This window comes from Pseudomonas sp. FSL R10-1350 (assembly GCF_009600525.1).
Taxonomy (GTDB): Bacteria; Pseudomonadota; Gammaproteobacteria; order Pseudomonadales; family Pseudomonadaceae; genus Aquipseudomonas; species Aquipseudomonas helleri.
Genome location: NZ_WIVR01000006.1, coordinates 1 through 56,268, shown reverse-complemented (window position 1 = coordinate 56,268; position 56,268 = coordinate 1). Strand labels below are relative to the sequence as shown.

Here is a 56,268-nt window from a genome sequence, read left to right as displayed (position 1 = left end):
CCGAGCAAAATCCGCTCGGTTGAGGACGCCATCGTGCGCGTGCTCGGGGTCGATCTGGTGATCAACCTGGCCTTGAGCCTGTCACTGGGTAAAACCCTGAGCTTGCCCAAGGACAACCCGCAGTCCTGCACGCCGTACTGGCAGCAGTCGATCTACACGGCGGCGGTGATTGAAGGCCTGACCCGCAGCATGCCGCGTGACAAACGCCCGGAAACCGGGCTGGCGTATCTGGCCGGGCTACTGCACAACTTCGGCTACCTGTTGCTGGCCCACGTGTTTCCGCCGCACTTTTCGCTGATTTGCCGCCACCTTGAGGTCAACCCGCACGTTAGTCACAGCGTGATTGAGCAGCACCTGCTGGGCATCAGCCGCGAACAAATGGGTGCCTGGCTGATGCGCCATTGGGGCATGCCGGATGAATTGACCGCTGCATTGCGTTTCCAACACGACCCGGACTATATCGACGCCGATGCCGAATACCCGAATCTGGTGTGCATGGCCTTGGGTTTGCTGCGCAATCGCGGGGTTGGCCACGGGGCCTATGCGCCGCTGCCTGATGCGCTGTTCGAGCGCTTGAACGTGACCCGCGAAAAAGCCGAAGACGCGGTCAACAAAGTGCTGGAAGCTGAAGTGCTGCTGCGCGAACTGGCCAACAAGTTCAGCCAGGCCTAACGCATAACCTTTCATGTGGGAGCGGGCTTGCTCGCGATATAGGCGACGCGGTGTGTCTGTAACACCGAGTCTGTCCCATCGCGAGCAAGCCCGCTCCCACAGATAGTTACCGTTGCGACTGCGAGTGTGCCTGCCCTTGCTGAATCGCCCACTGCACCACTTGCGGCATCAGCGTATCGGCTGCTTGGCCAAAGCCTGCGACAACCTGCGGCACCAGTGGATTGCTCAGCGGTTGGCGGGCTTCAAAACGCTTGGAACTGATGATGCGCTGGTCGCTGCTGCGCACCAGTCGGGCGTTGTATTGCACCAGCACTTCCGGGCTCTTGCCGTTGTAGTGCGTCTGGAACGCCAACAACTCGCCCCCTAATTCGTAATCGGACTGCAAGTTGCTGTCATCGGTGCTCAGCGCCTGCACCCGGCCGTCTTGCAAGAAGGCGTCCAGCAGGCGATTGCGTAGCAACGCCGGGCCCGGGTCGCTCCAGCGCGCGCCCTTGTAGTTGCTGATCAGGTTGCCCTCGGGCACCACGGCGATGTTCTGGCTGTTCAGCGTGTTGCTGGCCATCGGCTTTTCAAGGCGCAGCGACCACTTCACCGGGGCGCCCTGGCTGGCCGCAATCGGCGTTTGCGCATCGGGCAGGCGATACACGTCCACCACTTCGGGCTTGGGGAAAATCGAGCAAGCGCTGAGCAGGCTCAGGCTGGCGGCCAGGAAGAGGGAGCCTGCCAGGCGATAAGGTCGGATCATGGGGTGAATTCCTTGTTCTGCTCGCGGCCCAGCAAGTAACCGCTCGGGTTGGCTTCCAGACGCCGCGAAATGCCCCGCAGCGTGTTCAGCGTCTCGCGCAACTCATTGACCGCCGGGCCCAACTGATTAAGCCCTTGCAGCCCGCTGTTGAGCGAGGCTTCGTTGTTGTTGATCAGCGTGTTGATGGTCGCCGTGCTCTGCTCCAGCGAGTGCATGGCCTGCTCGGCACTGGTGAACACTTGCTTGCCCTGACTGTTGAGCAAGCCGTTGGCGTTGCGCATCAGCGCGGTGGTTTGCTCCAGCGTGGCCGAGGCTTGCTTGCCCACTTGCGACAATTGCTTGAGGGTCTGCGCAATGTCGTTGCGCTGGTCAGCAATGGCGCTGGTGGTTTGCTCAAAGTTCGACAGAGTCTTGGCCACGCTGTCGACGTTCTCATGGGAGAACAGCCGGTTGGCGTTGTGCAGCAGAATGTTGATGTTGGCCAGCATGTCGTTGCCATCGGTCAACAGTCGGGCAATAGGCGAGGGCGAGGCCACAATCACCGGCAATTTGCCGTCTTTGCCTTTGAGCATCGGGCTGCCCGGATCACCGCCGCTGAGCTGGATGATCGAGGTGCCGGTCACGCCGGTCAGTGCCAGCTTGGCCTTGGTGTCGACTTTAACCGGGGTGCCGGCGGCCAAACGAATGCGCGCCAATACGCGACGCGGGTCTTTGTCGTCCAGGCGCAGTTCAATCACGTCACCGACCTTGATCCCGTTGTATTGCACCGAGCTGCCTTTGGACAAGCCGCTGACTGCCTCGTTGAACACCACTTCGTAGTCCGTGAACGTATCGTCCATGCTCGACTTCGCCAGCCACAGGCCAAACAGCATGGCGCCTGCGACGACCAACACGCTGAACAGGCCGATCAATACATGATGGGCGCGGGTTTCCATGTCAATGCTCCTTACGCTGGGTTGCCGCTTCATACGCGGCGCGGCCACGAGGGCCATGGAAATACTCATGAATCCAAGGGTCGTCGAAGTTTTCGACTTCGGCGATTGGCGCGGCGACCAACACCCGTTTTTGCGACAACACCGCCACCCGGTCCGTGATGGTGTACAGCGTGTCGAGGTCGTGGGTGACCAAAAACACACTCAAACCCAGCGCATCGCGCAGGGTTAGAATCAGTTGGTCGAACGCCGCCGCGCCAATCGGGTCGAGCCCGGCCGTGGGTTCGTCAAGAAACAGGATGTCCGGGTCCAGCGCCAGGGCACGGGCCAGAGCGGCACGCTTAATCATCCCGCCAGACAGCGCCGAAGGGTACTTGTCGGCAGCCGACAGCGGCAGCCCGGCCAATGCCAGCTTGACCAGCGCCAGATGCTCGGCGTCGGGGCGGCTCAGCCCGGCGTGTTCGATCAAGGGCATGGCGATGTTTTCGGTGACCGTCAGCGACGAAAACAGCGCGCCTTGCTGAAACAGCACACCAAAGCGTCGCTCAATCAACGAGCGCTGGGCTTCGGGCAGGCTCAGCAGGTCTTGGCCGAACACCCGAACTTCGCCCTCTGTGGGGCGGCGCAGGCCGACAATGCTGCGCAACAGCACCGATTTGCCCGTGCCGGAGCCGCCGACCACACCGAGAATTTCGCCTTTGTACACATCCAGATCGAGGTGCTCGTGCACGGTTTGAGTGCCAAACCGATTGCACAGGTCGCGCACTTCGATCACCGCCTCGCGGGGCGTCTTCGTTGGCGTACTCACCAGCCCATCTCCATAAAGAACAGCGCGGCCACGGCGTCGAGCAGGATCACGATAAAGATCGACTGCACCACGCTGGAGGTGGTGTGCGCACCCACCGACTCGGCGCTGCCGCTGACTTTAAAGCCCTCAAGGCAACCGACGGCGGCAATCAAAAACGCAAAGAACGGCGCCTTGACCATGCCCACCAAAAAGTTTTTAACGCCGATGTCGGAGTGCAGCATCGAAATAAACATGTCCGGTGAGATACCCAGCGACACCACGCACACCACCGCGCCGCCCAAAATACCGGCCATCATGGCCAGAAAGGTCAGCATCGGCAGGGCGATCAGCAGCGCCAGCACCCGTGGCACCACCAGCAGGTCCATGGGGTCCAGGCCCAGCGTGCGGATCGCATCGATTTCTTCGTTGGCCTTCATCGAGCCTATTTGCGCGGTAAACGAACTGGCCGTCCGGCCCGCCAGCAGGATGGCGGTCAGCAGCACGCCAAACTCACGCAGAAACGAAAACGCCACCAGGTCGACGGTGTAGATCCCGGCGCCAAAATTGGCCAGTACCGTGGCCCCCAAAAACGCCACCACGGCGCCCACCATAAAGGTCAGCAGCGCCACAATCGGCGTGGCGTTGAGGCCGATCTGCTCGATCTGCGCCACCACTGGCGTGACGCGCCATTGCTTGGGGCGCAACAGGTTGCGGGCAAGGCTTTGCAGAATGACCCCGATAAAGCCCAGCAACTGCAGGGTGTCTTGCCAGAGCTTGTACACCGCGCTGCCGATGCGGCTTAGCAGCAAAAGGCCGATATTGATTTCGACCGCTTTGACCGGCACGCAGAAGTCACGCATCGACGAATACACGGTTTGCAGCAGGGCGCGGTCGGCTTCGGGGAGTTTGGTGGCGCTGTCGGCCAGTTGGCTGACGCGCTCGGCGCCCAGCAACTCGACCAGCAGCGACGCGCCTGCAGTGTCCAGGCGGGACACGTCGTCGAGGTCAATGTGGGTACTGGCGTCGTATTTGCCCGCGAGCTGTTCAGTCAGCTTTTTCAGCCGGGCATAATTGGCCAGCGTCCATTGGCCACTGATTATCAGCCGCGCAGGATTACTTGACGTGTCTAGTTGGGCATCGCCCGCCATGGCAGTAATAGTCGTAGGCTCCATGCTCAGTACGCTTAAACGCAGACCTTATGTAATAGCACACTCTTGTAAAAGTGTTTCAGTTTGCCTGTACATCGGTGGGCGTGGATTGATCTGTGTCGGTGACTTTGAAGCGCAGCACACCAATCATCTGCCCGTCTTCGGTCAACACTTTGACTTGCCAGCGCCCGACCGGGTTGGGCGGGAAGTTCAATTTGTGGGTCCAGGCCCGGTAGCCTTCCTTGCGTCCGCCATGAATATCCAGGGCGATGCGGTCCACCTCTTGGCCATTGAGCAGCCACACGTGGTAGATCCTCTCGTTGAGGCCACGGGGCGCATTGATCGAGGTGTAGGCATACAAACCCTGGCTGCGCAGCTGGCTGACGCTGATCTGCTCGATACTCTCGCCGGGCGTGCGGCTCTGGACTTGCGTCGTGACCGCGACTTCGGTCATCCACAGCGTCGCGGGCGGCACCCACGAGCGTAGCAGCCAGCCCGTCGCCCCCAGCGCGATGACGATCAGCGGCAACACCAGCCAGCCACGCCAGGTTTTCAGCGGCAGGCTGACCGCCATGCTGGGGATGGAAAGCAGCACGGCGGCACCCAGCGCCAACTTGTAGCTCTCGGCGGTGGTCAGATTAAGGATGATCGGCAAAGCGGTCAGCAACGCCGCGAACAACGCCAGCGTGTGCATGCCCAGGTACAGCCAGCGCCGTGGCGCCAGCCATTTGTAATACAGCGGGTCGGTGATGGTCACCAGCGCGGCGGCGCCCAGCAGGCCGGTAAACACCAGTTGGCCGCTGTTCCAGGTGGTGGTGATGAAAAAGAACGGCAGGACGAAAAACAGGCTTTCCTGATGGATCATCTGCGTTGCATAGCGCAGCAAAGGCGGTGGGATTTCGCGTTTAAAGACGCGGGCAAACCATTGGGTCAGGGTGTTTTCCAGCATCAGCCAGACCCAGCTCACCACCAGGATCACCGCGATCCAGCGGGCCATGCCTTGCTGGCGGTCCACCAGAATAAAACTGCCCACACCCGAGCAAAAACCGAACAGCGCAATCAGCCCTGGGTAACGCTTCATCAACTCCAGGACGCGCTGTACGTAGTGGTTCCAGTTTGGCATTCGGTGATTCACATTCTGCGTAGGAAAAATCCACAACAGAATAACGGTTTAGCGCGGTTGGCGTCCGGGGGATTGCACGGTGGTGGTCTCATCGCGAGCAAGCCCGCTCCCACAAGGTCAGTGCAAAACCTGTGGGAGTGGGCTTGCCCGCGATAAGATCGGCGCGGTTTTATGGATTAACGCACGATGCTTTCGAAGCGGCTGGCGCCCGGCAGTTCCAGCACCAGCTCATCGCCCACGTTCAGCGGGCCAACACCCACCGGGGTGCCGGTCATGATCACGTCGCCCGCTTGCAGCGAGAAGCACCCGGCCATGTACTGAATCATCGGCACAATCGGGTTGAGCATCATGTTGCTGTTGCCGTCCTGGCGCACTTCGCCGTTGATGGTCAGGCGGATGCCAATGTCAGTCACGTCCGGGAACGTGCAGCTCGGTACGAACGGTGCGAGCACGCAGGCGCCGTCGAACGACTTGGCGACTTCCCACGGCAGGCCTTTAGCCTTGAGCTCCGATTGCTTGTCGCGCAGGGTCAGGTCCAGGCCTGGCGCGAAGCCCGAGATCGCGTCCAATACTTCTTCAGGCGTTGGCTTTTGCGACAACGGCTTGCCGATCAGCACCGAAATTTCGGCTTCGTAATGCACCGAACCGCGATCGTGCGGGATGGCAAACCCGCCTTCGGTCGGCACTACACAACTGCCGGGCTTGATAAACAAGAGCGGCTCAGTCGGGATCGGGTTATCCAGCTCTTTGGCGTGCTCGGCATAGTTACGGCCGATGCACACGACTTTGCCGATAGGAAAGTGAATCCGGGTACCGTCGACGTATTGGTGCTGATAGCTCATGGATCGACTCCGCTGGGGGTTGCTGACTGTGTAGGAGCGAGCTTGCCTCGCGATCTGTTGATCGTTAAAAGCTCGCGAGGCAAGCTCGCTCCTACAGGTTTTGGGGGTTAGTTAAACCGCAAAAATCTTGCCTGGGTTCATGATGCCGTTCGGGTCGAACACGGCCTTGAGGGCTTTCATGTACTCGATCTCAACCGGCGAGCGGCTGTAGGTCAAGTAATCACGTTTGGTCATGCCCACGCCGTGTTCTGCCGAGATCGAGCCGTTGTACTTCTCGACCGTTTCAAAGACCCATTTGTTGACCGTCGCGCACTTGGCAAAGAACTCGTCCTTGCTCAGGTTCTCGGGCTTGAGAATGTTCAAGTGCAGGTTGCCGTCGCCGATGTGGCCGAACCAGACAATCTCGAAGTCCGGGTAGTATTCGCCGACGATGGCGTCAATTTCTTTCAAGAAGGCCGGCACTTTCGAAACGGTGACCGAGATGTCGTTTTTGTACGGCGTCCAGTGCGAAATGGTCTCGGAGATGTACTCACGCAGCTTCCACAGGTTGTGCAGCTGGGTTTCGCTCTGGCTCATCACGCCGTCCAGTACCCAGCCTTGCTCGACGCAGTGCTCGAAGGTTTCCAGCGCGGTGTTGGCCACTTCTTCAGTGGTCGCTTCAAATTCCAGCAGCGCGTAGAACGGGCACTCGGTGTCAAACGGCGAAGGTACGTCGCCACGGGCCATGACTTTGGCCAGTGCCTTGTCAGAGAAGAACTCAAAAGCCGTCAGATCCAGTTTGCTCTGGAAGGCATGCAGCACCGGCATGATGGCATCGAAGTCAGCAGTGCCGAGCACCATGGCGGTCAGGTTTTTCGGTGCCCGGTCCAGGCGCATGGTGGCTTCCACCACAAAGCCCAACGTGCCTTCGGCGCCGATAAACAACTGGCGCATGTCATAGCCGGTGGCGTTTTTGATCAGGTCTTTGTTCAGTTCCAGCACGTCGCCCTTGCCGGTCACGACTTTCATGCCCGCCACCCAGTTGCGGGTCATGCCGTAACGAATCACCTTGATCCCGCCAGCATTGGTGCCGATGTTACCGCCAATCTGGCTGGAACCGGCCGAGGCGAAGTCCACCGGGTAGTACAGGCCGTTTTCTTCGGCCAGGTTTTGCAGGGCCTTAGTGACCACGCCCGGCTGGCAAACCGCTGTGCGGTCAGTCAGGTTGAGATCGAGCACCTGGTTCATGTAATCGAAAGACACCACCACTTCGCCATTCGCCGCAACGGCCGCTGCCGACAAGCCAGTGCGCCCGCCCGATGGCACCAGCGCGACCTGGTGGGTGTTGGCCCAACGCACGATGGCCTGGACCTGTTCGATGGTTTTCGGGAAGACGATAGCCGTGGGCGCTGGAGCGAAATGCTTGGTCCAGTCCTTGCCGTAAGCATTAAGGGAATCAGCATCGGTAAGAACCTTGCCAGGCTCTACCAGGGTCTTCAGCTCTTCAATTACGGCAGGATGGGTCATCAACAGAACTCTCGAACAATTCATGGTCATCCTGAGTACGCTTCACGTCGCAGGAATGGGTGTTTAGCGGGGCGCTTATGCTAGCATACGACCCCCCCGTCGAATCGAGCCGTAGGACGATTCACGGTGCCGGTCTTCACGCCGGCCAGGCCAGCTCAGGCTGTCCATTCCCTGCCATTTTTTCTCTGGGACACAGGTTTACGCAGATGAGCAAGACTTCTCTCGATAAGAGCAAGATCAAGTTCCTTCTTTTAGAAGGCGTCCACCAATCCGCTGTTGAAGTACTGAAGTCTGCTGGTTACACCAGTATCGAGTACATCACCAGTTCCTTGCCTGAAGCCCTGCTGAAGGAAAAGATCGCTGATGCCCATTTCATCGGCATCCGTTCCCGTACTCAGCTGACCGAAGAAGTGTTCGACTGCGCCAAGAAACTGGTGGCTGTTGGTTGTTTCTGCATCGGCACCAACCAAGTCGATCTCAACGCTGCTCGCGAACGCGGTATCGCTGTATTCAACGCCCCTTACTCCAACACCCGTTCGGTGGCCGAGTTGGTGCTGGCTGAAGCGATCCTGTTGCTGCGCGGCATCCCTGAGAAAAACGCTTCCTGCCACCGTGGTGGCTGGATCAAGAGCGCGGCCAACTCCTTCGAAATCCGTGGCAAAAAGCTCGGTATCGTCGGTTATGGTTCGATTGGTACTCAGCTCTCGGTACTGGCTGAAGGCCTGGGCATGCAAGTGTTCTTCTACGACACCGTGACCAAGCTGCCATTGGGCAACGCCACTCAGGTCGGCAACCTGCACGAACTGTTGGGCATGTCCGACATCGTGACCCTGCACGTGCCTGAAACCCCGGCTACCCAGTGGATGATCGGCGAGAAAGAAATCCGCGCCATCAAAAAGGGCGGCATTTTGATCAACGCCGCACGTGGCACCGTGGTTGAGCTGGACGCCCTGGCTGACGCGATCAAGGACAAGCACCTGATCGGCGCCGCTATCGACGTGTTCCCGGTTGAGCCGCGTTCCAACGACGACGTGTTCGAAAGCCCGCTGCGTGGCCTGGACAACGTGATCCTGACCCCGCACATCGGTGGTTCCACTGCTGAAGCCCAAGCCAACATCGGCCTGGAAGTGGCAGAAAAACTGGTCAAGTACAGCGACAACGGTACGTCCGTATCGTCTGTAAACTTCCCGGAAGTGGCCCTGCCGGCTCACCCTGGCAAGCACCGTTTGCTGCACATCCACGAGAACATCCCGGGTGTGATGAGCGAGATCAACAAGGTCTTCGCCGAAAACGGTATCAACATCTCCGGCCAGTTCCTGCAAACCAACGAAAAAGTGGGTTATGTGGTGATCGACGTCGACGCCGAGTCCTCGGACCTGGCGCAAGAGAAGCTGCAAAGCATCAACGGCACCATCCGTTGCCGCGTGCTGTTCTAAATCGCGCGCAATAAAAAGGGAGACCCTCGGGTCTCCCTTTTTTTTGACTGCTGTACTTACTTCACATTAACCGTGATTTTCTTCGACACGATTACCGGGTCGAAGGCTTGGTGGCCAGTGTCGCCCAGCTCCAGTTGCAAGGTGTGTTTGCCTGGGGCCAGGGTCAGTTGGGTTTCAGTCTGCGCTTTGCCGAAATGCAGGTGGTGGTCGTCAGTCGGGATCACCTGGCCTGGCGCAATCGGCTGGTCTACATCGACCAGCAAGTGGTGATGGCCAGAGTGTGGAGCCGGATCGCCAGCAGGTTTGAGGTCGATGCCTTCAATGCCGAATTTTACGGTGAAGGTTTTATCTACAGTGGCGCCATCCGCCGGGGAGATAATCGACACTTTTGCGCCCTCAGGCGCGGGAGTGGCAGCCAGGGCCAGAACCGAAGCGCCCATCAACACAGAAGCCAACGCAACACGAGACAGTAGAGCTTTCATTTGTATCTCCGGTTTTTGAAAAAATCGTCGGGCATGCACAACTTTGAGCAGATCTGCTGTCCAACGCCGCAGTTGACCAACATAAAGCAAAGCGGGCGCTCATTGCGAATCGCTTTCATTAAATTCAAAGGAGTGACCATGCGTTTTTTGCCAGGCCTGATGCTTTTATTGCCATTGGCGAGTCCTTTTGCTCACGCAGAACTGATGGACGACGTAAACGATCGTGGTGAATTGCGTATCGCACTTGAGGGCAATCAGGCCCCTTACAGCTTCCAGCAGGATGGCCACTTAACCGGCTTTGACGTCGAGCTGGGCGAAATGCTGGCCCGGGAGCTGGAGGTCAATTCCTCGCTCTTGGTCACAGACAGTGATGACCTGCTTTCGGGTGTTGAGAGCGGCAAGTACGACGTGGCCATCAACCACATGGCTATGACTCCTGAACTTCAGGATCGGTTCGATTTCAGTGAACCTTATTTAGCCTCGCCCGAGCAGGCGATCCCTTTTCAGAAAGACAACCCGGCGTTTCAGGGCAGCCTGGACAAAGCCTTGCAGCGCATCAAGGCTGATGGCCGTTTGGCGGCATTGTCAGAGAAGTGGCTGGCCAATGACGCGACTGAGCCCCAGGCTTCAGATCAATAACCCCAGGCGCTGCGCATGAGTGCCTGGGGCCATGGTGTGTGCCCGCGTCTTTAGTCGCGCAACGCCTTCACCTCTGCCGGTTTCACCTCAGCGCCTTTATTGCCCCAACTGGTACGAATGAAATTGACCACATCGGCTACTTCCTGATCCGACAGCCTCCAGTCGAAACCCGGCATGGTAAAGGTTGAGGGCGCGGTGTGCGTGGCCGGCAAGGTGCCGCCTTTAAGCACAATGTGAATCAGCGAAGTCGGGTCATCGGATTGCAACACCGGGTTACCCGCCAATGCCGGGAACACACGGGTGTAGCCATACCCATCGGTGCGATGGCAGGCCGCACAGTTGTCGATGTACACCGCCGCACCGCGCATGCTGTCGTTACCGTTCCATAAGGCATCGGGCACTGTTGGGTCATATTTATGGGGTCTGTCTGCCGAGTCGACCGCAGGCAACGTCTTCAAGTAGCGAGCGATAGCGGTCAGGTCGGCATCAGACATGTACTGCATGCTGTGTACGATCACGTCGCTCATACCGCCGAACACCGCACTGCGATCACTGCGGCCGGTCTTGAGAAACTGCACCAGTTGTTCTTCGCTCCAACTGCCCAGGCCGTCCTTGTGGTCGCCGCGCAGGTTCTTCGCGATCCAGCCTTCCAGCGGCGCACTGCCCGACAGAAACGTGCTGCCCTCTGTCGCGCTCAAGGCTTTTTCCTGCATGGTCAGCGCCCGTGGGGTATGGCATGCACCGCAATGTCCTAGACCTTCCACCAGATACGCCCCGCGACTGACCACCGGATTTTGCCCAGGGGCAGGGGTGAAGTCGGCCACTGCAGGGGCAAAGCTCCAGCGCCACATAGCCAATGGCCAACGCATGCTTAACGGCCAGGGAATATCGACCGCCCGGTTCTCGGCAGCGACCGGCTTAACGCCCTGCATGAAGTAGGCATACAGCGCTTGCATGTCGGCCTGGTTGACCCGCGCGTAAGACGGGTAAGGCATCGCCGGGTACAACGTGCTGCCGTTTTTGGCGATGCCATGGCGCACAGCGTTGTCGAAATCGTCAAAGCTGTAGGCGCCGATGCCGCTCGGGTCGGGAGTGATGTTGGTCGAGTAAATCGTACCGATCGGGGTTTCCATGGGCAGGCCGCCAGCGAAAGGCTTGCCACCTTTGGCCGTATGACACGCCACACAGTCACCGGCTCGCGCCAGGTATTCACCGTGTTTGATCAAGGCTGCCTGATCGACTTCAGCAGCCAGCGCCGAAAAACTGCCCAGCAGGGCCAAGGTCGCGATAACAACTGTTTTCATGGTCATCGCTCCTTATGCCTGAACCAGCGGGCCGGGGTTTTTCAGGTACTGTTCGCGGATCGCCCGGGCCGACCAGTAGGTCAGCGCGGCCACAAGACCGGTCGGGTTGTAACCCAGCCCCTGCGGGAACGCCGAGGCGCCCGGTACAAATACGTTGTGTACGTCCCACGATTGCAGGTAACGGTTCAGCGCACTGGTCTTCGGGTCAGTGCCCATGATCGCGCCGCCGTTCAGGTGAGTGGTCTGGTAGGACGCAGTGTTGAAGTGCTCACCCACTTTTTTACCGAGCAGGGCGATGGCTTTGGGGTTCATCGCCTCGGCGATCTTGCCCATTTTCTCCATCATGAAACGGTTCATTTTGATGTCGTTTTCTTGCCAGTCGAAGGTCATCCGCAAAAGAGGCTGGCCGTAGGCATCGCGATAAACCGGGTCTAGATCGAGATAGTTACCACGGTAGGATTGATGCGCGCCGTGCGCGTCCATTGATACCTGGTGGGTGTAGTAATCGGCGGTGGCTTTTTTCCAGTCACTGCCCCAGGCCGGTGTGCCAGGCGGGTTGGACGTGCCGGCAATGGGACGGCTGCCGGCCTGGTTGACCCACATCGGCGAGCCACCCACAAAACCATGTGGCCCGTGGTCAAAGTTATCGGCGTTGAAATCATCAATGGCCACGCCATTACCGCCCGCGCCGATAAAGTTGTTGGTGTGCACCTCTTTATCGAAATAGGCCTTGATGGTGCCCATGTTCTGGTACGCGAAGTTTTTACCGACCACCCCTTCGCCGGTTTTCGGGTCGTACGGTTTGCCGATGCCCGAGAGCAGCATCAAGCGCACGTTGTGGAACTGGAAAGCGCCCAGAATGACCAGATCTGCCGGTTGTTCGATCTCACGGCCCAGCGCGTCGATGTAAGTGACGCCCGTGGCTTTGCTCTTGGTGCTGTCCAGGTTGACCCGAATCACATGGGCGTCAGGGCGCAACTCAAAGTTGGGCAGCGGCTTGAGCGCGGGCAAAATGTTCACGTTTGGCGAGGCTTTGGAGTACATGTAGCAGACATAACCACTGCAGAAACCGCAGAAGTTGCACGGCCCCATTTGTGCGCCATATGGGTTGGTATAAGGCCCTGATGTATTGGCCGACGGCAGGTTATACGGCTTGTAGCCCACCTCAGTGGCCGCTTTCTGGAAGAGCTGGGCCGACACCGTATTCTTTTGTGAAACCAGCGGAAAGTGGTCGGAACGATCCGCCGCATACGGGTTGCCACCCCGGCCTTCGCCCACAATGCGGCCGTTCACGGTCCAGGCCTGGCCCGAGGTGCCGAACACTTTTTCGGCGTAATCGAAGAACGGTTCCAGTTCTTCATAACTGACGCCGAAGTCCTGGATGGTCATGTCCTTGGGGATAAAGTTTTTGCCGTAGCGTTCTTCGTAGTGGCTGCGCATGCGCAGTTCAATCGGGTCAACCCGAAAATGTACCCCCGACCAGTGCAACCCGGCGCCGCCCACACCGTTGCCAGGCAAAAACGCCCCCAGCTGGCGATTCGGCAAGGCCACGTCATTGACGCTATGGCGAATGGTCACGGTTTCTTTCGATACGTCCTGAAAGAGCTTTTTGCGCACGCTGTACGTCAGTTCGTCGATGACCTGAGGGTAGTTACCGTCCGGATACGTGTCCTGCATCGGGCCGCGCTCAAGGGCTACAACGTTTAGACCGGCTTCGGTTAACTCTTTGGCCATGATCGCGCCGGTCCAGCCGAAACCAACGATGACGGCATCTACTTTTTTCATAACGGTCGACATGCTCAGGCCCTCTCGCCGCGAATGGAAACTGCCGGGAAGGGGTACTGCTCGTTGCGTTCGACCCAGTCCATGAAATCAGCGCGAGCGCCGGGGAAGCCGATCATGGTCCAGCCGACCATGCCCTTGTTGCCGCCGTGAATGGGGTCGCAAAAGAAGCCTTCCTTAGTGTTTTGCAGCAGGAAACTGAAAAACATCTTGGCCGGGACGTTCTCGAAGTGGGGCGTTCCGGCCTCCAGCTGTTTGAGCACTTCGTCTCGGGTAGCGCTGTCTAGCCCAGCAAATGTTGAGTTATAGGTCGTTTTGCACAGTGCCTCCGTGGCAGCGATGCCCAAGCGGTAGATCTGTTTGGGCACAAGCTTGCTCTGCCAGCCCATCTCGGCCGGCGCATCGGTATTGAACGGCCCCTGCATGAACCACAGAGCGCCGCTGGCGTACGGTGTGTGCATTTGCCGGTCTATGTACTCCGGGACGCCAGCTTCCAGAGCGCCAGGGCCTTGCTCGTCGGCGGGGATCAGGCGTGCTACCGCAGCGTTCAGAAATGCCCACTCCTGGGCCGTGAAATACGTCGGCTCATAAGGTGTGGCAGGGGAAGACGTGCGCCCCACAGGTTCAGGTGTGGCTGTGGCGCCCGCAGCGGGCGTCGCCATGAGCACAGAACCGCCGAGGCCGGTGCTTGCCACAGTGACCACCGGAATCAGCGTTAGGGTTTTGCGCAAAAACTCACGCCGCGGGTTGTCTTGTTCAGACATGGGAGGGGCACCTCTTCAGACATTCACGGGTAGCAGTTGCTCAGTGGCAACTTTCATTTTGGCAGCGACAAGCGTCGCAGATGAGCTTAAAAAATAGGTATCAGCAATTAATAGTTACAAATACTAGCAGGTAAGGGGCGAGGCTGAATCGATTCATGCGTAATTTTGCCGCACCTCAGCGCTGCAACAGCGCTGGCTAATCACGAATTTTTGACAAGTGGCTCACACAGTTTTTATCAGGCCTGACTCACTCTAGCGCCACCTCCTTATCCTTTAGTCGAAGTGGTTGCGCTGACATGCCCAAAGCCCGGTTTGCTCCTGCCCTGTGCCTGACATTATTGGCGGCGTTTACGCTGCCCCAGGCGATGGCCGATGATTTTGCCGTGGCGCGCCCGCCCCAGTGGGCGCAGCCGGTTGATGCGCAATACAACCTATACCAAATGTCGCCCACGCTGTACCGCAGCGCCTTGCCCGATGATCAGGCCCAGCCGCTGCTGGAAAAACTGCACATCGGCACCGTGATCAACTTTTTGCCCGAAGCCGACAGCAGCTGGTTAAAAACCCCGGGGGTTGAACAAGTCCAATTGCCGTACCGCACCAATCATGTCGATGACGCCGATGTGCTGGCCGCCTTGCGCGCCATCCAGACGGCTCAGGCCCATGGCCCGGTATTGATGCACTGCAAACATGGTGTCGACCGCACAGGCTTGATGGCAGCGATGTACCGCGTGGTGGTGCAAGACTGGAGCAAAGAAGACGCCTTGAAAGAAATGACTCAAGGTGGCTTTGGCGAAAACTCGCACTTCAAGGATGGCGAGAAATACATGATGCAAGCCAATATCCCGAAACTGCGCCAAGCCTTGGCCAGCGGCGCGTGCAGCACCAGCCCGTTCGCCTCTTGCGTGGTCAAGAACTGGTTGAGCCCCAAGGTTTAAGGGTTATTGGTCTTGGCTAAAGGCCCGGCCCACTGGCGCAGCGCCGCTTTGCGCTGCAACGGTGGGAGCTTGCCCAACTGTTCAACGGCCTTGTAAAACACCGCCCAGTCACCGCCGGTTTGCTTGAACAACGCAGCAAAGGCCGGCACCCATTGGTCATACAACCCGAACGGCAGCAGCTTGGCGTTGTTCATCGGGGCATTGACCCACGCGTCGTAGCGGTTGTTGCCCGCCCATTGCTGGTCGCGAAGCGCACGGTATTCACGGCGCATGCGCTCAAACTCCGCGGCTTTACGCTGGCGCATCTCAGCCGCTGGCAACGTTTGGTTGTACAACTGCTGCAGGCGCTGGCGCGTGTTCAGAACCAAGGCAATAAACGCTTCGCGCTGCTGCAAACCCTTGGTGTTTGCCGCTGGCAGCCCTTGGTAGGCGCGCCATTGGCGCGTGCCTTCCTGCTCGACAAAGCTGGCAAATGACTCGTTGAACTCAGTGTCGTCCTTCACATAAAAACGTTGATGCGCCAGCTCGTGAAAAATCAGCGTGGCCAGTCGCTCATCGCCCCAGTGCAGCATGCTGTTAAGGATCGGGTCATCAAACCAGCCCAGGGTCGAGTACGCCTCAACCCCACTGACCCACACATCCATGCCTTGCTCGCGCTTGAGCGCGGCATCCCCGCGAGCGGCGCCCTGTGAGTAATAACCCCGGTAGGCCACGCACCCGGCCACCGGAAAGCAATAGGTGGCCGGGTCGAGCGAAAACTCCGCTGTCGCGAACACATTCCACACCACATACGGTCGCTGGATATCGGCGTACAGGCGATAACTCTGGTTGTCAGGCAGCTTTAAATGTTCGCTGGCAAAGGTCCGGGCCGCTTGGGACCGGGCCAGATGCTGGCGCAGCACTGGGTCACGCTGAGGATCGGCCACTACCTTGGCCACCGGCTCGCGGGCCTGCAACACGTGCCATTGGCCGGTGAGCAATTGCGAGTAGTAACCCGTACTGGAGCAACCGTTAAGCAGAGGCAATAAGGTGAGGGCAAGCAGGCAGCGAAAAGTCAGGGGCATGGTGCGGTCCAGTGGGCGACAAATGCTCATCGAACACACCCTATGCGACAGGAGTGAAAAAGCACAGCACCCTGTGAGAGTGGTCTGGCGCTATGCTGATGCATTACATCCTGATGGACACTCCCATGCGCACGTTTTTGCTCTTGCTCACGGCCAGCCTGCTCAGCGCCTGTGCCAGCACGCCTCTGCCACCACACGATCCGAACATGGCCTGGGTTGATCTGGAAACCCAAACCGGCAAGTTGATCATGGCCGAGCGCCTGGATAACAAGCGCCTGAACGACGGGCGTTACTTTCAGGTAACCCCCGGCAGCCATGAGCTGATGGTGCGCTTTGACTACGAAGTGTTTATCGGCGGGATGGGCATGTTCAGCGAGCCGCAAGAGCGGTTGTGTTACCTCTCTGTCAACTACGCTGATTTCCAGCCCGGCCAACGCTACCGGTTGCAGGCACGCTCACTGGGCTTTAAAGCTTACGCGCGGTTGTACAACGCCGAAGGCAAGGTGCTGGCCGAGGAGCGGCTGGTGAACTGCCTGCCTTAGTCCGTCAGTTATCGTTTTTCTGATAGATGATCTTCTTCGTGCCGTTTTCGCACGAACCTACCACCATGTTCTGATCGTGTACTTCGTCATTGGTCACGATCTCGAGCGTGTAAGACGACACGTTATTGGCCTGAATCTTGGCTTCGATTTCAGCCTTCAACTCGTCGCATGGCTTGGGCGCTGCCCATACCGAGGTGGCCAAAGCACAACTGATTACCGCTAAAGCAAAACGTTTCATGATGAGACTCCCTTCTTGCAGAACGCACAGTAATGGTCAGACGCAATCGGCGGCTATTCGATCACATTCGGCGGTGTCTGCGAACTGTCCGGGCAAACGCCGCCCCCACTGCGATGCAGGCGGGGGCGTACGTCGGGTCTATCGATCAGGCCTGCAGCGTAGCGTCGAGGGTGATTTTGGCGTTCAGCACCTTGGACACCGGGCAGCCTTCTTTGGCTTTTTTGGTCAGCTCATCGAATTGCTGCTGGGTCGCGCCCGGTATTTTGGCCTTGAGGATCAAGTGCACCGCAGTAATCGCAAACCCGCCCTCGACTTGATCCAGGGTGACTTCAGCTTTGGTGTCGATGCTCTCGGCCTTAAGCCCGGCATCGCCCAAAATCATCGACAGAGCCATCGAAAAGCAACCGGCATGGGCGGCGCCGATCAGTTCTTCAGGGTTGGTGCCCTTGCCACCTTCAAAGCGGGCCTTGAAGCCATACGGTGCGTCGCGCAACACGCCCGTCTCGGTAGAGATGGAGCCGATGCCGGTTTTAAGGTCGCCTGCCCAGTGTGCCGATGCAGTCTTTTTAATACTCATACGTGCCTCCTGAAGAACGGCGTGAAGGTTTCACGCCTTGACTGGAGTTGTGAGGGTAGTCGCCTCCACAAAGTTCATCTTGTCGGACAAATCGCATTTTTTTGTAGCTCAAATCATCGATGCCATTGAAACTCGGGTATATGCCCATATTGCTGTCATCACTGGCGGGTTTATGCGAGTGCCTGAACCTGCCCCTCACTTGGAGTAGCCAGCTGATGAAACGATTGTCTGATGTCAAATTCTCGACCCTCGACCTGGTGCCTGTGCGCGAAAACGGTAGCGCCGCCCAGTCGTTGCACAACTCGCTGGATTTGGCCCAACACGTAGAAAAGTTTGGCTACAACCGTTTTTGGGTAGCCGAACACCACAACATGGACGGCATCGCCAGCTCGGCGACCTCGGTGCTGATCGGTTATCTGGCCGGTGGCACCTCGACCATTCGCGTCGGTTCGGGCGGGGTGATGCTGCCCAACCACGCGCCACTGGTGATTGCCGAGCAGTTCGGCACGCTCGAAAGTCTCTACCCTGGCCGCATCGACCTGGGCCTGGGCCGTGCGCCGGGCTCCGACCAAATGACTGCCCGCGCCCTGCGCCGTGAGCGTTCCGGCAGCGCGGATGACTTCCCGGAAGACGTCGCCGAGCTGATGCGCTACCTGGGTCCACGCACCCCGGATCAGCGGGTGATCGCCATGCCCGGTACCGGCACCAACGTGCCCGTGTGGTTGCTGGGGTCAAGCTTGTTCAGCGCGCAACTGGCCGGTGAGCGTGGCTTGCCCTACGCCTTCGCCTCACATTTCGCACCGCGTTTGATGCACGAAGCGATTCGCGTCTACCGCAACCACTTCAAGCCTTCGGCGGTGCTCGACAAGCCGTACGTAATGTTGGGTGTGCCGTTGGTCGCGGCCGATACCGATGAGCAGGCTGAATACCTGTCCACCTCCGTGCTGCAACGTATTTTGGCCTTGATGCGTGGGCAGAGCCTGGTACAGCGCGCGCCGGTGAAAACCATGGACGGGCTGTGGCTACCCCACGAGAAAGAAGCAGTGATGAGCTTTTTGGGCCTGGCGATGGTCGGCAGCCCCGAGAAAATCCGCGCCAAACTGCAAGTGCTGGTCGAACAGACCCAGGCGGATGAACTGATCTTTACCTGTGACCTGTACGAGCATGCAGACCGTATTCATTCCTACGAACTGCTGTCGCAAGTCATGAAAGGGGTCTAAACCGCTTCTGTAGGAGCGAGCTTGTCTCGCGATCTTTTGATCATTGAAAAGATCGCGAGCAAGCCCGCTCCCACAGAATCAGCCGCGCTTGTAAACGATATCTTTGGTGCCGCCTTCACACGAGCCCACGACTTTTCCGTCAGAGGCAGTGCCCTTGTCGACCACTTCCAGCGAATAGTGCGGGACGCCATTAGCATCAATCTTCGCAGCAATTTCGCTCTTCAGTTCTTCACAAGGCTTGCCCGCTGCGAAAGCAGTGCCCGCCAGACTCAGTAAAGCTACAGCCACTAAAATCTTTTTCATCGGTCAGTTCCCCAGATCAAAACAAAATGGGTGCGACACGACTGCTCATGTCGCACCCAGAGGGTTTAGCGGACTTTGTGGCAAACGGCCAGTTTGTTGGCTAAAAGTCTGACGCAGATCAGCTGCTGGCGATCCGGAAACCGACCTTCAGCGTCACCTGATAGTGCGCCACCTTGCCGTCCTTGATATGCCCGCGCGTGTCCAGCACCTCAAACCATTCCAGGTGTTTGATGGTTTTGTTGGCTTCGGCCAGTGCATGACTGATGGCGTCTTCTATGCTGCTTGGGGACGAGCCTACCAGTTCGATTTTCTTGTAGGTGTGATGGTCAGACATAACGTTCTCCTTTGTCGTCAATCAAAGCCTAGCAGCGAATCTGCTGAATACTTCGTGGGCCGTTCGCAAGGAAAAGTTCAGGTTTTTTGCACTTTCTGAAAACGGCGCAGTCGGACTAAACACGCACCCTCACTCACAAATGCAGGAGAGCCCTAATGGCTAGCAATACTTCACGTAAAGCGTCATTGCAAAGCATGGAAGCCGAGATCGAGAGCCTGCTCAAGTCTCTGGAGAGCTTCAAGCACGACGCGTCTGACGAGTCCAAGAAGACCCTTGGCGCCCTCAAAAGCAATGCCGAGAACGCGCTGAAACATTCGCGTCACCTGCTCAGCGACGCGTATGAAGAGGTCAAAGACAAAACCCGCGAAACCGCCATCGCCACCCGTGAATACGCACAAGAGCATCCGTATGCCACTGCCGGCGTTGCGCTGGGTGCATTGGGCCTGCTGGCGGCTTTTCTGCTCTGCAAACGTAACTAATCCTGCGCTAGCTCAGCCTTGAGCCATTGCGCCAGTTGCCGAGCGCGCCCGTCTGCGGCGCGCTTTGGCACCCACAACGCCAGCTGCGCCGGGGTTTGAGTAAAGCCCCACGGCGCAGCCAGGCGACCGGCCCGTACATCCTCAGCCACTAACGGCTCGGGGGCAATCGCCACACCCAGGCCCGCCACTGCGGCCTCGAGCAAGTAGTACAAGTGCTCAAACCCTTGCCCGTAATTTAACGCCTTCGCATCGATCGCCTGTTGCTGTGCCCAGCTGGGCCACGCCTGCGGTCGCGACGTGGTGTGCAGCAGCGGTTCATCCAGCAGGGCGCTGGCCGGTGCCTGACACAGCTGCGGGTAATGCGCGTAATGCGGGCTCAGCACCGGGCCGATGCGCTCACTGGCCAATTCGTACACCTGCATGTCGGCGGGCCATGGCGGCTCGGCAAACACCAGCCACGCGTCCAACCCGGAGCGGCGCGGGTCCAGATCGCCTTCGCCGGCCGACAGATGCAAACGCAAATCCGGCAAGTCGGCTTTTAAACGGCCCAGACGCGGGATAAACCAGCGCGCCAGCAAACTGCCCGAACAGCCCAGCACAAACGGTGCATCGACATGGCTTTGCGTGAGTTCAGTGCATACATTGCGCAAGCGATCAAAGGCTTCGCTGCTGGCATCGCGCAGACGGATCCCGGCATCCGTGAGCTTCAGGCCGCGGCCCTCCTTCACAAACAGGCTGACCCCCAAGTGCTCTTCAAGCACTTTGATTTGCCGACTAACGGCACCGTGGGTGACGTTAAGCTGCTCGGCCGCCTGGCTGACGCTGTTCAGGCGGGCGGTGGCTTCGAACGCGCGCAGGGCGTTCAGGGGCGGGAGATCGCGGCTCATGGTATCTGTGAGTTTTCCTGACAGGTTGTGGCGATCTTATCGGTTTTCATCTGGCGTTGTCGCGCGTAAAGTCAGGCCCATCGACCTTCGCACCTCTTTATCTGGAGCGTCACATGACCCAATCCACATTGCGTAACGGCCCGGACGACAATGGCCTGTTCGGCTCATTCGGCGGCCGCTACGTCGCTGAAACACTGATGCCGCTGATCCTCGACCTCGATCGCGAGTATGAGCTGGCCAAAAAAGACCCTGAGTTCATCAAAGAACTGGCCTACTTCCAGCGCGACTACGTGGGCCGTCCAAGCCCGCTGTACTTTGCCGAGCGCCTGACCGAGTTCTGCGGCGGCGCCAAGATCTACCTCAAGCGCGAAGAGCTGAACCACACCGGCGCGCACAAGATCAACAACTGCATCGGGCAGATTCTGCTGGCGCGGCGCATGGGCAAAAAACGCATCATCGCCGAAACCGGCGCAGGCATGCACGGCGTTGCGACGGCCACCGTGGCCGCCCGCTTTGGCCTGCAATGCGTGATCTACATGGGCACCACTGACATCGAGCGCCAACAGGCCAACGTGTTCCGCATGAAACTGCTGGGCGCCGAAGTGATCCCGGTTGTGGCCGGTACCGGCACCCTGAAAGACGCCATGAACGAAGCGCTGCGTGACTGGGTGACCAACGTCGACAGCACCTTCTACCTGATAGGCACCGTGGCTGGCCCGCACCCGTATCCGGCGATGGTGCGCGACTTCCAGGCCGTGATCGGCAAGGAAACCCGCGAGCAGATGCAAGCCCAGGAAGGCCGCCTGCCGGACAGCCTGGTGGCGTGCATCGGCGGTGGTTCTAACGCGATGGGCTTGTTCCACCCGTTCCTGGACGACACCGGCGTTGAAATCATTGGTGTTGAAGCGGCCGGTTACGGCATTGAAACCGGCAAACACGCGGCCAGCCTCAACGGCGGCGAGCCGGGTGTGTTGCACGGCAACCGCACCTTCCTGCTGCAAGACGACGACGGCCAGATCATCGACGCCCACTCGATCTCGGCGGGCCTGGATTACCCGGGCATTGGCCCGGAACACGCATGGTTGCACGACATCGGCCGCGTCCAGTACACCTCGGTCACCGACGACGAAGCACTGGATGCGTTCCATAAATGCTGCCGCCTTGAAGGCATCATCCCGGCCCTTGAAAGCGCCCACGCGCTGGCCGAAGTCTTCAAGCGTGCACCGACCTTGCCGGCCGATCACCTGATGGTGGTCAACCTGTCTGGCCGAGGCGATAAAGACATGCAAACCGTGATGCACCACGTCGAACAGTCCCAGCAGGAGAAACACTGATGAGCCGCCTGCAAACGCGTTTTGCCGAACTCAAAGAACAGAACCGCGCTGCGCTGGTGACCTTTGTCACCGCCGGTGACCCGGATTACGCCACCTCGCTGGCCATCCTCAAAGGCCTGCCTGCTGCGGGCGCTGACGTGATCGAGTTGGGCATGCCCTTCACCGATCCAATGGCCGATGGCCCGGCGATCCAGCTGGCCAACATCCGTGCGTTGGGCGCCAAGCAAAACCTCGCGAAAACCCTGCAAATGGTGCGCGAGTTCCGCGAAGGCAACAGCGACACGCCGCTGGTGCTGATGGGCTACTTCAATCCGATCCACCATTACGGTGTGGCTAAATTCATCGCTGACGCCAAGGCGGCTGGCGTTGACGGCATGATCGTGGTCGACATGCCACCCGAGCACAACTCAGAGCTGTGCGACCCTGCGCAAGCGGCGGGCCTGGACTTCATCCGCCTGACCACCCCAACGACTGACGATGCGCGCCTGCCTAAAGTGCTCAATGGCAGCTCGGGCTTTGTGTACTACGTGTCGGTGGCAGGCGTGACTGGCGCCGGCTCTGCAACCACAGACCAAGTGAGCGAAGCGATTGCGCGTCTGCGCCGTCACACCGACTTGCCGATCAGCGTAGGCTTCGGGATTCGCACCCCGGAGCAAGCGGCGGCGATTGCCCGCTTGGCGGATGGCGTGGTGGTGGGCTCGGCCTTGATCGACAAAATCGAAAACGCGGCCACCCCGGAACAAGCGGTCGACGGCGTGCTGAGCCTGTGCGCTGCCTTGGCCGAAGGCGTGCGGACTGCTCGCGCGAGTTAACGCTAAAAACCTGTAGGAGCGAGCTCGTCTCGCGATCTTTTAAACATCAAAAGATCGCGAGGCAAGCTCGCTCCTACAGAGGATGTGTGTCGTTTCACCCGCAGCGCATGGCGGGCACCACTTCATGGGTCAGCCATTGGCGCAAATGGCGGTTCTCGGGGTGGTAGTGGTACAGCAGCATGGCATACGCCCCCGATTCGCTGAGCATCAAGGTGTCTTGCACGGCGCCGTGGCTGCGGATCGGTAATTCCTGATGCTGATCAGCATCCAGCTTGGCCAACCCTTTACGCCCTAACGTGCGGCCCATCAAACGGCCGAGATCGCGTGCGCAACACCACATTTGATCCCCCAACCACACCACTCGCAATTGCAGGCGGTGACGCACAAAAATTCGGCTGTTAAGTGGCTCGGGGTCAATCTGGTAATGCGCCAAGGCACGCCGGGTGGCCGCATGGTCGCTGAGCAAGGTGTGGGTGTAGTCGGTGTTTGAGCGGGGTGGGTCGGGTGTGAGGGTTTTCATGAGGTGCGGTTCCTGGGCGTTGAGGAACTGCCAATAGCCTTCCTACGGGCTGGGTGGCAGTCATGCGCGGGGTAGGAACCGGGTCCCAGGGTAACCGGCCACGTCGAAACGTGCCCGCGCACGACCGCCATGACTGATGGTACGGACACAAAAAAAGTGCCGCAATCAGAAAGGTGGACACTTGCGCGCCGAGGGTAAAAAAGGGTTCCTACGCCCTGTCACTGATTTTGCAGTGACAGCCCCAAGACTAGGCCTGCCAACCCGGCCCCACAAGCGGGTCAACGCCGCTACGGGTTGCGGGAAATGTCCGAGAAGTCGCCCTCACCCCAACCCTCTCCCTCCGGGAGAGGGCGCTTTACCGAGGTGTTCTCAGGGGCAGTGCATGGCTTGCAGGCCGCAGAACATCTACAACATCCCCCAATCGGTTCCTTCTCCCTCCGGGAGAGGGCCAGGGTGAGGGCAAGGCATCACGCGGTTTTACTTCTGCGAGCCGTCGTCATGCTGCAAGTTGGCCTGGGTCAGGTTGCAGCCCGCCGGTACGCTGCGGGTGAGCCAGACGTTGCCGCCAATCGTCGAGCCTTTGCCAATGGTGATGCGCCCCAGAATGGTCGCGCCGGCATAGATCACCACGTCGTCTTCAACAATCGGATGGCGCGGGTGGCCTTTTTGCAGTTGGCCCGATTCGTCCGCCGGGAAACGTTTGGCGCCCAAGGTCACCGCTTGGTAGATACGCACACGTTCGCCGATGATCGCGGTTTCTCCGATCACCACGCCCGTGCCGTGGTCGATAAAGAAGCTGCGGCCAATCTGCGCGCCCGGGTGAATATCAATGCCCGTGGACGAATGCGCGATTTCGGCGCTGATGCGGGCCAGCAAGGGCAGGCCGGCGCGGTACATGTGGTGCGCCAGGCGATGGTGAATCACCGCCAGAATCCCCGGATAGCACAGCAACACCTCGTCGACACTGCGCGCCGCCGGGTCGCCGTGGTAGGCGGCCAGCACGTCGGTGTCGAGGATGCTGCGCAGGCGCGGCAAGGCCAGGGCAAAGTCCTGGATCAATACGGTCGCCGTCTCGTCCACGCCCGCATCCGGCAACCCTGCCTGACGCGCGGCGTAACGCAGTTCCAGCCGCGCCTGGGCCAGCAGCGCGTTGAGCGCTACGTCGAGGGTGTGGCCCACGTAGAAGTCTTCGCTCTCTTCGCGAAGGTCGACCGGGCCCAGGCGCATCGGGAACAACGCGCCGCACAGGGCCTCTAGAATCTCGGCCATCGCGGCGCGCGAAGGCAGCTCGCGGCCGCCCAGTTCACCGCTGACACGGCCGTTTTGCGAACGCCACTGGTTACGGGCCGTGCGCAATTGGCCGACGATGGTTTGCAACTGCCAAGGGTTGGAACGTTCACTCACGCTGAATTCTCCGCGCGCTGGGGGGCTGATTGATCAGCCGCGAATGGGCAATGATTTTTACGGTATCAAACTGTTTCGGGCTTAGCCAATCAACGCGTGCGTCGACGCCAGATTCGCCAGCCCACGAACATCAGCACCAATACGCTCAACGCCGCCGCCAGTGTCACGGTCAAGCCGTTATAGCTGAACAGCGGTTTCTCGATACGCACATAACCGGGCTTGGCAAACAATTGGCGCAACGCGCTGTTGGCTTGCTCAAGTGTCACCGCTTGCAAGCGTTTGGACGGGTCGGCAAACCGGCCGCCGTCGTAGTCGCCCAAGGCGCTCCAGTAATAATCAGCCAAGGCGCTGTTGCCTTGCACGGCCCAGGCCTGGCGCGCCACCGCGGCGTTTTTGAGGCGGGCAAAGGTCTGCGGGTCGAGGCCGTCCTTGAGCAAACTTTGTTTGAGTTCGCCCATCACCTGTTGGGCCTTGGCCACGTCATCGCGGGCAAGATCGGCGTTGAGGCTTAAAAAGCTCACGCCACCGAACACTTCGCGCTCGGCCCAGGGCCCGTAAGACAACCCGTGCTTGAGCCGCAGCTCGCTGTACAACGACCACTCCAGGTAATCGCGCAGCAGGTCCCAGGTTTCATCGCTCTGCTCGTCGATCACCGGCTCCGGCAGCAACCAATGCAGCTTGGCCGTCTCGCCGACCACACCGCGCACCAATGTGCGCTCGGTGTCAGCCTTGGCTTCGATGGCGGGCAGCGGCAGGTGCTCGCTGGGGTCGACCGGTTCGAGTGCGCCGTAGGTGCGCTCCAGATAAGCCGGCAGCAGGCGGTCGAGGTCGCCAACCATGATCAGGGTCATGTTGTTGGGGGCGTACCACGTGTTGCGCACCGCTTCGAGCTGTTGGCGCGTGAGGTTATGCACCTCGGCACGCTCGGCGCATTTGAGGCCCAGCTCCACCGCCAACTGGTTGCTGGCGCTGTGCCCGAGGTCCTGGCGGTCCAGCCAGCGCTGCAGGTGTGAATAGTGGCCGCCGTCTTCGCGCTCAACCACTTGTTTGGCCTCGCTGATGCGCTGGTCGGTCATTTGCGTGCGGGTCAGCAGGCTCAGCAGCAGGTCGAGGATTTTGCGCTGGTTTTTCGCCGGGGCTTCGATCACGAAGGTGGTGTCGGCGTTGCTGGTGTAGGCGTTCCATTCGCCGCCCAGCGCTTGCATGCGCTCTTCCAGGCCGCCTTCGCCGCTGTCGTCGACGCCGCTGAACAATAAGTGCTCCAGCAGGTGGGGTAGCTGTTGATCGGCGCAACTGAAGTCATCCATGCCCACGCCGACCACCAAGCGAATGGACACATGGCCGCGCTCGTAGCCGGGCTTGAGGATCAGTTGCAAGCCGTTAGGCAGTTGATAGCCCTCTACGCTGAAGCGGTCGAGGGCAAAACTCTGAGCTGCTCCCAGCAGCACGCAGATAAACAGCAGGCAACGCATAAAAATCCCTGGATCTCTGAATCCGTTTTGAGAGGGCGAGTGGCGCAGCGCGTCAGTCTGTGCAGGTTAGACGCTGCTTACAGACTGACAACACGGTCGCGTGCAACGTTCAGGGTGAATGTAGGGTGTCGGCGTTGTCTTCAGGTTCCAGCGCGCCGGTATCGGTGTTTTCCAGCACCACGTAAGCGCTGCCGCAAAACAGTGAATTCAGGCGCTGCATGTCGGCAATCAGCTCCAGGTGCACGGAGCTGGTTTCGATGCTTTGGGTGATTTTTTGTTGCAAACGGTTCACGTGAGCGTGGGCCAGGCGCCGCTCTTGTGCGCGAAAACGGCGTTTTTCGCGCAGCAGTTGGCGGGCGATGTGTGGGTCCGAGTTCAGGAACACCGTGAGGCCCAGGCGCAGGTTCTCGATGAGCTGGGTTTGCAGGTCTACCAGCTCTTCAAGCCCCGTGGCCGAAAACGAACGGCGTTGCGAGGTTTTCTGCTGCTGGACTTTGCGCAGCATGCGCTCGATCAGGTCGCTGGCCAGTTTGAGGTTGATCGCCAGTTCGATGATCTCGGCCCAGCGGCGACTGTCGTGTTCGCCCAGGTCTTCGCGGGGCATTTGTGCCAGGTACAGTTTGACCGCGCTGTAGAGCACTTCGACGTCATCGCTGAGGGTGCGCATTGCTTGCGTCATTGAGGTTTGCTTGCCGCGCAGAACGTCGAGCATATTGACCAACATGGTGTCGATCAGGTCGCCAATGCGCAGGGTTTCGCGCACGGCGTTGGTCAGCGCCAGGGTGGGCGTGTCGAGTGCTGCAGGGTCGAGGTGGCGTGGGGTGATGCTGCCGTTGGCGAGATCGCGCTCGGGCAATAGTCGGGCACACAGCCGCGCCATGAGGCCGATGGTGGGCAGCATCAAGAAGCAGCGCGTGGTGTTGTAGAGCAGGTGGAAGCCGATGACGAGTTCCTGGGGCCTGAAGTTAAGGCTGTCCATCCAGTCCACCAGCGGCGTGAGCACCGGCATGATCAGCAGCAAACCGATCAATTTGTAGAGCAGGCTACCGAGCGCCACCTGCCGCCCCGCCGTGTTTTGCATGCTGGTGCTGAGAAACGCCAGCACGCCGCTGCCAATGTTGGCGCCGATCACCAGGCCAACGGCCACGGGCAGGCTGATCACGCTGGCGCCGGCCAGGGTCGCGGTGAGCAGCACGGCGGCCAGGCTGGAGTACGAGACCATCGCAAACACCGCGCCGACCAGGGCATCGAGCAGCAAGTCGCCGGTCAACGAGGCGAAAATCACCTTCACGCCCTGGGCATGGGTGATGGGCGAGGCGGCTTCGACGATCAGTTGCAACGCCAGAATAATCAGGCCCAGGCCAATCCCGACGCGCCCCAGTTGCCCGGCGCGGGTTTGTTTGCGTGACAGGAAGAAGATCACACCCAAAAAAATCAGCAGCGGTGACAGCCACGACAAATCGAAGGTCAGCACCCGTGCCATCAGCGCGGTCCCGACGTCAGCCCCGAGCATGGTTGCCAGCGCGGGTGTGAGCGTCATCAGGCCCTGGCCGACAAAGGAAGTCACCAGCAGGGCGGTGGCGTTGCTGCTTTGCACCATGGCGGTGACGATGATACCGGCGATAAACGCGAGTATCGGTCTGGACACGTTCTGGCCGATGACATGGCGCAAGTTCGTGCCGTAAACCCGCAAGATACCGGTTCGCACGATGTGCGTGCCCCAGATCAGCAGGGTCACGGCAGAGAGAAGATTGAGCAGGGTCAGCATGCTGGCTCCCTGTGGTCGATACTTTGGAGGATCAGATAGCTGCAGGCCGTTCTTACAGATGTTTCTTAAGCTGTAGTCGGCAATTGAGCAGAACGCCAGCATCGCACAGCTGGCGGTGTGTTGAAACATTTGTGAAACATTTGCATCTTCACTGTAGGAGCGAGCTTGCCTCGCGATCTTTTAAACGCTCAAAAGATTGCGAGACAAGCTCGCTCCTACAGGAGAGCCGGGTTAGTTGAGCTTCAGCACTTTGGCCAGGACGATTTTCGGGCCTTTCATCTTTTTGATGATGATGCGCAGGCCTTCGACTTCCAGTTGCTCTTCTTCTTCAGGCACGCGGTTGAGGGTGTCGTAGATCAAGCCTGCAACGGTTTCGGCCTCGACGTGGTCAAGGTCGACGCCCAGCAGGCGCTCGATCTTGAACAGCGGCGTATCACCGCGCACCAGCAGTTTGCCTGGCTGGTACGAGAGGATGCCGCGCTCAGCCTTGCGGTGTTCGTCCTGAATGTCGCCCACCAGCACTTCGAGCACGTCTTCCATGGTCAGGTAGCCGACCACTTTGCCGTCGGCTTCTTCCACCAGGGCAAAGTGCGCGCCGCCCTTGCGGAACTGCTCCAGCAGCTGCGCCAGCGGCATGTGGCGTGACACGCGCTCCAGCGGGCGGATCAGTTCTTCAAGGTTGAAGGTTTCGGGCAGGTGATCGAGGTCAGCCAGCTCAAGCAGCAGGTCCTTGATGTGCAACAGACCGACAAAGGTGTTGGTGTCGGCGTCGTAGACCGGGTAGCGGCTGAACTTGTGACGGCGGAACAGCGCAAGGATTTCCTTGAGCGGCGCCTTGTAGTCCAGGGTCACCAGGTCTTCGCGTGAATTGGCCCAGTCGACCACTTCCAGCTCGCCCATTTCCACGGCCGAGGCCAGCACGCGCATGCCTTGGTCGCTCGGGTCCTGGCCACGGCTGGAGTGCAGGATCAGTTTGAGTTCTTCGCGGCTGTAGGCGTGGTCATGGTGAGCACCGGGCTCGCCTTGGCCGGCAATCCGCAAAATGGCGTTGGCGCTGGCGTTGAGCAGGTAGATGGCCGGGTACATGGCCCAGTAGAACAGGTACAGCGGCACGGCTGTCCACAGCGACAGAGTTTCGGGTTTGCGGATGGCCCAGGATTTAGGGGCCAGTTCGCCGACCACAATGTGCAGGTACGAAATGATGAAGAAGGCGGTAAAGAACGACACACCTTTGATCACTTCAGGCGACTGCACGCCCAGCGCGCCGAGCAGCGGTTCGAGCAAGTGGGCAAACGCCGGCTCACCGACCCAGCCCAGGCCCAGCGAGGCCAGGGTGATACCCAATTGGCAGGCGGACAGGTAAGCGTCGAGCTGGTTGTGCACGGTGCGCAGGATCTGCCCGCGCCAGCCGTTGACGTCTGCGATGGCCTCGACCCGGGTCGAGCGCAGTTTGACCATGGCAAATTCAGCCGCAACGAAAAAGCCGTTGAGCAGTACCAGGATCAGAGCAAAAAGAATCATGCCGAAGTCGGCGAAGAGTGTTGCGAGGGTCAAGCCAGGGGAAGGGTCCATGATGGAGTTTTACGGGTTCCAATATTCAACGAGTTGAGGGTTTCAGGGCCTGCATATGCAGGCCCCGGCCAAGCAATGTAGCGGCTGATGCGGTGCTTGCCTAGTGGGCTTTTGCCGCACGGGTCAGCTGACGGAGGCGCTAATCCTGGGTTTTATGACCTGAACCGGGTCGAATTGGCAGGTAAAAGTGCTGCCGTGGCCCAATACGCTGCTGATGTCCAGGTGCCCGTGGTGGCGCAATAGCACGTGTTTGACGATGGCCAGCCCCAGGCCCGTACCGCCGGTGCTGGCATTGCGGCTGGAGTCTACGCGGTAGAAGCGTTCGGTCAGGCGCGGCAGGTGTTTGTTGTCGATGCCGACCCCCGAATCCTGCACGCTCAGGTGCGCGCCCAAGTGGTCTGCCCACCAGCGAATACGGATAGAGCCGCCGTCCGGGGTGTATTTGACGGCGTTGAACACCAGGTTGGAGAACGCGCTGCGCAGCTCGGCTTCGCTGCCCTTGAGGGCCACGTTGGTGTCGATGTCCAGGGTGATGGTCTGGTTGCGTTGCCCGGACAACGCCTGGGCGTCGCCCTTGATCGAGCGCAGCAAGGCGTCGATAGGCACCGGCTGGTTGTCCGAGGGGTAGTCGGTGGCTTCCAGCTTGGCCAGCAACAGCAGGTCATTGAGCAGCGTCTGCATGCGTTCGCCCTGTTGCTGCATTTGTGACAGCGGGCGCTTCCAGCGCGGGTTCACGTCATCGACGTTGTCGAGCAGGGTTTCCAGATAGCCGCAAATCACCGTCAACGGCGTGCGCAGTTCATGGGAGACGTTGGCAATGAAGTCTTTGCGCATTTGCTCCAGATGGTGGAGGCGGGTGACATCACGCACCAACATCAGGTGCTCGTTGTTGCCATAGCGGGTGATGTAGAGCTGGATGCGCAGGTGGTCGTTGACCGGCGAAGGAATTTCCAGCGGTTCGGCGTAATTGCCGTTGTCGAAGTATTCCTTGAAGCGCGGGTGGCGAACCAGGTTGGTGACCGGCTGGCCGCTGTCTTGCGGGGTCTTGAGGCCCAGCAGGGTTTCGGCGGCGCGGTTCCACCATTCCAGGTCGCCATGGCTGTCGAGCATGACCACGGCGTCCTTGAGGGCGGCGGTGGACTCTTGCACACGGTCAATCACCGCTTGCAGGCGCCCGCGTACGCGCTGGTCGCGGCGTTGCAGGTGGTAGATGCTGTCAAACACCTCACCCCACAGGCCATAGCCATCGGGCGGTGCTTCGTCGGGTTGGTGGTTGCGCAGCCAATCGTGCAGGCGCAGCAGCTGTTTAAGGGTCCAGCCCAGATAAAGGCCCAGACCGACGACCAGGCTCCAGCCGTAATACCCACTGATCAACCCGATGAACAGGCAGCCGGTAATCAAAAGCAATAGATGGCGAATCAGAGTGCCATGCCAATTTGGGTTCAAGTCACACGTCCCGTTGTGGGCTTAAGCGGCAAGCTATAAGCAGCAAGCTCCAAGCTTGCCGCTTACAGCCAATAGCTAGCTGCTGCTCTTAAGCTTTTGTTGAAAACCGATAACCGGTGCCGCGCACGGTTTGTACCAGATTTTCATACGCCTCGCCGAGGGCTTTGCGCAAGCGACGGATGTGCACGTCGACGGTCCGTTCTTCAACGTACACGTTGCCGCCCCACACTTGGTCAAGTAACTGGCCACGGGTGTAGGCACGTTCTTGGTGGGTCATGAAGAATTGCAGCAGGCGGTATTCGGTGGGGCCCATGTCGGCCGGGGTGCCGTCGATGGTGACGCGGTGGCTGATGGGGTCGAGCAGCAGGCCGCCGATTTCAATCGGTGATTCGTTGTCGGCGGGGCCTGCACGGCGCAGCACGGCTTTGAGGCGGGCGACCAGTTCACGCGGGGAAAACGGCTTGGTGATGTAGTCATCAGCGCCCACTTCCAGGCCCTGGATCTTGTTGTCCTCTTCGCCTTTGGCGGTGAGCATGATGATCGGAATGTCATTGGTCAGTTCTTCGCGTTTCAGGCGACGGGCCAATTCGATCCCCGATGTGCCGCCGGGCAGCATCCAGTCCAGCAGAATCAGGTCAGGCTTACGGTCCACGATGATGGCGTGAGCGTCCTGAGCATTGTCGGCTTCCAGGCAATCGTAGCCAGCCATTTCCAAGGCCACCGCGATCATCTCGCGGATCGGTGCCTCGTCATCTACGATCAAAATGCTCCTGCCAACCATGCCGTAACCCTCGTGTCATTTAACTGTCTTGTGGCGCATTAGATAACGGAATTATTGCAGTCGTGTGACAGCTTTGAGCCTAAAAGCGCTCCGCAGATTAGTGGACTACGCTTTGATCTCAAATCGTACAACCACAAAAAGGGCGATTCCGATGACTTATAACACTACTTCCCTGAAGGCATTGCTGCTGGCCGCCGCGCTGGCGCTTCCGGGGCTGGCCTTTGCTGACGAGCCGGCGATGGTCAAGGACGGATTTCTGGTTGATCACGTCGGCTTGACGCTCTACACGTACGACAAGGATGCGGACGGTAAGTCGACGTGCTACGACACCTGCGCCAAAAACTGGCCACCGCTGCCCGCCAAGTCCGACGCCAAAGACATGGGTGACTGGAAAACGACCGAGCGCACAGACGGCACGAAACAATGGGTCTACAAGGATAAGCCGCTGTACACCTTTGCAGGCGACAAGAGCTCTGGTGAAAAAACCGGCGACGGCAAAGGCGGTGTGTGGCACGTGGCCAAGCCATAAACCTTTAAAGCGGGCCCGCTCATTCGTGGGAGCGGGCTTGCTCGCGATTCAGTGATGCACAGACCTCCAGCTCATGACTGTCATTTCTGACAGCAGACGTGATTACCTCCTGAGCGCATGCTGTGAGGCAGGTCACTCCAAGAGCTTGCCCATGACGTCGCTCCACGCCCATACGCCGACGCTAGCCGTTATCGATCCGCGCGGGTTACCGATTCGTACGGTGGCGTTTGCGTGCTCAGTGGGCGGGCAAACACCCGAGCAACGGGTGACGCAGAGTGTGTTCGACCCCATGGGGCGGTTGGTGGCGCAGCGCGACCCGCGTGTGTTCGCGCACGCTACGGCTCCAGCTAATCTGCTGACCGTGTTCAGCCTGTCCGGTCAGGTGTTGGCCACTGACAGCAGCGATGCGGGGTGGCGGGTCAGCCTGGCGGGCGAGGCCGGGCAGATGCTGGAGGTGTGGGACACCTGCGAGAGTCATTGGCAAACCGCTTATGACGATTCGATGCGCCCGGTCAGCGTGACTGAAAACCGTAGCCATGTGATCGAGCGGTTCAGTTATGCGCAGCCCAACGCGGAGAGCGCCCGGCACAACCGCTGCGGCAGGTTGCTGCGCCACGACGACCCGGCGGGTACACGGCACATGACCGAATACGGCCTGGCAGGCGGAACGCTGGAAGAAACCCAACAGTTTTTGCGTAGCCTTGACCTGCCTCATTGGCCCGAGCCCGAGGCCCAGCGCGACCTGTTGCTGGAGGAGGCCGACCCGCTTATCAGCCGCTGGCACTTCAACGCCGCTGGCGAAGTGCTCAGCCAGACCGATGCCAAAGGGCATCAACAACACTTCAGCCACACCGTGGCCGGGCAACTGCGCGAAACCGGCCTGCAAATCGCGGGTAGCAGCGCTGTAAAAACCTTGGTCAGCAACATTCGCTACAACGCCTTTTCTCAAGTCGAAAGCGAAACCGCTGGCAATGGCGTTGTCACGCGTCTGATCCACGAAGCGTCGACCGGCCGTCTGGCTCGCCTGCAGGCGCAAGCACCTGGCAAACGGCTGTTGCAAGATTTGCACTACCGCTACGACCCGGTTGGCAACCTTGTTGAGATTGAAGACGCAACCCTGGCCACCCGACATTTTGCCAATCAGCGTATCGAACCCATTCGCCGCTTTACCCACGACAGCCTCTACCAACTGATTGCAGCCAGCGGTTGGGAGACCGCCAAGCCGTCACTCGGCCCGGACCTACCGGCCTGGCAGACTTCGGACGCCAGCCAGGTGGTCAATTACAGCGAAACCTATCGCTACGATGCGGCGGGCAATCTGCTGGAGCGCACTCACCTGGGGGCGGTCAATCACACGCTGTCGATGCACATCGCCCCACACAGCAACCGCCTTATGCGCAGCGGCGAAACGGAACACAGCTACGACGCCAATGGCAATGTGCTGATCTTGCAGTCCGGCCAATCCCTACAGTGGGATGCCCGCAATCAACTGTGCGCAATCGCCCAGGTCACCCGTCAGCACGCCGCCAATGACGAGGAGCGCTATATCTACGGCGGTGGAGGCAAGCGCCTGCGCAAAGTCCGCACCTGGCAAGCGCAGGCCAACAGTCACACCGCCGAAACCCGCTACCTGCCGGGGCTGGAGGTGCGCACCAACAGCGCCAGCCAGGAACAGCTTGAGGTCGTCACTGTTCAGGCCGGGCGGTGCCGCGTGCAATGGTTGCATTGGGACACACCGCCCACCGGCCTTGGCAACGATCAGTTGCGCTACACCCTCGACGACCACTTGGGTTCCAGCACGCTGGAGCTGGACGATCAGGCCCAACTGATCAGCCAGGAAACCTACTACCCGTTCGGCGGTACCGCGTGCTGGGCCGGGCGTAATGAAGTGGAGGCCAGCTACAAAACCATCCGTTACTCAGGCAAGGAACGCGATGCCTCAGGGCTGTATTACTACGGCTATCGCTACTACGCCCCGTGGCTATACCGCTGGCTGAACCCCGACCCGGGCGGCGACATTGATGGGCTGAACCTGTATGGGTTTGTCGGCAATGACCCGATGGGGCATGTGGATGCGGATGGGCGTACACGCGTGCGCAAGCTCTCAGGCCCGGAGTTAGGGACGGATTTGATTGTGGCCGCAGTGGGGGCAGCCCCTGAAATGACAGGAGCGCAAGCCCGAGCGTTATTAGCTGATGACGATACGCAAGACAGCCAAGCTGAAAACTTTCAACTCGCGGCTGAGGTTGCAGATGCAGACCTTCAAGAGAGTGATTTTCAAGATCAGTTTCAGCAGATCATGGGGACATTGCCTGCGCCTGTTACAGAGCCTCAGCCTGGCACGTCTTCGCAGGGCACACTCCAAGTGCCTGCTGTGCCAGCACCTAAGCGCTTTAACTGTGATGTGGCTGATTGCGGGAAAGTTTTTAAAAGGAAAGACCATCTTGAGGTTCACTTGCGAACTCATACCGGCGAGAGGCCGTACCCGTGCACTGAATCTGGATGCTCAGCGAGCTATAAAGATCGCACCACTTTTAAGCGTCACTTGCTCACTCATACCGGCGAGAAGCCGTTCCCGTGCCCTGTGCCTGGATGCTTAAAGAGCTTTGGCCGGAACGGCCATCTTAAGGCTCACTTGCTCACTCATACCGGCGATAAGCCGTACCCGTGCACTGCGCCTGGCTGCACAAAGAGCTTTGGCCGGAAGGCCAATCTTGTGAATCACTTGCGAACTCATACCGGCGAGAAGACGCACTGGTGCACTGTGCCTGGATGCTTTAAGAACTTCAGACAGAAGGCCCATCTACAGTGTCATCAGAAAATCCACAGGCGGTGAAAGTGCTTTTGAACGCTGCGCTCACGTTCCCCGCACCCATAAAAAAACCTCGCCCCCCTGTGACAGGAGGCGAGGTTTTTTAAGTCGCAATCTTAAGCGGCGTCAGGCGACTTTGGACGGCGTACATCCGGCTGCTTCCAGGACTCGGCAGCGGCTTCGTCGATGGCCTGCTGGATGGCCTTTTTGCGGTGCTCTTCGGCGCGGCGGCTGAAGAACCACACCAGGAAGGTCACCAGCGACACCGCCAGCAAAATCAAGCTGGCCACGGCGTTGATCTCGGGTTTAACCCCCAGACGCACGGCCGAGAACACTTCCATCGGCAAGGTCGTGGAGCCCGGGCCGGACACGAAGCTGGCCAGTACCAGGTCGTCCAGCGACAGGGCAAAGGACATCATGGCGCCCGCCGCCAGGGACGGGGCGATCATCGGGATGGTGATCAGGAAGAACACCTTCCACGGCTTGGCACCCAGGTCCATGGCCGCTTCTTCGATGGACAGGTCCAGCTCACGCAGACGCGCCGACACCACCACCGCCACATAGGCCGCACAGAACGTGGTGTGAGCGATCCAGATGGTGACGATGCCGCGCTCTTGCGGCCAGCCAATCATCTGCGCCATGGCCACGAACAGCAGCAACAGCGACAGACCGGTGATCACTTCAGGCATGACCAGCGGCGCCGTCACCAGGCCGCCGAACAGCGTGCGGCCCTTGAAGTGGCTGATACGGGTCAGCACGAACGCTGCCAGGGTGCCCAGTGCGACCGCTGCAATCGCCGTGTAGCAGGCGATTTCCAGCGAGCGCATGACCGCGCCCATCAGTTGGGTGTTGTCGGTCAGGCCGGTGTACCACTTCAACGACCAGCCGCCCCACACCGTCACCAGTTTGGAGGCGTTGAAGGAGTAGATCACCAGGATCAGCATTGGCAGGTAGATGAACAACAGCCCTACCACCAACATAAAGCTAGAGAAACGAATGCGCTTCATATCTTGCCCTCCAGCTCTTTAGCCTGGCTGCGGTTGAACAGGATGATCGGCACAATCAGGATCGCCAGCATGACCACCGCCAGTGCAGAAGCTACCGGCCAGTCACGGTTGTTGAAGAACTCTTGCCACAACACTTTACCGATCATGAGGGTTTCCGGGCCGCCCAGCAGTTCCGGGATCACGAACTCGCCCACTACCGGGATAAACACCAGCATGCAGCCCGCGATGATGCCGTTTTTAGACAGCGGAACGGTGATCTTCCAGAAGCTGTTGAAGGTGCTCGAACCCAAGTCAGACGCGGCTTCCAGCAAGCTGTGGTCGTGTTTGACGAGGTTGGCGTACAACGGCAGGATCATGAACGGCAGGTACGAGTAGACGATACCGATGTACACCGCGGTGTTGGTGTTGAGGATCTGCAACGGTTGATCGATCCAGCCCATGGACATCAAGAAGCCATTGAGCAGGCCGTTGTTGCTCAGAATGCCCATCCACGCGTAAACGCGGATCAGGATCGCGGTCCAGGTCGGCATCATGATCAGCAGCACCAGTACGGTCTGCATCTCTTTGCGCGCATTGGCGATGGCATAGGCCATCGGATAGCCGATCAGCAGGCACAACAGCGTGCTGATAAAGGCCATCTTCAGCGAGCCCAGATACGCGGCGATATATAGCTCATCGTCGCCCAACATGGCGTAGTTGCCCAGGTTCAGCAGGATCTCGAGCTTCTGGTCAACGTAGTTGAGGATCTCGGTGTACGGCGGAATCGCGACGTCTGCCTCAGCAAAGCTAATCTTCAGAACGATGAAGAACGGCAGCATGAAAAACAGAAACAGCCACAGGAATGGAATCCCGATGACCACATGACGGCCACCGGGGGTTATTCGTTGCAGTCGGCGTTTAAGCTTTCGCATGTTCATGAGCGCAGTACCACGCCGCTGTCGTCTTCCCACCAGACATAGACCTGATCGTCCCAGGTCGGACGAGCGCCCTGGCGTTCAGCGTTGGCCACGAAGGACTGCACCAGCTTGCCGCAGGGCAGTTCGACGTAGAACACCGAGTGGCCGCCCAGGTAAGCGATGTCATGCACCTTGCCGCGCGACCAGTTGTACTCGTAGGACGGCTTTTCGGTGGTGATCAGCATTTTTTCCGGGCGGATCGCGTAGGTAATGTGTTTGTCTTCGACCGAGGTGGTCACGCCATGCCCGACGTAAATGTCGTTCTCCAGCTCCGGGCTGTTGATGCGCGCGTAGCCTTCAGCGTCGTCGACCACTTCACCTTCGAACAGGTTGACGTTACCGATGAATTCGCACACCAGGCGGCTCACCGGGGTTTCATAGATATCGATCGGGCTGCCGATCTGGGCGATCCAGCCCAGGTGCATGATCGCGATGCGCTGGGCCATGGTCATGGCCTCTTCCTGGTCGTGGGTCACCATGACGCAGGTCACGCCGACGCGCTCAATGATTTCCACCAGCTCCAGTTGCATCTGCGAACGCAGTTTTTTATCCAGCGCGCCCATGGGTTCGTCGAGCAGCAGCAATTTAGGACGCTTGGCCAGCGAACGGGCCAGGGCCACACGTTGGCGCTGACCGCCCGACAACTGGTGCGGTTTGCGCTTGGCGTACTGGGTCATGTGCACCAGCTTGAGCATTTCGCCAACGCGGGCATCGATTTCAGCGCTCGCCATTTTGTCCTGCTTGAGGCCGAAGGCGATGTTTTGCGCCACGGTCATGTGCGGGAACAGAGCGTAGGACTGGAACATCATGTTGATCGGCCGCTCATAGGGCGGCAGGTCGGTGATGTCCACGCCATCGAGGAAAATACGGCCCTCTGTTGGGCGCTCGAAACCGGCGAGCATGCGCAGCAAGGTGGATTTGCCCGATCCCGATCCGCCGAGCAAGGCGAAGATCTCGCCTTTGTTGATTTCCAGGGACACATCGTCCACTGCAATCGTCTCGTCGAATTTTTTCGTGACCCGGTCGATTTTGACCAGAACCTGTTTAGGGGTCTGATCGCCCTCGAGGGCTTTCTTATAGGCGCCGGAGGCAACAGCCATTTACGAAACTCCCAACAAATTTAGCAGCCCGAACAAGAGGTTCGGGCCTTGGATAGGTGGTCTTGCGAGCTATTTACCCGTTTTGACCTTAGTCCACGAACGCGTCATCAGACGCTGAATGTTCGGCGGTAGCTCGGTCGAAACGTAAGCCTTGTCCAGTACCGCCTGGGTTGGGTAAACCGCTTCGTCGGTACGAATGGACTCGTCCATTACCTTGTCAGCCCCAGGGTTTGGGTTGGCATAGCCAACGTAGTCACTGACCTTGGCGATGACTTCAGGTTGCAGCAGGTAGTTGATGAATGCGTGTGCTTCTTTGACGTTGCTGGAGTCTTTTGGAATGGCCAGCATGTCAAACCACAGGGCGCCGCCCTCCTTAGGTACGACGTAGGCAATGTTCACGCCCTTTTTCGCTTCTTCGGCACGGTTTTTGGCCTGGAACACATCACCGGAGAAGCCGATCGCTACGCAGATGTTGCCGTTGGCAAGGTCTGAGATGTACTTGGACGAGTGGAAGTAGGTGACGTAAGGACGTACCGCCAACAGGGTTTTCTCGGCCTTTTTGTAGTCTTCAGTGTTGGTGCTGTTGGCGTTCAGGCCCAGGTAGTTGAGCACGGTAGGCATCATTTCATCGGCCGAATCCAGGAACGACACGCCGCAGGCTTGCAGCTTTTTGATGTTCTCCGGCTTGAAGACCACGTCCCACGAGTCGATTTTGTCGACGCCCAGGACTTCTTTGACTTTATCGACGTTGTAACCAATGCCATTGGTGCCCCACAGGTACGGCACGGCGTATTGGTTGCCCGGATCGTTCTGCTCAAGGCGCTTGAGCAAGGCAGGATCCAGGTTGGAATAGTTGGGCAGCTGCGATTTGTCGAGCTTTTGGAAAGCGCCCGCTTTGATCTGTTTGCCCAGGAAGTGGTTAGACGGCACAACCACGTCATAACCGGTACGGCCAGCCAGCAGCTTGCCTTCCAGTGTTTCGTTGGAATCAAAGACGTCATACACCGGTTTGATGCCGGTGGCCTTTTCAAAATCGGCCAAGGTATCGGGTGCTATGTAGTCCGACCAGTTATAAATGTGCACGGTGGGGGCCGCTTGAACGCTGACTGCAAGCGCTAGACCGGCTCCGACCATCAAGGTCTTGCGAAACAAGGAAATAGACACGTGGTGGTCCTCTAAATAGTTGGGCCTGAGTTGCCCGTGTCTTCCGGCAGCTGAACCGCTAAAGACAAAACCGGCGCGCAACTTACCCTCGATAAACCTGCACAGCAAAGTTTTCTGCGATTTATTGCGATAACACGCTGATTTCACATGAAATCTGGCTTGTAGGAGCGAGCTCGTCTCGCGATCTTTTGATCTTTTAAAAGATCGCGAGGCAAGCTCGCTCCTACAGGATTGCCGTGTTACTTACCGGATTTGATCTTGGTCCAGCTGCGGGTCAGCAGGCGCAAGGTTGCAGGTGGCAAGTCACTGATCGCGTACAGATGTTCTTTGACTTCATCCGACGGATAGATGCTTGGATCACCCGAGATGTCTTTATTCACCAACGGTGTTGCAGCTTTGTTACCGTTCGGGAAACGAACACTGTTAGTGATCTCGGCCATCACTTCCGGTTCCAGCAGGTAGTTCATCCAGGCGTAAGCGGCATCAACGTTTTCGGCATCTTTAGGGATGGCGACCATGTCGTAGAAGCTGCCTGCACCTTCTTTCGGGATCACGTACTTGAGTTTGACCTTGTCACCGGCTTCTTTGGCGCGGCTGATGGATTGCTCCAGGTCGCCCGAGTAGCCCACTGCAACGCAGATGTTGCCGTTGGCCAGGTCAGAGATGTACTTGGAGGAGTGGAAGTAAGCGATCGAAGGACGCACCTTGAGGAACAGCTCTTCGGCTTTCTGCAGATCGTCTTTCTTCTGGCTGTTGGTCGGCAAGCCCAGGTAATGCAGCGCCACCGGCAGCATTTCGGTTGGCGAGTCGAGCACGCTCACGCCACATTTTTTCAGCTTCTCGATGTTCTCGGGCTTGAAGATCACGTCCCAGGAATCAATGGTGTCGACGCCCAGAGCGGCTTTGACCTTCTCAGGGTTGTAGCCGATGCCAATGGTGCCCCACATGTACGGGAACGCAAATTTGTTGCCCGGGTCACTGGCATCGCCAACGGCCTTGAGCAGAGCAGGGTCGAGGTTTTTCCAGTTAGGCAGCTTGGACTTGTCCAGCTCCTGGTAAACGCCGGCTTTGATCTGCTTGGCCAGGAAGTTGTTGGATGGCACGACGATGTCGTAGCCAGACTTGCCCGCCAGCAGTTTGGCCTCGAGGGTCTCGTTGCTGTCGAACACGTCGTAAACCACTTTGATACCGGTCTTGTCTTCAAACTTTTTGACGGTATCGGGTGCGATGTAATCGGACCAGTTGTAAACGTGCAGCACTTTGTCTGCTGCTTGTGCTGCCCCGGCCATCACACCCATCAAGGACAGGGCGAGAAGGGTCTTGCCAGCTTTTTTAAAACCTGATGCCTTCATCTGTAATGCTCCAATTGTTCTTTTAAACCACCGATTCAGCGACCTGATGTCAGGGTAACCAAAGCCGGCGGCTAGTCTGGCAAGATCCAGGGCAGGCTTTCAAGGGAAGAGCCTTGATTCTTAAGGCTCTAAGCGCAATTGCCTACATAAAATCCGCAGTTTTCATGCGCCCAAAGCCTAGCAGTTAACCCTGCAATGCTTCCAAGGTCAGATCCAGGCACTTACGCGCCTTGGTCACCAACTCATCGATCTCGTCTTTGCTGATGACCAGCGGTGGCGCGATGATCATGGTGTCGCCGACGGCGCGCATGATCAGGCCGTTATCAAAGCAGAACTGGCGGCAGATCATGCCCACACCCCGGCCTTCATAACGTTTGCGAGTGGCTTTGTCCTGCACCAGTTCAATGGCGCCCAACAGGCCAACACCGCGCACTTCGCCCACCAACGGGTGATCGTTGAGTTCGCGTAAACGCTTTTGCAAATACGGTGCCGTTTCGGCGTTGGCCTTCTCGATAATTTTTTCTTCGCGCAGGATGCGGATGTTTTCGAGGGCAACGGCGGCGGCTACCGGGTGACCGGAGTAGGTGAAACCGTGGTTGAAATCGCCGCCTTCGTTGAGCACGGCCACCACTTCATCGCGCACGATCAGGCCGCCCATCGGGATGTAGCCCGAGGTCAGGCCCTTGGCGATGGTCATCATGTCGGGTTTGAGGTCGTAGAAATCGCTGCCGAACCACTCGGCGGTACGGCCAAAGCCGCAGATCACTTCGTCAGCCACGAACAGAATGTCGTACTTGGCGAGGATCTCTTTGATGCGCGGCCAGTAGGTGTCTGGCGGAACGACCACACCACCGGCACCCTGAATAGGCTCGGCAATAAAAGCACCGACGTTGTCGACGCCCAGCTCAAGGATCTTTTCTTCCAACTGATTGGCCGCCCAGATGCCGAACTCTTCCGGGGACATGTCGCCGCCTTCACCGAACCAGTACGGTTGCGGGATGTGGGTAATGCCCGGGATCGGCAAGTCGCCCTGTTCGTGCATGTAGGTCATGCCGCCCAGGCTTGCGCCCGCCACGGTCGAACCGTGGTAGCCGTTTTTACGGCTGATGATGACTTTCTTGTTCGGCTGGCCTTTGATCGCCCAATAGTGGCGAACCATACGCAGCATGGTGTCGTTGCCTTCCGAACCGGAACCGGTGAAGAACACGTGGTTCATGCCTTCGGGGGCAATGTCGGCGATGACTTTGGACAGCTCAAGCACCGGCGGGTGGGCGGTCATAAAGAACAGGTTGTAGTACGGCAGTTCGCGCATTTGCTTGCTGGCGGCATCGGCCAGTTCGTCACGGCCATAACCAATGGCAACACACCACAGGCCGGCCATGCCGTCGAGAATCTTGTGACCTTCACTGTCCCAGAGGTACACGCCCTTGGCGTGAGTGATGATGCGCGGGCCAACTTCTTTCAATTGCTTGAAGTCACTGAAAGGGGCCAGGTGGTGATCGTTGCTCAGTTGTTGCCAGGCTTGCGTTTGCGGGTTCTTGCTAGTCATACAGCTCTCCTTTTATTCAGTTGGGGAGCCGCACCTTCCAGGTGCGGCTCCCGGCGTGTCAGACGGCGAACAGCAGGAATTCCCGCTCCCACGAACTGATGACGCGCTTGAAGTTCTCATGTTCGGCACGTTTGACCGCGACGTAACCGGTGATGAACTTGGTGCCGAGGTACTTCTCGACGGTCTTGCTGTTTTCCATCCGCTCCAGAGCGTCTTCGATGGTCAACGGCAAGCGCAGGTTGCGGCGTTCATAGCCGCGGCCTACTACAGGCGCGCTTGGGTTGATGCCTTCGACCATGCCGATGTAGCCACACAGCAAGCTGGCCGCAATGGCCAGGTACGGGTTGGCATCGGCGCCCGGCAAACGGTTTTCGACGCGGCGGTTTTGCGGGCCGGCATCCGGTACGCGCAGGCCGACGGTGCGGTTCTCTTCGCCCCATTCCACGTTCACCGGCGCTGAGGTATCAGGCAGGAAGCGGCGGAAGGAGTTCACATTCGGTGCAAACAGCGGCAGCAGTTCAGGGATGAACTTCTGCAACCCGCCGATGTGGTTGAGGAACAGCTGGCTCATGGTCCCGTCTTCATTGGAGAAGATGTTTTTGCCCGTGGCGATGTCGATGATGCTCTGGTGCAAATGCATCGCGCTGCCCGGCTCGCCGGTCATGGGCTTGGCCATAAAGGTGGCGGCCACGTCGTGCTTGAGCGCCGCTTCGCGCATGGTGCGCTTGAATATCAGGATCTGGTCGGCCAGCGACAGGGCATCACCATGACGGAAGTTGATTTCCATCTGCGCGGTGCCGTCTTCGTGGATCAGGGTGTCCAGATCCAGCTCTTGCAGTTCGCACCAGTCGTACACGTCTTCGAACAGCGGATCGAACTCGTTGGCCGCTTCAATAGAGAAGGACTGACGGCCGGTTTCCGGGCGGCCGGAGCGGCCGACCGGCGGCTGCAACGGGTAGTCCGGGTCTTCGCTGCGCTTGGTCAGGTAAAACTCCATTTCTGGCGCCACGATCGGCTGCCAGCCGTGGTCGGCATAGAGTTTAAGGACCTTTTTAAGCACGTTGCGCGGTGACAACTCAATCGGGTTGCCCTGCTTGTCGTAGGTGTCGTGAATCACTTGAGCGGTTGGCTCAATGGCCCAGGGCACAACATATACGGCGTTCTGATCGGGACGGCAGACCATGTCGATGTCGGCCGGATCGAGGAGTTCGTAATAGATGTCGTCTTCGACGTAGTCGCCCGTAACGGTCTGCAGCAATACGCTCTCGGGCAGGCGCATGCCTTTTTCGGCAATGAATTTGTTGGTCGGCGAGATCTTACCGCGGGCAATGCCGGTAAGGTCGGCGATCATGCATTCGACTTCTGTGATCTTGTGGTCTTTCAACCAATCGGTGAGCTGGTCGAGGTTGTTACTCATAAATGCCTCTGGGCTGAGTTTCCTGACTTGAATAAGTCAGGCGTTTACTGACGCATCGGCGTCGCGTTGGTGTGCGCGCCGTCTGCAGGCATCTCCGAATGCCTGGAAGATTGCGAGGTAAATCGGGTTAGAGCTTACCTGCCATTCGGGGTGCCATTGAACTGCTAAAGCAAAAGCCTTGCCGTGTTCTACCGAGACGGCTTCTACCAGCCCGTCCGGCGCAGTGGCTTCAATGCGTAGCCCCGGGGCCAACTGGTCAATGCCCTGGGTGTGAATCGAGTTGACGTCAAAGTCGATCGGCAGGCCCAAACCCGCCAGCACGCCGCCCGGTTGAACGTGCATGGCATGGCTGGGCCCGTACTGCACCTCAAGCGGTGCGCTCGGGTCTTCACGGTGCTCGATGAAACCGTCGACTTCGTGCAATTTCTGGTGAAGTGAGCCACCCAGGGCTACATTTAATTCTTGAAACCCCCGGCAAATGCCGAGCACCGGAACGCCGGCTGCCAGTGCGGCGCGGATCAAGGGGAGGGTGGTGCGATCACGTTCAGGATCATGCAGCGTGCCAGGCGCGCTGGCCGGGCCGTGATACAAATGCGGTTCGATATTGGAGGGTGACCCGGTAAAGAGCAGGCCGTCCAGACCGTCCAGACCGTCCAGAATATCGGACGGTTGTATGAGTTCTGCCAGAGACGGCAGGATCAGAGGCAAGCCTTTGGCTGCCACCGCGACAGCTCGCACGTACTTATCGCCAGTGATGTGATAAGGATGCAAACCGATCTGCTTGGTGCAGGCGGTGACGCCGATTATCGGCAGGCGTGACATGTAACACCCCGGTATTATTGCTGTTATGGGTTTGAATCGAGCTTAGCCTCGTTCATTTTTTTACACAACACCCCCGTAAAAAATACAACACGGCCCGCTCAAGCCTGCGGGTAGTGAAGCGATATAAGGGCGAAATTCGCCCTAAAATGCGTCAAAAATGCCCTTCGAGCGCTTTTTTGGGGCAAAAAATAGGTTGCTTGACTTCGGTATGCCGTTCGGGTTGACTGAAACCCGTAGCGCTCAATGATTGATATTTTTAACAACAAAGGTGTTGCATCATGTCGGTACCCCCGCGTGCCGTTCAGCTTAACGAAGCGAACGCGTTCCTTAAGGATCATCCTGAGGTTCTGTACGTAGACCTTCTAATTGCGGATATGAATGGTGTGGTGCGCGGCAAGCGCATCGAACGCACCAGCCTCCACAAGGTTTACGAGAAGGGCATCAACTTGCCTGCCTCTTTATTTGCCCTGGATATCAATGGCTCAACGGTGGAAAGCACCGGCTTGGGTCTGGACATCGGCGACGCAGACCGAATCTGTTATCCAATCCCTGACACCCTGTGCAACGAGCCATGGCAAAAGCGCCCAACCGCGCAACTGCTGATGACCATGCACGAACTTGAAGGTGACCCTTTCTTCGCCGATCCGCGCGAAGTACTGCGTCAAGTTGTTACCAAATTTGACGATCTTGGCCTGACTATTTGCGCAGCCTTTGAGCTGGAGTTCTACCTGATCGACCAGGAGAACGTAAACGGTCGCCCCCAACCGCCACGCTCCCCTATTTCCGGCAAGCGCCCGCACTCGACACAGGTTTACCTGATCGACGACCTCGACGAATACGTCGACTGCCTCCAGGACATTCTGGAAGGTGCCAAAGAGCAAGGCATTCCGGCTGACGCCATCGTTAAAGAAAGTGCCCCGGCGCAGTTCGAAGTGAACCTGCACCACGTTGCCGACCCTATCAAGGCCTGCGACTACGCGGTACTGCTCAAGCGTCTGATCAAAAACATCGCCTACGACCATGAGATGGACACCACCTTCATGGCCAAGCCTTACCCAGGCCAGGCAGGCAACGGGCTGCACGTCCATATTTCGATTCTGGACAAAGATGGCAAAAATATTTTTGCCAGCGAGGATCCCGAGCAGAACGCCGCATTGCGTCACGCGATCGGCGGTGTGCTCGAGACCCTACCGGCGCAGATGGCGTTCCTTTGCCCTAACGTCAACTCCTACCGTCGTTTCGGCGCACAGTTCTACGTGCCGAACTCGCCGTGTTGGGGCCTGGACAACCGTACGGTCGCGATCCGCGTACCGACCGGTTCTTCCGATGCCGTGCGTATCGAACACCGGGTTGCCGGTGCCGATGCCAACCCGTACTTGCTGATGGCGTCTGTGCTGGCCGGTGTTCACCACGGTCTGACCAACAAAATCGAACCGGGTGCTCCTGTAGAGGGCAACTCCTACGAGCAAAACGAGCAAAGCCTGCCGAACAACCTGCGTGATGCACTGCGTGAGTTGGACGATAGCGAGGTCATGGCCAAATACATCGATCCCAAATACATCGATATTTTTGTGGCCTGTAAAGAGAGCGAGCTGGAAGAGTTTGAACACTCCATCTCCGACCTCGAATACAACTGGTACCTGCATACCGTATAAGCGATTGCAGTACTCAAGAAACGCCACGGGCTTAACTGCCCGTGGCGTTTTTTTTGCGCTGTGCAATCGGTTGACCCGGCTCGTACAATGCCTGCAGCCCCGCAGGAGACACCCATGACGCGCCTCGCCACACCACGAGCCACCCCTCGCAAACCTCGCGCACGCAGCCAGGGCCGAATTGATTCGATCCTTGCCGCTGCCCGGACCTTGCTGGCGACACAGGGCGTCGCCAGCCTGTCGATATACAGCGTGGCCGAACATGCGGGTATCCCGCCGTCATCGGTGTATCACTTCTTCGCCAGCGTGCCGGCCTTGCTCGAAGCCCTGACCGAGGATGTGCACGGTGCTTTCCGCGCCTGCCTGCAAGCGCCCATCGACCACGAGGCATTGGCGACCTGGCGTGATCTGTCACGGGTTGTTGAGCAGCGCATGATGACTATCTACAGCGAAGACGCAGCGGCCCGGCAACTGATCCTGGCGCAGCACGGCCTTACCGAAGTCACCCGGGCCGACCGTCAGCACGATCTGGAACTGGGGCAACTGCTGCACGCGTTGTTTATGCGCCATTTTGAATTGCCGGTACTGCCGCAAGACGTCGACGTGTTCGCCTTGGCAATGGAACTGGGTGATCGGGTGTATGCGCGCTCTATCCAGTTGCACGACAGCATCACCCCGCGCATGGCCGAAGAAGGCCTGCGCGTGGTGGATGCGTATTTGGGGTTATACCTGCCGCCGTTTTTGCCAAAACGACAACCGTAAAGCTCCCTCACCCTAGCCCTCTCCCGGAGGGAGAAGGAACCGATTGGGGAATGTTGTCGATGTTCTGCAGCCTGCAAGCCATGCACTGGACCTGAGAACACCTCGGTAAAGCTCCCTCTCCCTCGGGAGTGGGCTGGGGTGAGGGGCTGCTACCTGCGCCGCTTTCAAATCAGAACGGCGCATCACCCAAAATGGTCGCGCGGTGCATCACGCGACGGTTGGGGCGGTAGTCGTCCACGGCGTAATGCTGGGTGACGCGGTTGTCCCAGAAGGCCACGTCGTTTTCTTGCCAGCGCCAGCGGATGGTGTATTCAGGGCGGGTGGCGTGGGCAAACAGCAGCTTCAAAATTGCGTCGCTTTCGGCCTCTGACAGCTCATTGATTTTGGTGGTGAAGCCTTCGTTGACGAACAACGATTTACGCCCGCTCACCGGGTGCGTGCGCACCACCGGGTGGGACAGCGGCGGGTTGTTTTTGCGGGTCTGTTCCCAGCGCGCGAGGTCTTCGGGGGTCGAGCCAAAACGCTCCAGCGGGAACGATTTGGTGAAGTCGTGCGTGGCGCTCAGGCCGTCCAGCAGCACTTGCAGCGGTTTGGACAAGCCCTCAAAAGCCGCGATGCCGCTGGCCCACAAGGTATCGCCGCCAAAGGCCGGCAACTGCTTGGCGCTCAACACCGCGCCCAGTGCTGGGGTTGGTAAAAAGGTCACGTCGGTGTGCCACACCGCGTTGTCGCGTACGTCGGTCACGGCCGTGTCCAGCACCAGCACTTCAGGCTGCTCCGGTACGTTGGGGTAAATCGGGTGAATGTGCAGGTCACCAAAGTTGGCGGCAAAACGCGCTTGCTGTTGTGGGGTGATGACCTGGTTCTTGAAGAAAATCACCTGGTGCTGAAGCAGCGCCTGCTCGATGGCATCGCGCTGTTCCAGGCTCAGTGGCCGGGTCAGGTCAACGCCGTCAATCTCGGCGCCAAGGGCAGAGCTAATGGGGGTAACGGTCAGGCTCATGGTCGTCTCGCTAGCAGCGCGCCGATGGGTCGGCGTCGTGTGATATTCGGTGTAATTAGTGAACCTGGCCGTGCCACGGCACCAGTTTGCGTTGCAGGGCGCGCAGGCCCATTTCCATGGCGAAGGCGATGATGGCGATCACCAGAATGCCCAGCACCACTACATCCGTGACTAAAAACTGTGCGGCAGACTGCACCATAAAACCCAGGCCGCTGGTGGCGGCGATCAGCTCTGCTGCAACCAACGTCGACCAGCCGACCCCGAGGCCAATGCGGATACCGGTCAAAATATCCGGCAAGGCGCTCGGCATAATTACATGGCGGATCAACTGCCAGCGCGTGGCGCCCAACGACTGTGCGGCGCGGATCTTGGCCGGGTCGACGGTGCGCACGCCGGTGGCGGTCGCAATCGCAATCGGGGCAAAAATCGCCAGGTAAATCAGCAGCACTTTCGACAGTTCGCCAATGCCGCACCAGATCACGATCAGCGGCAAGTAAGCCAGCGGCGGGATCGGGCGGTAGAACTCGATCAGCGGGTCGAAAATACCCCGCGCAATGCGGTTATGGCCAATGGCAATGCCCACCGGCACAGCGGTCAAAATCGCAAAGCCAAGCCCCAGGCCGATACGGCTCAGGCTCGCGCTCAAGTGCTGCCACAGGGTGGAATCCATGTAGCCTTTGGTCGCCAGCAACCAGCCTTTTTCCAGCACGGCAGACGGTGGCGGTAAAAACAGCGGTTCGATCAAGCCGGCGGCGGTTACGCCCCACCAGGCAAGGATCAAAGTGGCGAGGGTCAGCACGCTGATCCAGCGTGTGCTCAGGCTGCGCTTTGCCGGGCGCGGCGCGTGAGGTGCAGCAACGGGGGCTGCGGCGACTTCATAACTGCTCATGCGCGCTCCTGCCGCTGGGCGGCACCACGTTGTGAAAACACGCGTTCAAGTACGTGTTCACGGGTTTCGATAAAGCGGGGGTCGGACTTGATCGAGCGAGCGGACTCGCCAGCGTTATAACGCTGACCGAAATCCAGGGTCAGGCGCTCAACAATACGGCCAGGGTTGGGCGCCAACAGAATCAGATCCGTGGCCAAAAACACGGCCTCTTCAATGTCGTGGGTAATCAGGAACACGGGTTTGTCGGTGCGTTTGCACACTTGCAGCAACAGCTCTTGCATCTGTTCACGGGTGAACGCATCAAGAGCGCCGAAGGGTTCGTCCATCAGCAGCACACGCGGGTCGGCCGCCAAAGCACGGGCCAGGCCCACACGCTGGCGTTGACCGCCGGACAGCTCCCACACACGGCGTTTTTCAAAGCCCGACAAATCCACCAGCGCGAGCATTTCACGGGCACGCGCTTCGCGTTTGTTGCGTGCCACGCCGGCCAGTTCCAGGCCGAAAGCAACGTTGGCCAAGACGTCTTGCCAAGGCAGCAAAACGTCGTCTTGAAACACCACGCCGCGTTCAGCGCTCGGGCCTTTGACCGGGGCGCCATCCAGAGTGATGCGCCCGGCGCTAGGTTCAACAAAACCGGCAATCAGGTTGAGCAGCGAGGTTTTCCCGCTGCCCGAAGGGCCAAGTGCGACCAGCAGCTGCTGAGGTCCGAGATTGACGGAAATATCCGACAGCACCGGCTCAGCTGCGCCTGGGTACTGTGCGCTGATGCGCTCCAGTGATAACAAGGCCATGACGGTCGATTCCTCAGTTGGCGTGGGTTATTGAGTGACGAACTGGGCGGTCACTGACGGTGCGTAATCCGGCAGAACGGCGTCGACCTTGCCTTGCTCTTTCAGGAAGGCAGCGGTGTCAGTCAGGGCTTTGGTGGTCGGTGCACCCAGCAGCACTTTTTGTTCAGCCGCTACCGGGTAGACGTTGCCTTCCAGCAGGCCAGGAATGTCAGCGGCCTTGGCCCCGGAGAGCTTCTCTACCTTGGCGACATTGCTTGGGTTGGCAACCCAGGCTTTAGGGTCCTTGTTGTAGTCGGCGTAGGCATCCAGGGTGACTTTGGCGAATTCCTTGACGATTTCCGGGTGCTTGGCCGCGTAGTCCTTGCGCACAATCCAGGCATCAAAGGTGGGTGCGCCGAGCTTGCCCAGTTCGCCAGAGGTGATCAGCACTTTGCCGCTGTCTTTGGCCACACCCAGTGCCGGGTCCCACACGTAGGTGGCGTCGATATCACCGCGTTTCCAGGCGGCGATAATGGCCGGTGGCGCGAGGTTAAGGATGGTCACTTTGGACGGGTCGATGTTCCAGTGTTTCAGCGCTGCCAGCAGGCTGTAGTGGCCGGTCGATACAAACGGCACGGCGACTTTTTTGCCTACCAGGTCTTGTGGGCTGTTGATGCCGGAGCCGTTGCGGGCTACCAGGGCTTCAGCGCCGCCGATCTGGGTGGCGACCAAAAAGGTTTCAACCGGAACACCGCGGGTGATGGCGGCGGTCAGCGGGCTTGACCCCAAGTAGCCGATTTGCACGTCGCCCGAGGCGATGGCGGCAATGATGTCGGCACCGTTATCAAATTTGCGCCAGTTGATTTTGGCGTCGGTGGCTTTTTCGTAAACGCCGTCAGCCTGGGCCACTTTGGCCGGGTCAACGGTGGTTTGGTAAGCCACGGTTACGTCGTTGGCCGCTTGCGCAAAGAAACTGGCACCGGCCAGAGAGAGTGCAGCCAAAAGGCGTAGGGGGGTGTTCAGTTTCATCTGGGGGAATCCTCGGCTGGCGGCCGTTAATTGGCTGGATGCGAGGTTAAATGATCTAAGAATGAGTAAATAAATAACTTTTATGCATTAGCTTATGAAGTTATTGATCCTTCTTTACGTGCGCGCGCACGAGCTTTAATGGGTTTTTCCGGTCACAGAAAATCGCTTCAGCACCGCGACATGAACGCTTATTAAAAATTTCATAAAAATCTATTTATAAATAAGACCAAAGGCCGATAGCATCCGCCGGCGTGAACGTAGGAAATTTCCTTTGTTATGCCAATAGGTTATGAAGGATCTTGAAATAATTCTTTTTTGGTTTATGAAAAAGTCTTTAACCTACGCACACACCGCAGAGGACTAGACAAAGGTCGTAAACATCAAAAGTTACGATTGACTTGGCAGTCACTGTCTGGCGCTAATCGCGCATCTGGAGCACCGAGACGTCAGATTTCGGGCTAAAGAACTACAAAAATTAGAATTCAAAGGAGCAGCACCATGAAGAAGTCCACCGTTGCCGTGGCTGTAGCCCTCGGCTTGCTGGCGCAACAAGCGAGCGCTGAAGGGTTCATCGAAGACAGCAAAGCGACGCTGAAACTGCGTAACTTCTACATCAACACCGACAACCGCGACGCAGGCACTAAAGCTTCCGGTGCTCAGAGCAAGAACGAAGAGTGGGGCCAAGGCTTCCAGGTGGATTACACCTCGGGCTTTACCGCAGGTACTGTGGGTTTCGGTCTGGACGCTATCGCTCTGCTGGGCGTACGTCTTGATTCGGGCGGCGGCACCAACGGCGCTACCTCGACCTCGTACGGCGGCACTGTGTTCCCGAGCAAGTCCGACGGCAAAGCGGTTAATGACTTCTCAAGCCTGGGCGTAACTGCCAAAGCCAAGTTCTCCCAGACCGAACTGCGTTACGGCACCCTGATGCCGAAACTGCCGGTCATCTCCTATAACGATGGTCGTCTGCTGCCACAGACCTTTGAAGGTGGCCAAGTCACCTCCAACGAGATCAAGGACCTGACCCTGATCGCCGGTCAGATCGAGCACGTTAAAGGCCGTAACTCCAGCAACAACGAACAAATGTCCATTGGTGGTGCGAACGCTCGTACAGCCAACAGCAACAAATTCGTCTATGCCGGTGGTGACTACAAAATCAACAAGGACCTGTTGGTTCAGTACTACTACGGCAACCTGGACAAGTTCTACAAACAGAACTTCCTGGGCCTGGTCCACAACTGGGCAATCGGCCCGGGCGTGTTGAAGTCTGACCTGCGCTACTTCAACAGCAAAAACGACGGCAAAAACGGCTACGACCCGCTGTACTTCAGCAACGGTAACTACGCCAACAGCGTTTCCAAAAACGGTAAAGGCGAAGTCGACAACAACCTGTACAGCGCTTTGTTCCTGTACTCGGTTGAAGGCCACACCTTCGGTGGCGGCTACCAGGTCAGCAACGGCAGCAGCGACTTCCCTTGGCTGAACCAGGGCGACGGTTCGTCGAACTACACCATCACCGACTCGCAAATCCAGAAGTTCGGCCGTGCTGGCGAACGTACCTGGCAAGCACGCTACTCGTATGACTTCGCCAAGGTTGGCGTACCTGGCCTGACCGCCGGTGCTGTGTACCTGCGCGGCAACAACATCGACACCTACAGCGGCGGCAAGCAAAACAACGATGGCGCGACCGAGTGGGAACGCGACATCACCGTGGCTTACGTTGTTCAGGAAGGTGCTCTGAAGAACCTGGGCTTCATGTGGAAAAACGCCATGTGGCGCAACACCATTGCTGGCCAGCGCAACCAGGACGAAAACCGTGTGATCGTGAGCTACTCGATCCCACTGTTGTAAGTCGCTTGTAGCGAAAAAAAGTAAGACGTAAAAGTAAGAAAAATCCTGCCCGGCGCAATGCCGGGCAGGGTGTTTACCGAAGGGCCAGACGGCTCATTCGTAACACATTGAGTAGTCGCAGCTCCTTGCCGCTCCCCTTGCCTAAACCTGAATCCAGAGTGGACCTGGTGCTTTGTCGCGTCCAATGAAACAGTTTTTAGTATTCCTTTTGGTTCTAATTAAATCGATATTTATTCTTTTTAATTAGTTCGTGAAGCAGGCAGAGTAAGCCCATCACGCCCCGCCACTCACGACAAAAAAGGAGCTGCACCATGAGCCTAAGACTTGGCGATATCGCCCCCGATTTCGAACAGGATTCCAGCGCTGGCACCATCAAGTTTCACGATTGGCTGGGCGACAGCTGGGGCATTTTGTTTTCTCACCCGGCTGACTTTACGCCGGTGTGCACCACTGAACTGGGCTTCACCGCCAAGCTCAAGGATGAGTTTGCCAAGCGTGGCGTCAAGGCCATCGCGCTGTCGGTTGACCCGGTAGACTCGCACCACAAGTGGATTGGCGACATCAACGAAACGCAAAACACAGTCGTCAACTTCCCGATCCTGGCCGACGCCGATCGCAAGGTCAGTGACCTCTACGACCTGATCCACCCTAACGCCAGCGACACCCTTACCGTGCGCTCACTGTTCGTGATTGACCCGAACAAAAAGATCCGCCTGACCATTACTTATCCGGCCAGCACGGGGCGTAACTTCAACGAAATTCTGCGTGTGGTTGATTCGCTGCAACTCACCGACAACTACAAAGTGGCCACCCCGGCCAACTGGCAAGACGGCGACGAAGTCGTGATCGTGCCATCGCTCAAAGACGAAGACGAAATCAACAAACGCTTTCCTAAAGGTTATCGCGCTGTGAAGCCCTACCTGCGCCTGACGCCACAGCCAAACAAGTAACGACCGTATTCATCACCTTCAAAGTCACAGGGTTTTGGCCGTTTCGACGGCCTTTTTTTTGCCTGTCAATTCATATACGTTTAAGGAATAAACAAATGAACAAATATGATTTATGGATATAAAAAACACCTGTTAAGGTCAGTTCCATCTAAGCGAAAACGCTGACAGAAAATTGAAAAATTTCATTCAAGGAAACCGTAAATGCTGGTTGTGACAATCGGAGGTAGCCCAAGTCAACGCTCCCGTTCCGGGGTGTTGCTGGACCGCGCCAAACACTGGCTCAACCAGAATGGCGTCGAAGTGGTGAGTTACCAGGTACGTGACTTTCCGGCTGAAGACCTGCTGCATGCGCGTTTCGACAGTCCAAAAATTATCGACCTGCTGGAGCAGATTGAGCGGGCCGACGGCCTGGTGATTGCGACTCCGGTGTACAAGGCCTCTTTCAGCGGTGCGCTGAAAACCATCCTCGACCTGCTGCCTGAACGTGCCTTGAGCCACAAAGTGGTGCTGCCCATCGCGACCGGCGGCAGCATCGCCCACATGCTGGCCGTGGACTACGCACTGAAGCCCGTGCTGTCGGCGCTCAAGGCCCAAGAAATGCTGCACGGCATCTTTGCCGAAGACAGCCAGATTGCTTACGGCGAAGGCAGCGCTCAGGCGCAGTTGGTGCCGGTGCTGGAACAACGTTTGAACGAGTCACTGGAGCACTTTTACAGCGCCCTGGCCCGTCGCCCAAAACCGCTGGACCCCGACATCCTCAACGAGCGCCTGCGCACGGCTCGCTGGAGTATCTGAACTTATAAACACCCTGTAGGAGCGAGCTTGCCTCGCGATCTTTCAAAAGATCCAAAGATCGCGAGGCAAGCTCGCTCCTACAGAACAAAAATAAAGGAGAGCGCCATGCGCCCTGTCATTTTGCGTCGTGGTTTGGCCACACTGCTGGCTGCAGCCGTGTCATTAGGCGTGGCACTGCAAGCCCAGGCCGATACGGTACGTATTGGCTACCAGAAGTACGGCACGTTGGTGCTGCTCAAGGCCAAAGGCACGCTGGAAAAGCGTCTGGCCGATCAGGGCGTCGACGTGCAATGGACTGAATTCCCCGGCGGCCCACAGTTGCTGGAAGGCCTCAACGTAGGCTCCATCGACTTCGGCGTGACCGGCGAAACCCCGCCCGTGTTTGCCCAGGCCGCCGGTGCCGACCTGCTGTACGTCGCGTACGAGCCGCCAGCGCCGACCAGCGAAGCGATTCTGGTGCCCAAAGACTCGCCTATCACCTCGGTCAAAGACCTCAAAGGTAAAAAAGTAGTCCTCAACAAAGGCTCCAACGTGCACTACCTGCTGGTGCGCGCCCTTGAAGACGCCGGCCTGAAATACACCGACATCCAGACCGTCTTCCTGCCGCCAGCGGACGCCCGTGCCGCCTTTGAGCGTGGCAGTGTTGATGCCTGGGTCATCTGGGACCCGTACCAGGCCGCCGCCGAGCAACAACTGCACGCCCGTACGCTGCGTGACGCGACCGGCATTGCTGACAACCACCAGTTCTACCTGGCGACCAAGCCGTTTGCTGAAAAACACCCCAAAGTCATCGAAACCCTGATCGAAGAAGTGCGCAATGTCGGTGAGTGGGCCAAGGCACACCCTGACGAAGTGACCCAGCAGGTTGCTCCGCTGCTCGGCCTGCCGGTCGATATCACTGAAACCTCGGTGAAACGCCAGGGTTACGGCGCGCAGTTCCTGACCCCGGAAGTGGTCAACGCGCAGCAAAAAATTGCCGACAGTTTTTACCAGCTCAAGCTCATCCCCAAGCCGTTGACGATTAAAGACGTGATCTGGACACCGCCCGCCACCGCGGCTACAGCCCCTTAATGCTTGCCGTACCCCTTTAGGAGACCACTCCATGAGCCTCAACATTTTCTGGTTCCTGCCTACCCACGGAGATGGCCATTACCTTGGCACCTCCGAAGGCGCTCGCGCTGTTGATCACGGTTACCTGCAACAAGTGGCGCAAGCCGCAGACCGCCTGGGTTTTGGCGGGGTACTGATCCCGACTGGACGCTCATGCGAAGACTCCTGGCTGGTGGCCGCCTCGCTCATCCCGGTGACCCAGCGCCTGAAATTCTTGGTGGCCCTGCGCCCCGGCATTATTTCGCCCACCGTGGCGGCGCGCCAGGCGGCAACCCTGGACCGACTGTCCGGTGGCCGTGCCCTGTTCAACCTTGTCACCGGCGGTGACCCGGACGAACTGGCCGGTGACGGCCTGTTCCTGAGCCACGAAGAACGCTATCAGGCCTCGGTGGAATTCACCCGCATCTGGCGCCGCGTACTGGAAGGCGAAACCGTTGACTACGACGGCCAGCACATCCAGGTCAAAGGCGCCAAGCTGCTCTACCCGCCGATCCAGCAACCGCGTCCGCCGCTGTACTTCGGTGGCTCGTCAGAAGCAGCGCAAGACCTGGCCGCCGAACAGGTTGAAATGGTTCTGACCTGGGGCGAGCCGCCGGCTGCGGTCGCAGAAAAAATCCAGCAAGTGCGCGACAAAGCCGCCAAGCTCGGCCGCACCGTGCGCTTCGGTATTCGCCTGCACGTGATCGTGCGTGAAACTAACGAAGAGGCATGGAAAGCCGCCGACAAACTGATCTCGCACTTGGACGACGACACCATCGCCCGTGCCCAGGCATCACTGTCGCGCTTTGACTCGGTAGGCCAGCAGCGCATGGCTGCGCTGCACGGCGGCAGCCGCGACAACCTCGAAGTCAGCCCTAACCTGTGGGCGGGCGTGGGCCTGGGTCGCGGCGGCGCGGGCA

54 protein-coding genes and 1 pseudogene (1 of these 55 only partly in view) are annotated in these 56,268 nt (G+C 58.7%); 19 read left to right on the top strand and 36 right to left on the bottom strand.

Translation table 11 applies throughout. The annotated features are described in order from the left end of the window. Window positions 1-672: the end of an aminoacyl-tRNA deacylase and HDOD domain-containing protein gene (locus GHO25_RS04745; protein WP_153390042.1), read on the top strand. 729 nt of this gene lie to the left of the window's left edge; 672 of the gene's 1,401 nt are visible here — the last part of the coding sequence; the start codon falls outside the window, past its left edge; its stop codon occupies window positions 670-672. A 106-nt stretch (window positions 673-778) separates the two neighbouring features. Here the strand turns inward: GHO25_RS04745 and GHO25_RS04740 are convergent, their stop codons facing one another. From GHO25_RS04740 to GHO25_RS04710, 7 genes are all read right to left on the bottom strand, one after another. Further along, complete coding sequence (locus GHO25_RS04740; protein ID WP_153390041.1) at window positions 779-1,417, bottom strand: ABC-type transport auxiliary lipoprotein family protein; 639 nt, start codon at window positions 1,415-1,417, stop codon at window positions 779-781. Further along, window positions 1,414-2,352 carry an MlaD family protein gene (locus GHO25_RS04735; protein WP_048371185.1) on the bottom strand — a complete coding sequence of 313 codons (939 nt, stop codon included), beginning with the start codon at window positions 2,350-2,352 and terminating at the stop codon, window positions 1,414-1,416. Before GHO25_RS04735 ends, GHO25_RS04740 begins: the two co-directional genes overlap by 4 nt. 1 nt (window position 2,353) lies before the next feature. Beyond that, entirely contained in the window at window positions 2,354-3,157 is an 804-nt protein-coding gene (locus tag GHO25_RS04730; protein ID WP_048371183.1) for an ABC transporter ATP-binding protein, read from the bottom strand. Next, window positions 3,154-4,284: an ABC transporter permease gene (locus tag GHO25_RS04725; RefSeq protein ID WP_153390078.1), complete on the bottom strand. Its 1,131-nt coding sequence runs from the start codon at window positions 4,282-4,284 to the stop codon at window positions 3,154-3,156. The genes GHO25_RS04730 and GHO25_RS04725 overlap by 4 nt, the downstream gene beginning before the upstream one ends. Window positions 4,285-4,363: 79 nt before the next feature. Further along, on the bottom strand, window positions 4,364-5,407 hold the full coding sequence (locus GHO25_RS04720) for a DUF5924 family protein (RefSeq protein WP_153390040.1): 1,044 nt from the start codon (window positions 5,405-5,407) through the stop codon (window positions 4,364-4,366). A gap of 176 nt (window positions 5,408-5,583) precedes the next feature. Continuing rightward, the gene (locus tag GHO25_RS04715) at window positions 5,584-6,249 is read right to left on the bottom strand and encodes a fumarylacetoacetate hydrolase family protein (protein WP_153390039.1); all 666 of its coding nucleotides are present in this window, start codon (window positions 6,247-6,249) and stop codon (window positions 5,584-5,586) included. Between the two features lie 111 nt (window positions 6,250-6,360). Beyond that, the gene (locus GHO25_RS04710) at window positions 6,361-7,755 is read right to left on the bottom strand and encodes an FAD-binding oxidoreductase (RefSeq protein WP_153390038.1); all 1,395 of its coding nucleotides are present in this window, start codon (window positions 7,753-7,755) and stop codon (window positions 6,361-6,363) included. Between the two features lie 206 nt (window positions 7,756-7,961). On the opposite strand from GHO25_RS04710, the gene serA reads away from it, so the two are divergent. Then, entirely contained in the window at window positions 7,962-9,191 is a 1,230-nt protein-coding gene (gene serA, locus GHO25_RS04705) for a phosphoglycerate dehydrogenase (protein WP_048371173.1), read from the top strand. Window positions 9,192-9,247: 56 nt separating this feature from the next. Here the strand turns inward: serA and GHO25_RS04700 are convergent, their stop codons facing one another. Continuing rightward, window positions 9,248-9,673, bottom strand: coding sequence for a DUF4399 domain-containing protein (locus GHO25_RS04700; RefSeq protein ID WP_048371171.1), 426 nt, complete (start codon window positions 9,671-9,673; stop codon window positions 9,248-9,250). Between the two features lie 138 nt (window positions 9,674-9,811). Between GHO25_RS04700 and GHO25_RS04695 the strand changes: the two genes are divergently transcribed. Next, entirely contained in the window at window positions 9,812-10,312 is a 501-nt protein-coding gene (locus GHO25_RS04695; RefSeq protein ID WP_048371214.1) for a transporter substrate-binding domain-containing protein, read from the top strand. 50 nt (window positions 10,313-10,362) lie between these two features. Here GHO25_RS04695 and GHO25_RS04690 read toward each other — a convergent pair whose 3' ends face one another. The 3 genes from GHO25_RS04690 to GHO25_RS04680 are packed head-to-tail and all read right to left on the bottom strand — an operon-like array spanning window position 10,363 to window position 14,162. Next, on the bottom strand, window positions 10,363-11,616 hold the full coding sequence (locus tag GHO25_RS04690; RefSeq protein ID WP_153390037.1) for a cytochrome c: 1,254 nt from the start codon (window positions 11,614-11,616) through the stop codon (window positions 10,363-10,365). Between the two features lie 12 nt (window positions 11,617-11,628). Beyond that, window positions 11,629-13,413, bottom strand: coding sequence for a GMC family oxidoreductase (locus GHO25_RS04685; protein WP_153390036.1), 1,785 nt, complete (start codon window positions 13,411-13,413; stop codon window positions 11,629-11,631). A 2-nt stretch (window positions 13,414-13,415) separates the two neighbouring features. Further along, the gene (locus GHO25_RS04680) at window positions 13,416-14,162 is read right to left on the bottom strand and encodes a gluconate 2-dehydrogenase subunit 3 family protein (RefSeq protein WP_123750736.1); all 747 of its coding nucleotides are present in this window, start codon (window positions 14,160-14,162) and stop codon (window positions 13,416-13,418) included. A gap of 296 nt (window positions 14,163-14,458) precedes the next feature. On the opposite strand from GHO25_RS04680, the pseudogene GHO25_RS04675 reads away from it, so the two are divergent. Together GHO25_RS04675 and GHO25_RS26830 are read left to right on the top strand one after the other, a co-directional pair. After that, window positions 14,459-14,956, top strand: a pseudogene (locus GHO25_RS04675) (dual specificity protein phosphatase family protein); the annotation flags it as partial. Continuing rightward, on the top strand, window positions 14,842-15,117 hold the full coding sequence (locus GHO25_RS26830; protein WP_372240923.1) for a DUF1651 domain-containing protein: 276 nt from the start codon (window positions 14,842-14,844) through the stop codon (window positions 15,115-15,117). The pseudogene GHO25_RS04675 and the gene GHO25_RS26830, both read left to right, overlap by 115 nt. Here GHO25_RS26830 and GHO25_RS04670 read toward each other — a convergent pair. Continuing rightward, complete coding sequence (locus tag GHO25_RS04670; RefSeq protein WP_153390035.1) at window positions 15,094-16,161, bottom strand: aminopeptidase; 1,068 nt, start codon at window positions 16,159-16,161, stop codon at window positions 15,094-15,096. The genes GHO25_RS26830 and GHO25_RS04670 overlap by 24 nt on opposite strands. A 125-nt stretch (window positions 16,162-16,286) precedes the next feature. Between GHO25_RS04670 and GHO25_RS04665 the strand changes: the two genes are divergently transcribed. Beyond that, window positions 16,287-16,703, top strand: a complete 417-nt coding sequence (locus GHO25_RS04665) for a hypothetical protein (protein ID WP_153390034.1) — start codon at window positions 16,287-16,289, stop codon at window positions 16,701-16,703. 4 nt (window positions 16,704-16,707) lie between these two features. Here the strand turns inward: GHO25_RS04665 and GHO25_RS04660 are convergent, their stop codons facing one another. Together GHO25_RS04660 and GHO25_RS04655 are read right to left on the bottom strand one after the other, a co-directional pair. Further along, window positions 16,708-16,941: a DUF1161 domain-containing protein gene (locus GHO25_RS04660; RefSeq protein ID WP_048371159.1), complete on the bottom strand. Its 234-nt coding sequence runs from the start codon at window positions 16,939-16,941 to the stop codon at window positions 16,708-16,710. 145 nt (window positions 16,942-17,086) lie between these two features. Continuing rightward, window positions 17,087-17,518: an OsmC family protein gene (locus GHO25_RS04655; protein ID WP_153390033.1), complete on the bottom strand. Its 432-nt coding sequence runs from the start codon at window positions 17,516-17,518 to the stop codon at window positions 17,087-17,089. Between the two features lie 215 nt (window positions 17,519-17,733). On the opposite strand from GHO25_RS04655, the gene GHO25_RS04650 reads away from it, so the two are divergent. Next, window positions 17,734-18,738, top strand: a complete 1,005-nt coding sequence (locus GHO25_RS04650) for an LLM class flavin-dependent oxidoreductase (protein ID WP_153390032.1) — start codon at window positions 17,734-17,736, stop codon at window positions 18,736-18,738. Between the two features lie 78 nt (window positions 18,739-18,816). Here the strand turns inward: GHO25_RS04650 and GHO25_RS04645 are convergent, their stop codons facing one another. Next, entirely contained in the window at window positions 18,817-19,041 is a 225-nt protein-coding gene (locus tag GHO25_RS04645; protein ID WP_048371153.1) for a DUF1161 domain-containing protein, read from the bottom strand. A 118-nt stretch (window positions 19,042-19,159) separates the two neighbouring features. Next, window positions 19,160-19,375 (bottom strand): dodecin, encoded by a 216-nt coding sequence (locus tag GHO25_RS04640; protein ID WP_048371152.1) that lies wholly within the window; start codon window positions 19,373-19,375, stop codon window positions 19,160-19,162. A 155-nt stretch (window positions 19,376-19,530) separates the two neighbouring features. Here GHO25_RS04640 and GHO25_RS04635 point away from each other — a divergent pair, with 155 nt between their 5' ends. Then, window positions 19,531-19,854 carry a YqjD family protein gene (locus GHO25_RS04635; RefSeq protein WP_048371150.1) on the top strand — a complete coding sequence of 108 codons (324 nt, stop codon included), beginning with the start codon at window positions 19,531-19,533 and terminating at the stop codon, window positions 19,852-19,854. Here GHO25_RS04635 and GHO25_RS04630 read toward each other — a convergent pair. Then, window positions 19,851-20,741 carry a LysR family transcriptional regulator gene (locus tag GHO25_RS04630; protein WP_048389163.1) on the bottom strand — a complete coding sequence of 297 codons (891 nt, stop codon included), beginning with the start codon at window positions 20,739-20,741 and terminating at the stop codon, window positions 19,851-19,853. The genes GHO25_RS04635 and GHO25_RS04630 overlap by 4 nt on opposite strands. 113 nt (window positions 20,742-20,854) lie before the next feature. Here GHO25_RS04630 and trpB point away from each other — a divergent pair, with 113 nt between their 5' ends. Then, entirely contained in the window at window positions 20,855-22,075 is a 1,221-nt protein-coding gene (gene trpB / locus GHO25_RS04625) for a tryptophan synthase subunit beta (RefSeq protein ID WP_048371147.1), read from the top strand. Further along, window positions 22,075-22,887: a tryptophan synthase subunit alpha gene (trpA, locus tag GHO25_RS04620; protein WP_153390031.1), complete on the top strand. Its 813-nt coding sequence runs from the start codon at window positions 22,075-22,077 to the stop codon at window positions 22,885-22,887. Before trpB ends, trpA begins: the two co-directional genes overlap by 1 nt. 94 nt (window positions 22,888-22,981) lie before the next feature. Here trpA and GHO25_RS04615 read toward each other — a convergent pair whose 3' ends face one another. The 7 genes from GHO25_RS04615 to phoB form a co-directional block, all read right to left on the bottom strand. Further along, window positions 22,982-23,407: a Bro-N domain-containing protein gene (locus GHO25_RS04615; protein ID WP_153390030.1), complete on the bottom strand. Its 426-nt coding sequence runs from the start codon at window positions 23,405-23,407 to the stop codon at window positions 22,982-22,984. Between the two features lie 477 nt (window positions 23,408-23,884). Next, the gene (epsC, locus tag GHO25_RS04610) at window positions 23,885-24,811 is read right to left on the bottom strand and encodes a serine O-acetyltransferase EpsC (RefSeq protein ID WP_048371143.1); all 927 of its coding nucleotides are present in this window, start codon (window positions 24,809-24,811) and stop codon (window positions 23,885-23,887) included. 89 nt (window positions 24,812-24,900) lie between these two features. Beyond that, on the bottom strand, window positions 24,901-26,283 hold the full coding sequence (locus GHO25_RS04605; RefSeq protein ID WP_153390029.1) for a pitrilysin family protein: 1,383 nt from the start codon (window positions 26,281-26,283) through the stop codon (window positions 24,901-24,903). A gap of 109 nt (window positions 26,284-26,392) precedes the next feature. After that, window positions 26,393-28,051, bottom strand: coding sequence for a Na/Pi cotransporter family protein (locus GHO25_RS04600; RefSeq protein ID WP_123750747.1), 1,659 nt, complete (start codon window positions 28,049-28,051; stop codon window positions 26,393-26,395). Window positions 28,052-28,282: 231 nt separating this feature from the next. Next, window positions 28,283-29,623, bottom strand: coding sequence for a hemolysin family protein (locus GHO25_RS04595; protein ID WP_048371137.1), 1,341 nt, complete (start codon window positions 29,621-29,623; stop codon window positions 28,283-28,285). Window positions 29,624-29,746: 123 nt separating this feature from the next. Next, complete coding sequence (phoR, locus tag GHO25_RS04590) at window positions 29,747-31,069, bottom strand: phosphate regulon sensor histidine kinase PhoR (RefSeq protein WP_048371136.1); 1,323 nt, start codon at window positions 31,067-31,069, stop codon at window positions 29,747-29,749. Between the two features lie 88 nt (window positions 31,070-31,157). Next, entirely contained in the window at window positions 31,158-31,850 is a 693-nt protein-coding gene (gene phoB, locus GHO25_RS04585; RefSeq protein ID WP_048371134.1) for a phosphate regulon transcriptional regulator PhoB, read from the bottom strand. A gap of 151 nt (window positions 31,851-32,001) precedes the next feature. On the opposite strand from phoB, the gene GHO25_RS04580 reads away from it, so the two are divergent. After that, window positions 32,002-32,379: a hypothetical protein gene (locus GHO25_RS04580; RefSeq protein ID WP_153330251.1), complete on the top strand. Its 378-nt coding sequence runs from the start codon at window positions 32,002-32,004 to the stop codon at window positions 32,377-32,379. 151 nt (window positions 32,380-32,530) lie between these two features. Next, a complete protein-coding gene (locus GHO25_RS04575) occupies window positions 32,531-35,215 on the top strand; it encodes an RHS repeat-associated core domain-containing protein (protein ID WP_178109985.1) in 2,685 nt (894 codons plus the stop codon). A gap of 92 nt (window positions 35,216-35,307) precedes the next feature. Here GHO25_RS04575 and GHO25_RS04570 read toward each other — a convergent pair whose 3' ends face one another. The 8 genes from GHO25_RS04570 to GHO25_RS04535 form a co-directional block, all read right to left on the bottom strand. Continuing rightward, entirely contained in the window at window positions 35,308-36,198 is an 891-nt protein-coding gene (locus tag GHO25_RS04570) for an ABC transporter permease subunit (RefSeq protein ID WP_153336158.1), read from the bottom strand. Beyond that, a complete protein-coding gene (locus GHO25_RS04565; protein ID WP_048371123.1) occupies window positions 36,195-37,115 on the bottom strand; it encodes an ABC transporter permease subunit in 921 nt (306 codons plus the stop codon). Before GHO25_RS04565 ends, GHO25_RS04570 begins: the two co-directional genes overlap by 4 nt. Continuing rightward, window positions 37,112-38,254: an ABC transporter ATP-binding protein gene (locus tag GHO25_RS04560; protein ID WP_153390027.1), complete on the bottom strand. Its 1,143-nt coding sequence runs from the start codon at window positions 38,252-38,254 to the stop codon at window positions 37,112-37,114. The genes GHO25_RS04565 and GHO25_RS04560 overlap by 4 nt, the downstream gene beginning before the upstream one ends. A gap of 69 nt (window positions 38,255-38,323) precedes the next feature. Next, window positions 38,324-39,418 (bottom strand): polyamine ABC transporter substrate-binding protein, encoded by a 1,095-nt coding sequence (locus GHO25_RS04555; RefSeq protein WP_048389177.1) that lies wholly within the window; start codon window positions 39,416-39,418, stop codon window positions 38,324-38,326. Between the two features lie 239 nt (window positions 39,419-39,657). Further along, window positions 39,658-40,770 (bottom strand): polyamine ABC transporter substrate-binding protein, encoded by a 1,113-nt coding sequence (locus GHO25_RS04550; RefSeq protein ID WP_048371120.1) that lies wholly within the window; start codon window positions 40,768-40,770, stop codon window positions 39,658-39,660. 184 nt (window positions 40,771-40,954) lie between these two features. Then, window positions 40,955-42,319: an aspartate aminotransferase family protein gene (locus GHO25_RS04545; RefSeq protein ID WP_153390026.1), complete on the bottom strand. Its 1,365-nt coding sequence runs from the start codon at window positions 42,317-42,319 to the stop codon at window positions 40,955-40,957. A gap of 58 nt (window positions 42,320-42,377) precedes the next feature. Beyond that, window positions 42,378-43,736, bottom strand: a complete 1,359-nt coding sequence (locus GHO25_RS04540; protein WP_048371116.1) for a glutamine synthetase family protein — start codon at window positions 43,734-43,736, stop codon at window positions 42,378-42,380. Between the two features lie 36 nt (window positions 43,737-43,772). Beyond that, window positions 43,773-44,558 (bottom strand): gamma-glutamyl-gamma-aminobutyrate hydrolase family protein, encoded by a 786-nt coding sequence (locus tag GHO25_RS04535; protein ID WP_153390025.1) that lies wholly within the window; start codon window positions 44,556-44,558, stop codon window positions 43,773-43,775. A gap of 278 nt (window positions 44,559-44,836) precedes the next feature. On the opposite strand from GHO25_RS04535, the gene GHO25_RS04530 reads away from it, so the two are divergent. Together GHO25_RS04530 and GHO25_RS04525 are read left to right on the top strand one after the other, a co-directional pair. Continuing rightward, entirely contained in the window at window positions 44,837-46,213 is a 1,377-nt protein-coding gene (locus GHO25_RS04530) for a glutamine synthetase family protein (RefSeq protein WP_048371112.1), read from the top strand. 114 nt (window positions 46,214-46,327) lie between these two features. Further along, window positions 46,328-46,972 carry a TetR/AcrR family transcriptional regulator gene (locus tag GHO25_RS04525; RefSeq protein ID WP_153390024.1) on the top strand — a complete coding sequence of 215 codons (645 nt, stop codon included), beginning with the start codon at window positions 46,328-46,330 and terminating at the stop codon, window positions 46,970-46,972. Between the two features lie 169 nt (window positions 46,973-47,141). Here the strand turns inward: GHO25_RS04525 and tauD are convergent, their stop codons facing one another. From tauD to tauA, 4 genes are read right to left on the bottom strand one after another with little or no spacing between them, the layout of a single operon-like run. Next, window positions 47,142-47,975, bottom strand: coding sequence for a taurine dioxygenase (gene tauD, locus GHO25_RS04520; RefSeq protein ID WP_153390023.1), 834 nt, complete (start codon window positions 47,973-47,975; stop codon window positions 47,142-47,144). Window positions 47,976-48,030: 55 nt separating this feature from the next. Beyond that, window positions 48,031-48,864, bottom strand: coding sequence for a taurine ABC transporter permease TauC (gene tauC / locus GHO25_RS04515; protein ID WP_048371105.1), 834 nt, complete (start codon window positions 48,862-48,864; stop codon window positions 48,031-48,033). Next, window positions 48,861-49,655 carry a taurine ABC transporter ATP-binding subunit gene (tauB, locus tag GHO25_RS04510; RefSeq protein ID WP_153330245.1) on the bottom strand — a complete coding sequence of 265 codons (795 nt, stop codon included), beginning with the start codon at window positions 49,653-49,655 and terminating at the stop codon, window positions 48,861-48,863. Before tauB ends, tauC begins: the two co-directional genes overlap by 4 nt. 27 nt (window positions 49,656-49,682) lie before the next feature. Next, on the bottom strand, window positions 49,683-50,663 hold the full coding sequence (gene tauA / locus GHO25_RS04505) for a taurine ABC transporter substrate-binding protein (protein WP_153330244.1): 981 nt from the start codon (window positions 50,661-50,663) through the stop codon (window positions 49,683-49,685). A 498-nt stretch (window positions 50,664-51,161) separates the two neighbouring features. Here tauA and GHO25_RS04500 point away from each other — a divergent pair, with 498 nt between their 5' ends. The 5 genes from GHO25_RS04500 to ssuD all read left to right on the top strand — a co-directional run. Continuing rightward, on the top strand, window positions 51,162-52,514 hold the full coding sequence (locus GHO25_RS04500) for an OprD family porin (protein ID WP_153390022.1): 1,353 nt from the start codon (window positions 51,162-51,164) through the stop codon (window positions 52,512-52,514). 311 nt (window positions 52,515-52,825) lie between these two features. After that, entirely contained in the window at window positions 52,826-53,464 is a 639-nt protein-coding gene (locus tag GHO25_RS04495; protein ID WP_048371098.1) for a peroxiredoxin, read from the top strand. Window positions 53,465-53,665: 201 nt separating this feature from the next. Next, entirely contained in the window at window positions 53,666-54,259 is a 594-nt protein-coding gene (gene ssuE / locus GHO25_RS04490; protein ID WP_048371096.1) for an NADPH-dependent FMN reductase, read from the top strand. Window positions 54,260-54,364: 105 nt separating this feature from the next. Continuing rightward, window positions 54,365-55,330: a sulfonate ABC transporter substrate-binding protein gene (locus GHO25_RS04485; protein WP_048371094.1), complete on the top strand. Its 966-nt coding sequence runs from the start codon at window positions 54,365-54,367 to the stop codon at window positions 55,328-55,330. 31 nt (window positions 55,331-55,361) lie between these two features. Continuing rightward, window positions 55,362-56,268, top strand: a 907-nt coding sequence (ssuD, locus tag GHO25_RS04480; protein ID WP_153390021.1) for an FMNH2-dependent alkanesulfonate monooxygenase, incomplete at its 3' end; no start/stop codon positions are given.

What these genes read in the sequence shown, in the direction of transcription:
- GHO25_RS04670 (WP_153390035.1), bottom strand. Translation starts at nt 16,161, where the DNA reads ATGCCCCTGACTTTTCGCTGCCTGCTTGCCCTCACCTTATTGCCTCTG.
- GHO25_RS04650 (WP_153390032.1), top strand. Translation starts at nt 17,734, where the DNA reads ATGAAACGATTGTCTGATGTCAAATTCTCGACCCTCGACCTGGTGCCT.
- GHO25_RS04660 (WP_048371159.1), bottom strand. Translation starts at nt 16,941, where the DNA reads ATGAAACGTTTTGCTTTAGCGGTAATCAGTTGTGCTTTGGCCACCTCG.
- GHO25_RS04615 (WP_153390030.1), bottom strand. Translation starts at nt 23,407, where the DNA reads ATGAAAACCCTCACACCCGACCCACCCCGCTCAAACACCGACTACACC.
- GHO25_RS04725 (WP_153390078.1), bottom strand. Translation starts at nt 4,284, where the DNA reads ATGGCGGGCGATGCCCAACTAGACACGTCAAGTAATCCTGCGCGGCTG.
- GHO25_RS04525 (WP_153390024.1), top strand. Translation starts at nt 46,328, where the DNA reads ATGACGCGCCTCGCCACACCACGAGCCACCCCTCGCAAACCTCGCGCA.
- trpA (WP_153390031.1), top strand. Translation starts at nt 22,075, where the DNA reads ATGAGCCGCCTGCAAACGCGTTTTGCCGAACTCAAAGAACAGAACCGC.
- GHO25_RS04700 (WP_048371171.1), bottom strand. Translation starts at nt 9,673, where the DNA reads ATGAAAGCTCTACTGTCTCGTGTTGCGTTGGCTTCTGTGTTGATGGGC.
- tauC (WP_048371105.1), bottom strand. Translation starts at nt 48,864, where the DNA reads ATGAGCAGTTATGAAGTCGCCGCAGCCCCCGTTGCTGCACCTCACGCG.
- GHO25_RS04560 (WP_153390027.1), bottom strand. Translation starts at nt 38,254, where the DNA reads ATGGCTGTTGCCTCCGGCGCCTATAAGAAAGCCCTCGAGGGCGATCAG.
- GHO25_RS04495 (WP_048371098.1), top strand. Translation starts at nt 52,826, where the DNA reads ATGAGCCTAAGACTTGGCGATATCGCCCCCGATTTCGAACAGGATTCC.
- GHO25_RS04630 (WP_048389163.1), bottom strand. Translation starts at nt 20,741, where the DNA reads ATGAGCCGCGATCTCCCGCCCCTGAACGCCCTGCGCGCGTTCGAAGCC.
- GHO25_RS04485 (WP_048371094.1), top strand. Translation starts at nt 54,365, where the DNA reads ATGCGCCCTGTCATTTTGCGTCGTGGTTTGGCCACACTGCTGGCTGCA.
- serA (WP_048371173.1), top strand. Translation starts at nt 7,962, where the DNA reads ATGAGCAAGACTTCTCTCGATAAGAGCAAGATCAAGTTCCTTCTTTTA.
- GHO25_RS04535 (WP_153390025.1), bottom strand. Translation starts at nt 44,558, where the DNA reads ATGTCACGCCTGCCGATAATCGGCGTCACCGCCTGCACCAAGCAGATC.
- GHO25_RS04580 (WP_153330251.1), top strand. Translation starts at nt 32,002, where the DNA reads ATGACTTATAACACTACTTCCCTGAAGGCATTGCTGCTGGCCGCCGCG.
- GHO25_RS04575 (WP_178109985.1), top strand. Translation starts at nt 32,531, where the DNA reads ATGACGTCGCTCCACGCCCATACGCCGACGCTAGCCGTTATCGATCCG.
- GHO25_RS04665 (WP_153390034.1), top strand. Translation starts at nt 16,287, where the DNA reads ATGCGCACGTTTTTGCTCTTGCTCACGGCCAGCCTGCTCAGCGCCTGT.
- phoB (WP_048371134.1), bottom strand. Translation starts at nt 31,850, where the DNA reads ATGGTTGGCAGGAGCATTTTGATCGTAGATGACGAGGCACCGATCCGC.
- ssuE (WP_048371096.1), top strand. Translation starts at nt 53,666, where the DNA reads ATGCTGGTTGTGACAATCGGAGGTAGCCCAAGTCAACGCTCCCGTTCC.
- GHO25_RS04500 (WP_153390022.1), top strand. Translation starts at nt 51,162, where the DNA reads ATGAAGAAGTCCACCGTTGCCGTGGCTGTAGCCCTCGGCTTGCTGGCG.
- GHO25_RS04645 (WP_048371153.1), bottom strand. Translation starts at nt 19,041, where the DNA reads ATGAAAAAGATTTTAGTGGCTGTAGCTTTACTGAGTCTGGCGGGCACT.
- tauD (WP_153390023.1), bottom strand. Translation starts at nt 47,975, where the DNA reads ATGAGCCTGACCGTTACCCCCATTAGCTCTGCCCTTGGCGCCGAGATT.
- GHO25_RS04695 (WP_048371214.1), top strand. Translation starts at nt 9,812, where the DNA reads ATGCGTTTTTTGCCAGGCCTGATGCTTTTATTGCCATTGGCGAGTCCT.
- GHO25_RS04530 (WP_048371112.1), top strand. Translation starts at nt 44,837, where the DNA reads ATGTCGGTACCCCCGCGTGCCGTTCAGCTTAACGAAGCGAACGCGTTC.
- GHO25_RS04565 (WP_048371123.1), bottom strand. Translation starts at nt 37,115, where the DNA reads ATGAACATGCGAAAGCTTAAACGCCGACTGCAACGAATAACCCCCGGT.
- GHO25_RS04720 (WP_153390040.1), bottom strand. Translation starts at nt 5,407, where the DNA reads ATGCCAAACTGGAACCACTACGTACAGCGCGTCCTGGAGTTGATGAAG.
- GHO25_RS04570 (WP_153336158.1), bottom strand. Translation starts at nt 36,198, where the DNA reads ATGAAGCGCATTCGTTTCTCTAGCTTTATGTTGGTGGTAGGGCTGTTG.
- GHO25_RS04640 (WP_048371152.1), bottom strand. Translation starts at nt 19,375, where the DNA reads ATGTCTGACCATCACACCTACAAGAAAATCGAACTGGTAGGCTCGTCC.
- GHO25_RS04550 (WP_048371120.1), bottom strand. Translation starts at nt 40,770, where the DNA reads ATGAAGGCATCAGGTTTTAAAAAAGCTGGCAAGACCCTTCTCGCCCTG.
- GHO25_RS04690 (WP_153390037.1), bottom strand. Translation starts at nt 11,616, where the DNA reads ATGAAAACAGTTGTTATCGCGACCTTGGCCCTGCTGGGCAGTTTTTCG.
- GHO25_RS04635 (WP_048371150.1), top strand. Translation starts at nt 19,531, where the DNA reads ATGGCTAGCAATACTTCACGTAAAGCGTCATTGCAAAGCATGGAAGCC.
- GHO25_RS04655 (WP_153390033.1), bottom strand. Translation starts at nt 17,518, where the DNA reads ATGAGTATTAAAAAGACTGCATCGGCACACTGGGCAGGCGACCTTAAA.
- GHO25_RS04545 (WP_153390026.1), bottom strand. Translation starts at nt 42,319, where the DNA reads ATGACTAGCAAGAACCCGCAAACGCAAGCCTGGCAACAACTGAGCAAC.
- tauA (WP_153330244.1), bottom strand. Translation starts at nt 50,663, where the DNA reads ATGAAACTGAACACCCCCCTACGCCTTTTGGCTGCACTCTCTCTGGCC.
- GHO25_RS04710 (WP_153390038.1), bottom strand. Translation starts at nt 7,755, where the DNA reads ATGACCCATCCTGCCGTAATTGAAGAGCTGAAGACCCTGGTAGAGCCT.
- GHO25_RS04715 (WP_153390039.1), bottom strand. Translation starts at nt 6,249, where the DNA reads ATGAGCTATCAGCACCAATACGTCGACGGTACCCGGATTCACTTTCCT.
- GHO25_RS04680 (WP_123750736.1), bottom strand. Translation starts at nt 14,162, where the DNA reads ATGTCTGAACAAGACAACCCGCGGCGTGAGTTTTTGCGCAAAACCCTA.
- GHO25_RS04605 (WP_153390029.1), bottom strand. Translation starts at nt 26,283, where the DNA reads ATGCGTTGCCTGCTGTTTATCTGCGTGCTGCTGGGAGCAGCTCAGAGT.
- GHO25_RS04540 (WP_048371116.1), bottom strand. Translation starts at nt 43,736, where the DNA reads ATGAGTAACAACCTCGACCAGCTCACCGATTGGTTGAAAGACCACAAG.
- GHO25_RS04685 (WP_153390036.1), bottom strand. Translation starts at nt 13,413, where the DNA reads ATGTCGACCGTTATGAAAAAAGTAGATGCCGTCATCGTTGGTTTCGGC.
- GHO25_RS04595 (WP_048371137.1), bottom strand. Translation starts at nt 29,623, where the DNA reads ATGGACCCTTCCCCTGGCTTGACCCTCGCAACACTCTTCGCCGACTTC.
- GHO25_RS04600 (WP_123750747.1), bottom strand. Translation starts at nt 28,051, where the DNA reads ATGCTGACCCTGCTCAATCTTCTCTCTGCCGTGACCCTGCTGATCTGG.
- tauB (WP_153330245.1), bottom strand. Translation starts at nt 49,655, where the DNA reads ATGGCCTTGTTATCACTGGAGCGCATCAGCGCACAGTACCCAGGCGCA.
- trpB (WP_048371147.1), top strand. Translation starts at nt 20,855, where the DNA reads ATGACCCAATCCACATTGCGTAACGGCCCGGACGACAATGGCCTGTTC.
- GHO25_RS04740 (WP_153390041.1), bottom strand. Translation starts at nt 1,417, where the DNA reads ATGATCCGACCTTATCGCCTGGCAGGCTCCCTCTTCCTGGCCGCCAGC.
- GHO25_RS04735 (WP_048371185.1), bottom strand. Translation starts at nt 2,352, where the DNA reads ATGGAAACCCGCGCCCATCATGTATTGATCGGCCTGTTCAGCGTGTTG.